The organism is Novosphingobium sp. 17-62-19 (assembly GCF_002256775.1).
Taxonomy (GTDB): Bacteria; Pseudomonadota; Alphaproteobacteria; order Sphingomonadales; family Sphingomonadaceae; genus Novosphingobium.
This window is the reverse complement of record NZ_NCII01000001.1, coordinates 1-55,744: the sequence shown is the minus strand read 5'-3', so window position 1 is coordinate 55,744 and position 55,744 is coordinate 1. Positions and strand designations below refer to the sequence as shown.

Genomic DNA, 55,744 nt, shown 5'->3' with positions numbered 1-55,744 from the left:
GGCGCGGGCGCGCGGCGTTGAAATCTGGCCTCAGATACTACCACGCCCGATCGGCATGATTTCGGGCTGGGCGCTGTCCACTCATCCGTTCTGCCTGTGCCCATCGTATCAGCCGCTGGCCAACCTGACGCTGGAAGAACAACTGCCGCAGTTGCGCGATCCGGTGATGCGTGCACAGCTGCTTTCGGAAATGCCGCAGCCGGGGCATCCGCTGGCGATGCTGACACGCAACTGGGACTGGATGTTCCCGTTCGGCGATCCTCCGCAGTATGAACCGGCGGCCGACCAGAGCATTGGCGCGCTGGCCCGCGCACAAGGCCGCAGCCCTGAGGACGTGGCGTACGACGCGCTGATGGAGCGTGACGGCAACGGCATGATCCTGAACACGCTGGGCAATTTCCACGAGGCGCGGCTTGATGCGCTGATCGGGCTGGTGCGCCGCGCCGATACGGTGATCGGGCTAGGCGATGGTGGCGCGCACTATGCCGCGATCTGCGATGCCAGCTATCCCACGTTCATGCTGACATATTGGGTGCGGGACCGTGCGGGTGAGCGCCTGTCCGTGGCCGAAGTGGTGCAGATGCTGGCGGCAAAGCCCGCGCGTGTTGTCGGGCTGGACGATCGCGGACTGCTGCGCGCCGGATACAAGGCCGATGTCAATGTGATCGACATGGACGCGCTACGGCTGCACGCGCCGGTGGTGCGCCATGACCTGCCAGGTGGCGGGCGCAGGCTGGATCAGACTGCTACGGGCTATGTTGCCACAGTGGTTAGCGGAGAAGTGATCCGCCGGGCCGACCAGCCTATGGATGTGCGGCCCGGACGGGTGGTGCGCGGAATGCAGCAGGCACCGGTTGCGCCAATGCCTGCGTAACCTCAGGCAGCAGGCGGTTCAGCCAGTGCCAGAACCGTTACACTGCCATCCTCGGCCACCTGTTCGGTCAGCATCGAGGTGACGCGGCTGACCGTCTCTACAATCCACCAGCGACCATCAACCTTGGCGTAGACGTCATCATATTCCACCGCGAGGCGCACGATCTGGCGTGGGCCGGTAAGGATCGTGCGGAAATTCAGCGACCATTTGCCGGTCGCCCGATCCCCGCCGGAAAGATCGATTTCCCAGTTGGTAGCGTGGTGGATGTCGTAAACTCCGGGCTGACAACCCATCTGGCGATATATTTCAACAAATGCATCCCTATCGGCGAACTCCGGGAAGTTCTGATAAGCGATGCGGATTTCGCCCGATGCGAAGCAATCGCGCACCACATCGGGCTGCTTGAGATCGCAGGCGCGAAGATAGCGCGCCTTGAGCGCACGGATAGCTTCCTTGTCCTCCAGTGCGGCAAGGCGAGAGGAAATATCTTCAAGCGAGATGGGCATAGCGCTCTCCCAAGCGAATCGATTTGTGTTGCACGACTGTTATACACACAGGCCAATCGCCGCAATATCATCACATATTATCAATCTTACGATTTGATTTGCCTGATTTGCAGAGTATATTGAAGAAAATAATGCGCATTCCTTGCGCTTCGGGAGAGACCTGATGACCAGCCCTCTTGGCGGCAGTGGCACAATCGCCGCACCCTTGCCTGCGGCGACCATGTCGGCAAGCGGACGACCGCTGACCAATCGGTGGCTGGCGCTGTCGCTGATCGTGCTGGTGGCCATTCTCAACTATGCCGACCGCTTCCTCATCCCCGGCCTTGCCCAACCGATCAAGGCGCATTTTGCCATTAGCGATACGATGATGGGGCTGCTGATGGGCCCGGCCTTCGCGCTGCTCTACACCCTGTTCACGCTGCCGATTGCACGGCTGGCAGACCGGCGCTCGCGCATTGCGATCATTGCCGGGGGGTGCGGGTTCTGGAGCTTTTTCACGCTGCTTTCAGGCATGGCAACAAGTCCGGCCATGCTGGCAATGGCGCGCGTAGGCGTGGGCATTGGCGAGGCGGCCTATCAGGCGCCTGCTGCCGCGCTGATCGCCGCCTACTTTCCTATCGCCGAACGTGGCCGTGCCTTTGCGTTGCTGGGCACCGCAATCTACATCGGCCAGATGGGCGGCCTTGCCGGTGGTCCGGCCATTGCTGCGGCGAGCGATTGGCAAACGGCGTTCCATGCCCTCGGCGTGGTTGGGCTGATCGTGGCGCTGGCCGCTTGGCTGATCGTGCGCGAACCCGCGCGTGATCCTGTGGCCCATGCCGCGCCGGTGCTGCCACTGGGGCCGACGATCAAGCTGCTGATTGGCACGCCTTCAGTGCGGCTGCTGGCAACGGTCATGGCTTTGGGATCGCTTTCGGGCGTGACCTTCGGTATGTGGGGGCCTGCCCTGTTTGAGCGTGCCTATGGCCTTTCCACGCAGGCCGCCGGCGCAACCTTTGCGCTGTCGTTCGGTATGCCGGGGCTTCTCGGCGTACTAGGCTTCGGGTTTCTGGCGGACAGGCTGGGCCGAAATGACGCCACGATGCAATTGCGCCTCACTGCCTTTGCGCTGGCCGGGGCGACGACGATGATCCTGCTGGTGACCTGGAGCGAAAGCCTGATGCTGTCACGGCTGTTTGCCCTGCCTGCGGGGCTGATGGGCGGGGGCTGGTCGGTTGGCGTGCTGGCGGGGTTGCAGTATCTGCTGCCCAATGCCCATCGCGCCACCGGCACCGCGCTGGTTTTGCTGATTTCCAGCATGTTTGCCACGGTGCTTGGCCCGGTGCTGGCTGGGCAGCTGAGCGACTGGGTTGCCGGGGCCGGGCCGCACGGGTTGCGGGTTGGGTTGAGCGTGGCGATCCCCACTGGCTACATCGGCGTATGGGCGGCATGGCGCGCGGTACGTTCGCTGGAGCGCGACAAGCAGAACCTTGCTGCTGCCTGATCAGGGTCTGGAAAATAACGAGAGACGCGCAAACACCGGATCATCGGCCCCGGCCCGGCCGGTGCCGACGCCTTCGCTGCCAAAATCGTCGCCGTTTGCGACCGGCAGATCCTCGGCGAAGTCCAGAATGAAAGACCGCTTGGCAAAGCGCCACACGCCATCGCGCCGTTCATAGTAATCGGCGTAGCGCCCCCATGCAACAAACTGGCGCGCGCCATCCGCTGTCAGGTGCCACGCCCGCGCGGTGATCTCGCCCTGCGCATGGTCACCGTCGATAGTGAACAGGCAGGACATGGCGGTGTGCATGGTGGCGCGCCAGTTGGCCATCATCGAGGGCAGCCACGCGATATAGCCATCAACCGGGCCACAGTAGTACGGCGTGTGATCATCAACCCCATCATCGTGATAAAGTGTGCGCAGCAGTGACCAATCGCGGCGGTCTATGGCATGGCCATAGGCAACAACGAGGTGGCGCAGGCTCTCGCGCGCCACCATTTCGTCCACACCGATGCTGTGCGGAGCGAGCACGCTCTGCTCAGACACCGAAGCCACCGCCGACCGAAATGGTCTGCCCGGTAACATAATTGCCCCGGCGCGATGCGAAATAGACTGCGGCCTGGCCAATGTCCTGCGGCGTGCCCCAGCGTTTCAGCGGCAGCATCGCCTTGACCGCCGCTTCCCATTCGGGCGTGAACGTGCCGGCTTCCTGCCCGATCTTGAACTGTCCCGCGTCGATCACGCCGACGAGGATCGAATTGGCACGGATTTCGTGGAAGCCTTCTTCCTTGGCAATGCCTTTGACCAGCGCTTCATTGCAGGCCTTGGGTGCGACCGAAAGCCCGTCAAGCTTGGGCCACCAGTCATGCCCGGCCGATCCCAGATGCACGAAACTGCCTCCGCCGCTGGCCCGCATGTGCGGCAGCGCGGTGTGGACGGCGTTGTTGAAGCCGAACGCCTCAATCTCCATGGAATCGCGGAACATCGCCTCGGTCCAGTCTGCGATCAGCACTTGCGGGACCACCGGCCCTGCGCCCCAAACCACGGTATGCACGCGGCCATGGGCGGTGACGGCTTCGGCAAAGGCCGCGGCGACTTGCGCGCGGTTGCGAACGTCGGTTTGATGGATTGAGGCTTTGCGCCCAAATTCACGGATTTCCGCTGCAACCGCTTCGGCAACGTCGCGCTTTGAGCGATAGACTATCGCTACGTCGCTGCCCTCACGCGCGAATTCGAGCGCCACGCCACGTCCGATGCCGCCGCTGCCGCCGAACACAATGGTGGCGCCTGCCGGAAAATTGGCTTCCATAATCTCTTCCTTTCACAGCGCCTACAGCCGCAAGCTTTACAGGGGCACTGTCAGAAAGGGTGAACATGAAGTCAATGATTCTACGAATTTTGCCATTTATTCTTAATATATTTCACTATTTGCGTATATCATTCGGCAAAATCACCCTGTGCTTGGTGCATTGGTGAAAGGTCGAGTTTGCGCATCACGCTGAGCAACCCCACCCATTCACGCGCGGCGACGGGCGCCTGTGCATCACGGTCTGCCAGCGCCTGCACCTGCGCGCGAAAATGCTCCATCAGGTCTGCCAGTTGGGCCTGGCCGGTGGGCGACAGTTTGACCACTTCGGAAATGTAGGTGGTTTCCGGCGCACTGTAATCGAGTTCGAAGAACACGTGCTTCATGTGCTGTTCGAACAGCGCGCGCAGCGGCTGCTTGCGAAAGACCATAGTGCGGTCGATCAACGGGCGGACTTTCCCGCTGCGCAAACGATCAATCAGGGCCAGCCGTTCGAGCCGCGCAAGTGCGGCCTCCATGGTGCGCAAGGGCACTGAAAAGTCGCTCGCGGTCTCGGTCGGCTGCACGCCATTCAGGATGGTCATGAACAGGAACGATAGGAAGATGTTGCTCGACAGCGCCTTTTCCTGCGCGAGCGTCAATTCGTGCGCAAGCTCGCCCGGGGAGTCCTCAGCCTCGCGCGCAAGATCGCCCAGAACCAGCCCGCACAGCCGCGCCATCGCTTCCAGTCGGTCGATGGTCAGGCCTTTGCCCGCAAGCCAGCGCTTCACAGTTGCTTCACCGACGCCGATTTCCCGCGAAAGGCGCAAAATCGTCCATCCATCTTTGCGCAAATGTCGCCGCAAAACGGATAGCATTGCAGATGCGCTTGAATCGTATCGCGTCATGATCCGCATAAGATAACGAAACGATCTGTTTGGCAAGCCATTGCTTCGGGAGACTCGCAAGCAGGCATATGCTGCACCCAACCCGTCCACCGGCCTGCTGCACAAATTGCAGCATAAGGGGCTGGATGGTTCGGAAGATCGGGAGAAAACCATGTCTGATATTCTCATCAAGAACGGCACCGTCGTGGACGGAACCGGCGCGCCTGCCTTTGCGGCGGATGTGCGCATCAAGGACGGCGTGATCGCCGAAGTTGGTGCAAATCTTGCGCCGGGTAGCGAGCGCGTATTCGATGCAAACGGATGCCATGTGACGCCCGGCTTTATCGAAAGCCACACCCATTATGATGGCACTATGTGGTGGCAATCCGACCTCGACCCGTTGCCCGGATATGGCGCAACGACGATGATCATGGGCAACTGCGGCTTTTCACCCGCTCCGCTGCACAAATACATGCCCGCTCAGCGCGAAATGATCGGCATTTTCAGCTTCTTCGAGGATATTCCCGAAGGTCCGTTCATGGACAACCTGCCGTGGGACTGGAACACCTGGAGCGAATATCGCGCATCGGTGGAGCGCAACGTCAAGGTGCCACTGAACTATGCCGCCTATGTCGGCCACATCGCCATCCGGCTTGCCGCGATGGGTGTGGAAGCTTGGGAGCGTGAAGCCACTCCTGCCGAAATTGCCAAGATGGCCGAACTGCTTGACGATGCGCTGGCCGCAGGTGCGCTGGGCATGTCTGACAACATGCACGACCACGATGGGCAAAACCGCCCGGTGCCCACGCTGCAAGCCTCTGACGAGGAATTTGAGGCGCTGTTTGCGGTGATGGAGCGTTATCCCGGCTGCTGCTATCAGGTGATCGTCGATACCTTCATGCGCATGACTGGCCCGGCCAATCTGGAACGTCTGGCAAAACTGCTGGCGGGTAGCAAGATCAAGGTCCAGATCGCCGGCGCCGTGCCCACGCTGGAATTCCAGAAAGGCATCCTGCCTGCAATGCAGGAATCGGTGCGCAAGATGCGCGAAGCGGGCGTAGATGTGTGGCCGGGCTACGCCCACGTTTCGCCCACTTCCACGCTCAGCCTCGTCAAATCGCTGATCTTTGCGCAGTCGAACGACTATGTCTGGCACGAGGTGGTGCTGGAAGACGATCACTACAAGAAGGCCGCGCTGCTGGGCGATCCTGCATGGCGCGCACGTGCCCGTGAAAGCTGGGACACGCAGGCTTGGGATCATTCCCCGCTGAAGAACCCGCAGGAACTGTTCCTGATCGACAGCGAGAACGGCACAGGCCCGGTTGGCATCACGCTCAAGGAATATGCCGACAGCCTTGGCCTGCACCGGTCAGATGCGATGGCCGATTGGATCATCGCGAACGGCACCCGGTCTACCGTCCACATGGCGCCCTTCCCCAAGGATGAGGAACTGACGCTCGAACTGATGAATGATCCCAAGACCGTGGGCAATATCTCTGATGCGGGCGCGCACTTGCAGATGCTGTGCGGTGGTGGCGAAAATGCGCTGCTGCTGACGCAATATGTGCGTGAAGAGAAGAAGCTGGCGCTGGAGCAGGCCATTCACGTGATGACCGGCAAGCTGGCGGGCCACTTCAACCTCAACGATCGCGGTGTGATCGCCGTGGGCAAGCGCGCTGATATTGCAGTGTTCAACATGGACGAAATCCAGCGCCGCGAAATGCAGAAGGCGCACGATGTGCCAGACGGGCGCGGTGGCACGACCTGGCGCTTTACCCGCGCCGCCATGCCCACCCGCCTGACGCTGGTGAACGGGGTGCCGACTTTCGAGGACGGCGCCTTTACCGGGGCGATGCCGGGTCAGTTCCTCTCGCCTGCCAACGATGTTGCTGCTCTGGCTGAAGCCGCCGAGTGATTTGAACCGAGACGGAATTGGGGAAGCCCTGACCAGCTTCCTCGAGGGGGCGTCCATCCCTCCGGACGCCCCCACCCCCAACGATAAATGAGAGGATGCCATGCCATGAGCGAAGCGAAGATCGGTGAAGCCGACCGCGCCTATTTCAACGGCGCAATCCAGAAGATCGAAACTGAAAGCTCGGTGCTTGTCAGTTCGTCAAAGTATCTCAACCACGCTGGGCTGCGCACGCTGATCGCGCAGGAGATGCTGCGCCGCAACGGGCCTGATCTGCCGAATACCGCTTACATCCCGGAAGTGGCTCAGGCGCTGCATGATCTGGAAGACATGCACCGGATTATCGAGCTGTTCGAAATGGAAAAGGCCCGTCTGCCGCTATTCAAGCGCTGGCTGGAACGCCGCAGCCTTTCAAACTTCACGCTGGCCGAAACGAAGGACTGTGCCCCCGGAACGCTGGGCGCTGCGATCTACAATTTCATGGCAAATTCGGGCTACCAGCTCGACCTGTTCTTCCAGGAAATTCAGGTGGTGAACGACTTCACCTACTACCTGCGACAAACTGCGCTTTCGCACGATATTGAACACATGGTAAGCGGCTTTGGCCCGAACCATGGCGGCGAAGTGGCGCTGCTTTCGGCAAACATGCACGCCAAGTCGCTCTATTTTCACCCGGAACTGAGCAACTTCTTCAGCCGCATCGCCTTTTACCTGAAGGCCAAGACGGTAATGAAGGATGGTCTGTTCTATCCAGATGCCATGGTCGTCAACCTTGAGGCTGAATTCCTTGGCGCGCAGCAGGGCCGCAACTGGAAATACCCACTGATGCTGGTCGACTGGCGCGAATATGTCGACGTGCAGATCGACGACATCCGCCGCGAACTGAACATCACCCCGGTGATCGACAACCGCTGGGATCTGACCAATCGCCTCTGTAACGAGGACGATCCCCATTATGGCGAGTCGTTGATGGAAGCGGCCGAGTGACGGCACGCGCCGCAATTCCACCAACCTGAAATTCCGGGCGGCGGGCGCATATGCGCTTTGCCGCCTCAGTGGTGTCACGGTGCAATCCGCCGTTCCGCCAATAAGAACAAAAACAACGACGGAGGGAGAATGATGATGAAAGCACGGTATATCCGCTCAAGGCTTTTGCGCGGTTCAATTCTGGCTGCCGGGGTGTTTGCCCTGACGAGCGCCGCACACGCCGAAGAACTGGCCCCCAATGCACAGGCGCCCGAACCGCAGGCCGATACCGGTGCCGCGCAGTCGTCGGTTCAGGAAATCATCGTTACCGCACAGCGCCGCGAAGAAAGCCTGCAACGCGTACCAGTGGCCGTTACCGCGATTGGGGCGGACCAGCTTGATGCCTTGCGCGTCACCAGCGTCCGAAATCTGGCCGGCCTGGCCCCCAGCTTGCAGTTCAACACGCAGGGACAGCAGTCCAACCCCACGATTATCATTCGCGGTGTGGCGTCCGGCACGTCTAGCAACTCGGTCGATCCCAAGGTCGGCATGTATGTCGATGGCGTCTATATCGGTCGCGCTGTCGGTTCGCTGCTGGACTTCAGCGACATCCAGCGCGTTGAAGTGCTGCGCGGGCCGCAGGGCACGTTGTTCGGGCGCAACGCGACTTCGGGCGCGATCAGCATCGTCACCGCCGCGCCAAAGGGCGAATGGGGCGTAAAGGCCACCGGTTCCTATGGCAATTACGATGCCTGGCGCGGCAAGGTCTCGCTCGATCTGCCGCAGATCGGCCCGTTCTCGATCCGGCTGTCCTATCTGCACGATCAGATTGCAGGCGACGTGACCAATACGATGGCAGGGCAACCCCTGAACATCGCGTTGCGCGCGCCAGAATTCGGCACCGTGCAGTTCGTGGACAAGCTGGGCTATCGCAATGTCGATGGCGGACAAGTGGCCGTGCGCGGAGAATTCGGCTCGCTGACGGTAGATTACCGCTTCGACTACACCGATTCACGCACATCGGGCCGTGCGATGCAAAGCCTTGGCGTGATCCCCGATGCTTCGGGCCAGTTGCTCGGCCCCATCGTGGCGCTGCAACCTTTCTTTGGCGGCACCACCAACGAAGGGCTGAACGGCCCGCTAAGCTCGGTCGCAGCAGCCACCAGCGAAGAGCATGTCGTCACCCAAGGCCACAGCCTCACGCTGACGCTTGAAGCCAGCGACAACTTTACGATCAAGGCCATCAGCGCCTATCGCAAGTTCCGGCAGGAGCCGGTAATCTTCGATCTCGGCTCGGCAGGCGGAATGCGCTTCACCCTGCAGCAGTTGGGCGTGCTGCTCACCCCCGGCCTCACCCCGCAGCAGGTGCAGGCAGGCCTGTTCAACCCGGCTAACTTGCCCGGCCCGAACGATTACTTCTTCCCGCTGCTGTCAGCCCGCGCCACCAACCAGAGCCAGTTTAGCCAGGAACTGCAGTTCCAGTTATCCAATGACAGCTACGATCTGACCGCAGGGCTGTTCTACTTCCACGAACGTTCACCGGGCACCGAAGTACTGGGCATCCTCTCGCCCACGCCGAACGGCACGATCGTGCCCAACCCGTTTGACGCAATCTTCGGCAGCGGCATTACCCGCACCGTTGGCGTGAACGATTCGATGGCAGGCTATGCGCAGTTGACCTGGCACCTTTCGGACAACTTCGACATCACCGGGGGCCTGCGCGGCACGATTGATGATCGCGAACTGGACATTACGGTCATTTCCGGCGCGCAAGGTGGCTCTCTGGGGGTGGGTAAGTACAAGCAGACCTACAAGAAACTGACTTATACCGGGATCGCCACCTGGCGGCCAACCGAACAGAGCATGATCTTTGCCAAAGTTGCCACCGGCTATGTTTCGGGTGGTATCCTCAGCGGCATTCCTTATCGCCCTGAAAATATGACCAGCTACGAAGTGGGCGCAAAGACGCAGTTCCTCGACAACAAGGTCCGCCTGAACCTCGCTGCTTATTACAACGATTACAACGATCTGCAGACCCAGAACTTCATCAATGGGCGGCAGTTTTTTGATAATGCGGGCAAGGCCAAGATCAAGGGCTTCGAGGCGGAACTCGATATCGTGCCGGTGCGCGGCCTGAACCTTTCGGGTAGCATTTCCTACACCGATTTCGACTACGACACGTTCGTGCTGAACGGGCAGGATGTTGCCGCGTTTGCCCGGCCAACCTACTTCTCCAACTGGACCGGGCGGGTAGCCGCAACCTTCACCTCTGGCGATTTCACCAGCAATGGCGGGCATGTGGCGGGCTTGCTCGAAGCGCGCTATCGCAGCCACTACTTCCTCACGTCCACCCCGCTGCGTAATCTGGCCGGTCAGGACGTGCTGGAAGACCGCAACCGCCAGCCGGCCTATTGGCTGGTCAATGGCCGGCTGGGACTTGCTGACTTGCCCGTTGGCGGATCGCGCATTGCGATTTCCGCCTTCGGGGACAACCTGCTGGACAAACGCTACATCAGCTTTGGTGCACCGGTGCTGCTGTTTACAGGCACGTATGAACGCGGGCGCACGTATGGTGTAGAGGTGGGCTTCTCGTTCTGACGATCCGCCCGTCGGGTGGCAGGTGAGCGGTGACGCTCGCCTGCGCTCATCAAAATCGCGCGTTCAGACTGACCCAATATGCGCGCGCCTTGTCCTTGTTGTTGTAGTCATCAACAAAGCTGGGCGTGAAGGTTCCGTCGCCATTGTCGATGAAGTTGGTCTGGTAGCTGGTGAAATCCTGGTTGAGCAGGTTGTTCACCCTCGCAGCCACCGTGATGCTGTCATTCAGCCGCATTTGGCCGCCGAAGTTCAGCACTGTGTAGCTGCGAAAATAGAGCTGGTCGCCGGTGGCCGTATCGACACCGCGATAGCGGCTAGACCGATGTTCGACATTGAGCTGCGTGCTCAGGCGTGATGTGATCGCCCAATCGACCCACGCATTTGCCATGTGGCGGGCGGTGTTGGTCAATGGCAATCCCGCATCGGCGCCGGTCTTCTGCTCGCTGTCGGTAAAGGTATAGTTTGCGCGAACCTTGATAGTGTCGGTGATGCCGACGCGGCCCGCCACTTCGATGCCCTGAATCACTGCCTTGTCGATATTTGTCGGCTGGCTGATCGAGCCACCGAGACCGAGGACTTCAAAGTAGTCACCCAGATTGGCGCAAGGCCGCACGAAGTTGGTCAAGGCGCAAGGCTGAACCGTGGCGGTTGCGATCTTGTCGTTGAAATCGTTCTTGAAGTAGGTGACGTTAATCCCCGTCGAAGGGGTGGGGTCCCAGTACACCGCGATTTCGGTGTTCACGCTGGTTTCGGGCACAAGATCAGGATTGCCGATCATCGGGCTGGTCCCCTGCCCGCCAAATCCACGAATCCCGTCATAAAGGTCGGTCGTCTTCGGCGTTTTGAAGCCGGTGCTGACACCGCCTTTGACCACCAGGGTTGGCAGCACGTTCCACACCGCATAAGCGCGCGGACTGAATTGGCCACCGAACAGGAAGTGCTCGTCATAGCGCGCGCCGAGCGTGATGGTCAGGGCTTCAATCGGTGACCAGTTATCTTCGGCAAAGACTGACCACTGCTTCTGCTTTTGCACAGCGTCCAGGCCTTCGGCGCTTCCTTCAAGGCCGAACACCGAATCCTTGAGACTGCCATTGATGTATTGCCCACCCACGACGACCTGATGGCTTCCGACAAAGCCGTCAAATGGCATGACCATTCGCGCATCGAGCGTGTACTGACTGCTTTCCAGATCACGGTCGGGGCGCGGCAGGAATGTGTCGGCCGCAATCTGGCGACGCTCAGCCTCGCTCAACCCGGCATAAATGCCACGCGCACTGAACATTTCCTGCAACAGCAAGCGTTCTGCCACCGAGAATGGGCGGGTGCGACCAAGGTTTGCAGTCGCGACATGCGCGAGCGATACAAAGCTCTTGCCAAATCCCCAGTCACCCTGATGCGTGACCGACCAGTTGGTGCGATTAAACTTCTGCTTTTCCTTGTAGCCAACGCGAGGCTGCACAATCCCGCGCGTTGCCCGCCAGATCGTATCGATGCCATCAAGCGTGCCTAACGGGAAGCTGACAATCCCGGTTGCGGCGTCGACCATCGGGCTGTTGTCATAGGTCTGGCGCGAAATATCGTAGTCAAAGTCGATTGTCTGGCCGTCCGCCACCTTCAACGTCAGGGTTCCGCCTACGCTGAAGTTGGTGTTGTCCACCGTGCGACCGCCCCCACCGAAGCCCAGTGCCCGCACTTGCGTGACGCCCGCGGGATCGACCACTGGTTCGAATTCCGGGTCCGATGCCAGACGTTCGTAGATCGACCCGCGCAGTGCCAGACCGAGCCAGTCCCCGGCAATCGGCCCGGCAAGCGAGGCGTCGAACGTGATGTCGTTGCCGAAACGATCGTCTTCCTGAAAGCTGCGCCCGACGGTTGCCGACCCTGACCAGCGCGGGCTGACCGGCTTGGTAATGATATTTATGACACCACCAAGCGCATCAGCACCATAAAGCGTCGATGCAGGCCCGCGAATCACTTCGATCCGCTCGACCGTATCAAGCGGGGGAATATGATTGAAAGCGTTGCCGCCAAAGCTGTTGGGATAGATGTCGCCATGGTTGTTCTGGCGCTTTCCGTTGATCAGAAGCAGGGTATATTCCGGCCCCATACCACGAATGCTGATGGTGCGCTGGCCCGTTTTGTCAGAGGTTTCGCCAACGTCCACCCCTTCCAGATCACGCACTGCATCGATCAGGGTCATATTAAGGCCGCTGGGCGAGTTGCTCTGCCGTAACAACGCTGATGCTGGCGGGCGCGTCGACGATCTTCTGCTCAAAACCAGCCGCACTGACCACGATCGTGCGCGTGTCTGTGTTCTCAGGGCCATCTTCGGCGTGGGCAGCAGTCACCGCGAATCCCAGAACCCCGATGGCGACGCTGCAAGCCAACAGTGGCCGTGACCCAGACTTCATAACTACCCCTCTAAGAACGCGAGTCATTCGCAATAGCAGGTACGGGCAGTGGTCGGCATCTTGAAAATGTGCAAGCGGCAAGCAATTGTAGAAATAATTTGATACACTTCTCTCGCAGCCACTTTCGTGATCCCTCCGCTGATTACGAGTGATTTTAAAAGTTTATAGCGGCTTGAGGATGTGGCGATTGTGCATCGGGTTTGCCACATCGCGTCACACCAGCCCGAGACGACGCCCGCCATTATCGCGACTAATTTGCAATATCGCATTTATCTCCGCAGAGTTGGGAAGGCCGCCGCCGCCATTGCCGCGCCGGTTTGCTCCAAATCAATGCATTGCTAATATTGTGCGCCATGGTTGATCCACTTTTGAAGGAGGATGCCATGTTCAAACTCAATGTCGGCGGAATTGATCGCGTGTTGCGCATCGCGCTGGGTCTGGTGCTGATTGCGCTGGTGTTTGTCGGCCCGCAAACCCCGTGGGGCTGGATCGGCGTGGTGCCGCTGCTGACCGGGCTAATGCGGACGTGCCCGCTCTATTCGCTGATCGGCCTCAACACCTGCCCACGACGCTAAGCCACACTTGCCACCATCGGATCAAGGCGGCATAGCCGCGCCCATGCATGATATCCGCCTGATCCGCGAAAACGCCCAAGCCTTTGATGCTGCTCTCGCCCGCCGTGGCGTGGACGCCGTTGCGGCCTCGATCCTCGAAATGGACGCCCGCCGCCGCGACATTGCCACGCGGATGCAGGAGGTGCAGGCGCGCCGCAACGAAGCGTCGAAGGCCATCGGCGCAGCTATGGGCAAGGGCGACACGGACACAGCAGAGGCGCTGAAAGCTGAGGTCGCCGCACTGAAGACCGAACTGCCCGCGCTGGAGGAAGACGAGCGCACGCAGACTGCACTGCAGAACGCCGCGCTCTCGGCCATCCCTAACCTGCCCGCCGATGGCGTGCCTGAGGGTGAGGATGAGGCAGGGAATGTCGAAGTCAGCCGCTGGGGCACTCCGCGCGACTTTGCTTTCGCACCAAAGGAACACGCAGACATCGGTCCTGTGCTCGGCCTCGATTTCGAAACCGGCGCGCTGATCGCTGGCGCGCGCTTTACGTTTCTCAAAGGCGGCATGGCCCGCCTGCACCGTGCGTTGGCGCAGTTCATGCTGGATCGGCAGACCGGCGAGAATGGCTATCTGGAATGCATCCCGCCACTATTGGTCAAGGACGAGGCGGTGTTCGGCACGGGCCAGTTGCCCAAGTTTTCTGAAGACCTGTTCCGCACAACAGATCGCCGCTGGCTGATCCCCACGGCCGAAGTCAGCCTGACCAACGCGGTGCAGGGCCAGATCCTGAACGATGCGCAACTGCCCCTGCGAATGACCGCGCTGACTCCGTGCTTCCGCTCTGAAGCAGGTGCCGCCGGGCGCGATACGCGCGGGTTTATCCGCCAGCACCAGTTCGAGAAAGTCGAACTCGTCTCGATCACTCGGCCTGAGGATTCCGATGCCGAACATGAGCGCATGACCGGGTGTGCGGAAGGCGTGCTGCAGGCGCTGGGCCTGCCCTATCGCAAGATGCTGCTTTGCACCGGCGACATGGGTTTTACTGCGCGCAAGACTTATGACCTCGAAGTCTGGCTGCCGGGGCAGAACGCCTATCGCGAGATTTCGTCCTGCTCCAACTGTGGCGATTTTCAGGCGCGGCGGATGAATGCGCGCTATCGTCCCGATGGCGCGAAAGGCACCGAATTCGTCCACACCCTCAACGGTTCGGGCCTTGCGGTGGGCCGCACTCTGGTGGCAGTCTTGGAAAACTACCAGCAAGAGGACGGATCGGTGGACGTGCCCGAAGTGCTGCTTCCCTACATGGGCGGCTTGACCCGTCTGGTGCCGCTCGCCGGATGAGGCGACTGCTCGCTGCGATGGCGTTGCTGGCTGCAACGCCCCTCGTGGCGCAAGGCACTGCGCGCGCGCCGATCGTTGCGTGGACGTACACCGTGCAGTCAGGCGATACCTTCGCCCAGATTGCGCAGCGCTGGGGCGTAGACATGGCCGCGCTGGGCGAGGCGAACGGCATTCCCAGCCCCTATGTGATCCGCATCGGCCAGGTGCTCAAGCGCCCTGGCCCCAACGGCGTGCCCAGACCCACACCAATGCCGACGCCTTCTGGCGCGCCGGTCGTGACACCCAAGGCCGTGCCCCGCCCTGCACCCAGTCCGCGCCCGGCCCCGCCGCTGCGACCACCGCTTACCCCGCGTGAATCCGATGCACCAAAACTGCGTTGGCCCACCGAAGGTGCAGTCGTCACCCGGTTTGGAGAGCGCGTATCGGGCATCCCGTCCAACGGCATTGATCTGGCCGCGCTCTATGGCACCAAAGTCCGCGCAGCCGCCGCCGGAACCGTGCTCTATGCCGGCAAGGAACCGGAACGCTTTGGCCAGCTCATCCTGATCGATCACGGTGGCGACTTCGTCACCGCCTATGCCTATCTCGGCACGATGACTGTAAAGGAGGGTGACAAGGTGACCGCGTTCGAACGCATCGCGCTTGTCGGCAAGAGCGGCGAAGCAAAACGCCCAACGGTGCATTTCGAACTGCGGCGCAACAACGTGCCGCGTGACCCGGAACTCTATCTTCCATCACGGCTGTAGTTGTCGATGGACCTCAACCGGATGCGACAGAGCGTACGAAAGCCGGGCAGCCTGCTGCGACGCGCCATAAAAGTGCCTGTTTGGGCAGACCTTGGACTCCGGCTCGGCGCGGCGTTCGGGCTTATCGGCATCGTGGTGCTGGTCCACTGGATTGACCGTGCGGGTCTGAAAGACACACATGATGGCGTGATAAGCTTCCTTGATGTCGTCTATTTCACGATGATCTCTATCACCACCACCGGCTTTGGCGATATTGCGCCGGTGAGCGACCGGTCCCGCCTGATCGAAGCGGTGATCGTCACACCGATCCGCATCGCGGTGATCTTCATCTTCGTGGGCACGGCCTACAATTTTATCATAAAGCGCAGCTGGGAAAGGTTTCGCATGGCGCAGATCCAGAAGAACCTCACCGACCATATCGTGGTCCTGGGCTTTGGCGTATCGGGTTCGGAAGCCGTGGCAGAGCTGATCGCACGCGGCACATCGCCCGATTGCATCGTGGTGATCGACCCCAGCGAAGCGCGCCTCGAAGCTGCATCGAAGCTGGGCTGCAACATCATGGCGGGCGATGCCACGCGTGATGCCACACTGATGGATGTGCATATCGACAAAGCATCCGCCATTCTTGTCTCAGCTGGACGCGATGACACATCAATCCTCATCACGCTCACCGCCAGCCACCTTGCCCCGGACGTACCGATCAGCACGGTGGTGCGGGCGGCTGACAACGAAGTGCTGGCACGGCAAGCTGGCGCGGACACAGTGATCAACCCGGTGCGCTTCACCGGCCTGCTCATGGCAGGGTCAGCCCATGGCGCACACGTGGCCGATTACCTCACCGATCTCGCCTCGATCGAAGGCCGGGTTCAGTTGGTGGAACGTCAGGTTTCCGCCGAGGAAGTGGGAAAACCCCTGTCTGCGCTGACGAGCGGGCGGGGTCTGCGGATTTTCCGCGAAGGTCGGACCATCGGCTTCTGGGAATCCGAGGCGACAAACCTGCACACCGGCGACATCATCGTAGAGATCGCGCCGACGTCTAAGCCAACATGAAGGCCAGCCCCATCGAGAGATAGGCGAACAGCCAGAATCCTCCGTCAATCAAGGCCAACCGCGTGCTGATACGTTGCTGAGAATAGCTGATCCACAGCGAGGGAATGACAAAGGCAATCGCCAGCCCGCCCGACATCATGAAGTACAGCCACCACTTCACGGCCAGCGTTTCCAGCCCCACGCGGGCAAACATATGTCCCATCATCGCAGCGGAAATGAACAGCAACGCCGCCGATATTGCGGTCGTGCGTGCGGGTGAGCGGCGAATGCCCAGCTTGCCCGGCCCCACCTCTTCCAGACGCGCACGTCCAAATACCGGTCCATACCACAGGGCCGAGACCGCGAGCGCGGTGAGCGTGGCAAATATGACGGCTAACCAGTTGACTGGGCCCATTATTTCCTTCTTTTTCAAGCCCCCCGCTTGGGCATTATGCTACGCGCGCAGCGTCGGCATTGCAACGCTATGCCGCTCTACAATGGACCATAGGTGACGTGCCGTGCATTTTAGCTTATGGGCCGCGCCATAATGGCAAGCCAGATTCCCCCCATCGTCCTTCCCGAAGCCCCCAAAGTCGGCATGGTCAGCCTTGGCTGCCCCAAAGCGCTGGTCGATTCCGAACGGATTCTTACGCGCCTGCGCGCCGATGGCTATGCGATGAGCGCCGACTATGCCGGCGCCGATGTCGTGCTGGTCAACACCTGCGGCTTCCTTGATTCCGCCAAGGAGGAAAGCCTTGCCGCGATTGGTGAGGCGATTGCCGAAAACGGCCGGGTGATCGTGACCGGGTGCATGGGCAACGAGGCCGAAGCGATCCGTGCCAAGTTCCCGCAGGTTCTGGCCGTTACCGGCGCACACCAGTACGAAGCCGTGGTGGAGGCCGTGCACGAAGCTGCCCCGCCCAGCATGGGCCCATATATCGACCTGATCCCGCAGGCCGAACCCGGTGATGTAAAGCTCACCCCGCGTCACTACGGTTACCTCAAGATTTCCGAAGGTTGCAATCACGCCTGCGCCTTCTGCATCATCCCCAGCTTGCGCGGCAAACTTGCCAGCCGCCGTGTCGATGCCGTTCTGCGTGAGGCGGAAAAGCTGGTTGCAGCAGGCACGAAGGAACTACTGGTCATCAGTCAGGATACATCGGCCTATGGCGTTGATGTGCGGCACGAAGAGCGCATGTGGAAAGGCCGCCCTGTGCGCACCCACATGACCGACCTTGCCCGCGAACTCGGCCAGTTGCGCACGCCAGAAGGCGATACCCCATGGGTGCGCCTGCATTATGTCTACCCCTACCCCCATGTTGATGCGGTGATCCCGCTGATGGCTGAGGGGCTGGTTACGCCCTACCTCGACATTCCATTTCAGCACGCCAGCCCCAGCGTGCTGCGCGCCATGAAGCGCCCGGCGAACGAGGCCAAAGTGCTCGACCGGATCAAGTCGTGGCGCGAAATCTGCCCGGACCTGACCATCCGCTCCAGCTTCGTCGTCGGTTTCCCCGGAGAGACTGAGGCGGATTTCGAATACCTGCTGGAATGGCTGGAGGAAGCGCAGCTTGATCGCGTTGGTGGCTTCCGCTTTGAACCCGTGGCAGGCGCGGCGGCAAACGATCTGTCGAACCCGGTGCCCGAAGACGTGAAGGAAGAGCGCTACGCCCGCCTGATGGAAAAGACCGAAGCCATCAGCGCGGCCAAGCTTGCCGCCAAGGTCGGCCGTACGATCAGAGTGATTGTGGACGAAGTGGGCGAGCCGGATGAAGATGGCGACGTGGGAGCGACTGCGCGCTCACAGGCCGACGCCCCCGAAATTGACGGGGCGGTTTACTTGCGCAACGTGCCTGCTGACTTGCAACCAGGCGATTTTGCGACCGTTCTGGTGGAGGACGCGGATGCGCACGACCTCTATGGTGTGATTGCGGGTGACCCTCAATGACCCCCGCCAGCCTTCTGGCACCCACCTATGTTCAGATGCTCGGCGCACTTTCGCAGTGGCTTGGCAAGGCGGAATCGCAACTGTCGCCGGGCGAAGCGGACGCATTGCTATCGGCACGCCTTGCGTCCGATATGTTCCCGCTGTCCACGCAAATTCGCTTTGCTTGCGTGCAGGCTCACGAAGGCATGTTCCGGCTGGCTGGCGAAGATTTTCCGCCGTCGGTCGAAGCTCTGCTGACAGCAGGGCGTAGTGCCGACGAACATCCCGGCACGATTGCCGACGCGAAGGCCTGCATCGACGAAACCGTCGCGCTTGTGCAATCAATGTCCGAATGCACCGGCACCGATAATCCCGAACGGCCAATCGCGCACACGCTGCCTATGGGTATCGTCTTCGATTTTACCGCTGAACAATATGCGCGGGACTGGGCCATCGGGCAGTTCTATTTCCACGTGATGACGGCCTATGCCATCCTACGAAGCCAAGGTATCGATCTTGGTAAGGCCGACTACGTCGCGCACCTGTTTCCGTACGCGAGGCCGGGAACGCTGCCGCAGGGCTGACTTGCGGCCCTACCCCGCCGCTTTGCACGCCGCTGCCAGAAGCGTTTCGCGCAGTTTGGGCAATTCCGGCAAGTCGAGCCCGGCCAGATTGGCCACGCCTTCGATAGCATCCTCGCCATAGCAGTGGGCCAACGCGATAGTATCGCCCTTGAGGCGCTTTCCCAACGGCAGCGACCAGAATGTACGGACGGTGGGCAACGCTGTGTCCGCCGGGTCTTCGTCCACCACCATCGCCAACCGATCAGACCGGAGCCGCACGAAGGAGCCGATGGGATAGACGCCGACCGTTTCAACGAAGCGTTCTAGGATCGCCGCATCGAACTTTTCAGGCTGTTCGCGCAAGCGCCGGATGGCATCGGCCGGATCAAGCCGGGATTCCGGTTCTCCGCACGAAACCAGCGTGTCGTAGGCATCGCAAATTGCGGCCATGCGGCTCAGCGGTTCAATGGCAAGGCCGCTTAGGCCCTGCGGATAGCCGCTACCGTCCAGCCGTTCGTGATGGTGCAGCACCGCGCGCAGGGCGGGTTCCGGGATGTCGCCGGCGGCCTTGAGGAACGTGTAGCCCAACACCACGTGCTGTTCGCGCAAGTCAGGGCGAAGCAGGGTGTAATCGCCGCCGACGCTGGCAAGGTCCACCGGCAATTGCCCCACGCCCACGTCCATCAACAACCCGGCCATTCCGGCATCCCGCACGTCGACGGGAGAGAAATGCATGTGCTTGGCCAGCGCGATCATCAATGCGCTGACGGCAAGAGAATGGCGGTAGAGCAGCTCGTTCTCGTTCTGACAACGCAGCAGGCCATTGAAGGCATAGAGATTGCGCTGAACAGAGGCGTAAACCGCATCAAGCACCGGTTCGATATCGTGCGCGCGGATCGTCTTGCCCAGCCGCATTTCGATGAACGTGCGGCTGACGATCCGCATGGCATCACCCGCAGCCCGCTTCGCTCGCCCGAATTCACGCGCAATCGGCATGGCAGCGGGTGGGCGCGCAAAGCCGGGACGCTGCGGCACCGGTGCGAAAGTGGAAACGTGTGGGGCAGGTGCAGCCTTGGCCACTGCTCTGCCGGGCGCTGGTGCCGCGACATCATCCGAGCCACAGTCAACCCCACGATCGGTGTCGATCACAAGTCCGCTCACCGCGCTTTCGCGCAAGGTTTCAAGCATATCCGGGTCCGTCAGCAGGAAGCGGCGCTTCCAGAAAGGATGGCTGAACCAGCTTCCTTCCAGCTTGTGGATGAACATTCCCAAGGCAAGGTCTTCGATGGATATACGCTTCAGCATGGCCTGTCCGGTAGAGGGAACGGGCAGAACCTAGGTGAAGGCAGGTGTGACTTCTGCAGACTGCTTCATCAGGAAAACTACTTATGTCACGCCACTACCCAGTTGCAGGCTTCAGCCGCCAATGACTGACGCCCCACTCACGCCCGCCACTGTTGCCAAACAGGCCCGCGGTGGCGAGGTAGAACAAGCGCCAGCGCCGCATCCACAGTGCGGTATCGCGGCCATAGACCGCGCGCAGCACCGGCTCGATCTCGTCCGCGCGCGCATCGAACAGGGCAAGCCAATCCAGCGCAGTCTTTTCATAATGGGTGCCATCCCAGCGCCACTGGTCTTCCAGTTCAAAGAGATCGGAAAACTGGCGGATCAAATGGTGGCTCGGCATGATCCCACCGGTAAAGAAATACCGCGCGATCCAGCTTGATTTGTCCGAAAGATCAAAGCTGTAGGGATAGCGTTCGTGGCTGAAGACGTGGAGAAACAGCCTCCCCTCAGGTCGCAGCCAGCCGCGCACCCGGCCCAGCAATTCGCGCCAATTGGCCATGTGTTCGAACATCTCGACCGAGACGACGCGGTCAAACTGCTGCTCGGGGCGGAAGTGGTTCATGTCGGCAGTCTGCACCGTCAGGTTGCCAAGGCCCCGCTCTGCTGCCCGTGCGCGGATATGTGCGCCCTGCGCCCGCGAATTGGACACCGCAGTTATCCGCGCCTGCGGGTATCGTGCTGCCATATACAGGCTCAGCGATCCCCACCCGCAGCCCAGTTCGAGAATGTCTTGCCCATCGGCCAGTCCGGCGTGGTCCACTGTGGCCGCCAGGGCCGCCAGTTCGGCCTGCTCCAGCGTTTCATTGCCGGTAGGATAGAAGCAGCAGGAATACTTGGCGTTAGGGCCAAGACTGAGTGCGAAGAAGCGAGGCGGCAGTTCATAGTGCTGTTTATTCGCCGCATCGGTGTGTTCGGCCACTGGACGCTGCGCCATCCAAGCGGAAAACGTGGCATCATCAGGGCGCTCCGCGTGAATTGCGTGGCGGCGCTGATTGCACATGAACGTCACGCCCGCGCGCGTCAGCGGATCGGGCAGAGGAAGGCGCTCAACCAGCGCGGCGGCAGAAGAAAGGAGCGTCACGGAGGGCAACTAGCCATCGGTGTGTGACTTGTGTCAACCTGTCACCACGGGAGCGCTCTAGAACAATCAAAGGACGGGTAAGGACGTTACGGAATCCGTGGCGGGCCGTTGGGGGGACTGTGATTTGCTGGGCGACGAGCGTGCACTGGATATTGCTGTGGTTGGAAGCGGAATTTCAGGACTTTCCGCTGCGTGGCTGCTGTCAAAAAGGCACCGTGTCACCGTGTTCGAAGCGGATGACCGGTTGGGCGGGCACAGCAATACGGTGCTGGCCGATGGTGTTCCGGTCGATACCGGATTCATTGTCTACAATGAACACACGTATCCCAACCTCACGGCGCTCCTAAACCATCTGGACGTGCCCACGCGCGAGACGGTGATGAGCTTTGCCGTTTCGCTCGACCGGGGAAAACTGGAGTACTCGGGGGACTTGCGCGGGTTGTTCGCACAGCGGCGCAATCTGGTGTCTCCTCGCTTCTGGTCAATGCTGCGCGATGTGGCGCGGTTCTACAAATCGGCACCACGTGATCTGCCGGAGCTGGGACAGTTGGGTCTTGGCGACTATCTCGATGGCCTCGGCTGCGGCGCGGCGTTTCGCGATGACCATCTCTATCCAATGGCAGCGGCGATCTGGTCCACACCGGTCAAGGACATTCCCCACCATCCTGCCGCGGCCTTCATTCGGTTTTTCGAGAACCATGGACTGCTGCAATTCCGCGAACGCCCGCGCTGGCGGACGGTTCAGGGGGGCAGCCGCGAATATGTGCAGCGGATCAGCGCACCCTTTTCCGACAGGGTTCGGCTATCCTCCCCGATCAACCAGGTGCGCCGCCTGCCGCAGGGCATTGAAATTCATGCAGGAAATGGCTGGGAACGGTTCGATCACGCGGTGATCGCCACCCACGCCGATCAGGCGCTGGGGATGCTGGCCGATCCCGATCCGATGGAAACAAAGCTGCTCGGTGCATTCCCCTATCGCCGGAACGAGGCCGTGCTGCATAGCGATCCCGCGCTCATGCCACGGCGGCGCAAGGTTTGGTCGGCGTGGAACTATGCGGCCGAAAGGGACGCGGAAGAACACCAATTGTCGGTCACCTACTGGATGAACCGGCTCCAACACCTGCCCCCTTCGCGCGATCTGTTCGTGACGCTGAACCCGCTGGTCGAACCCGATCCTGTGCGCGTCTACAGGCGCGAAACATACTATCATCCGGTGTTCGATGCACACGCAGGTGCATCTCAGTGTCGGTTGTGGGCACTTCAGGGCAGGCGCAATACATGGTTCTGCGGCGCGTGGTTTGGCGCAGGTTTTCATGAAGATGGCCTCCAATCCGGCCTTGCCGTTGCCGAACAACTTGGCGGTGTGCGCAGGCCATGGACGGTCGAGGACGAATCCGGCCGTATCCATGTGACGCATCAGGCGCGGGCGCTGGAACCGGCGTGATGGAGCCGCAAGCCCTCTATCGCGGCCACGTCCTCCACCGCCGCCTTCGCCCGCGTGGGCACGTGCTGCGATACCGCGTGTTTCATCTGCTGATCGACATTGACCGCATCGATGAACTGCCCGCACGGCTGCGCCTGTTTTCACGCAACCGCTTCAATCTGTTCGCTTTTCACGATGCCGACCACGGCGACGGCAACAACTTGCGCAATCATGCCGAAAGCCTGCTGCGGTCTGCCGGGATTGAGCCGGACGGCGGGCCAATCCGCCTGTTAACAATGCCGCGCCTGTTGGGTTATGCCTTCAACCCGCTCAGCACATGGTTCTGCCACAGCGCAGACGGTGCGGTGCGTGCGGTTATCTATGAAGTGTCCAACACGTTCGGCGAGCGGCACAACTATGTAATCGAAGCAAAGCCGGATGCGCAGACGCTGCACCAGTTCGCGCCCAAGCGTTTCCATGTCTCACCGTTCCTGCCGATGGCGATGAGCTATGCCTTCCGCGTTGTGCCGCCGGGAGAGAAGCTGGCTATCGGCATTACCGTTTCGGACAACGACGGGCCGATCCTTGCGGCGATCCACACCGGGCGGCGGGCCGAATTGACGGATCGTGCCTTGCTGCACACCGCCGTCACTTACCCGCTGGCAACGCTCAAGGTTACGCTGGCTATCCATTGGGAAGCGCTGAAGCTGTGGATGAAGGGGGTGCCGCTGTTCCGCAAGCCGCCTCCGCCGGAGAACATTCTGACGGTAGGCGAATAGCTCAGAACAGGCGCGTTAGCAGGTAGAACGCCGCGCCTACGCCTGCGCTGGCGGGAATGGTGATGAACCACGCCATAACCACACGCTGCGCCACGCCCCAACGCACCGCGCTTGCCTTGCGCGCGGCGCCGGTGCCGATCACGCTGCCGGTTATGGCATGGGTGGTCGATACCGGAATGCCCATAGCGCTGGCGCCGAACACCACGATGGAGCCTGCGGACGATGCGCAGAAACCGGTGTGGTGGTTCAGCGGGGTGATCTTGGTCCCCATCGTCTTGATGATCTTCCATCCGCCCGACATCGTGCCCAGCGAAATGGCGAGATAACATGACAGCACGACCCATTGGGGAATGTGGAATTCCCCCTTCAGGTAGCCGGTGGAATAGAGCAGCACGGTAATGATGCCCATCGTCTTTTGCGCATCGTTGCCGCCGTGGCTGATGGAATAGGCGGCGGACGAAAGCAGGTGCATCCCCTTGAACACGCCTTCGGCCTTGCGCGGCAGGAAGCCCCGGAAAATCCAGCTGGTGAGCAGCACGAACAGCATCGCCAGCGCAAAGCCGATCATCGGCGACATGAAGATGGCAACGAAGGTTTCGATCGTCTTCTTCGATTCAATCGCGTCAAACCCGCCGTGCATCACGCCTGCGCCCAGCAGCCCGCCGATCAGCGCATGGCTGGAGGATGAGGGAATGCCTTTGAGCCAGGTTACAATGTTCCAGAACATCGCCCCGATCAGCGCGCCAAACACCACCGCCGGGGTCACCACATCCTTGTCGATGATGCCCTTGCCGATGGTATTGGCAACATGCAGGCCCACCAGCCAATATGCGGCAAAATTGCCTGCCGCCGCAAAGATCACGGCCGCCATCGGTGAAAGCAGGCGCGTGGAAACCACCGTTGCGATGGAATTGGCGGCATCGTGCAACCCGTTGAGGAAGTCGAACGCCAGTGCCAGCGCGATCAGGCCGACCAGCAGCGGAAAGGCAAGCTCGTGCATCGGATCAGCTCCTGTGCCGGCCTGTCAGCCGTGGTCGATGACGAGCGCGTCGATTTCGTTCGCCACGTCCTCGAAGGCGTCAGCAATCTTTTCGAGGTGCTTGAAAATCTCACGCGAGACGATGAAGGCGATGTGATCACCATCGATGCGGTGGCGCTGAAAATTGGCCTTGAGTCCCGCCTGGTGGATCAAGTCAACTTCGCCTTCGAGTTGGACAATCCGTTCGGTCAGTGTGTGCAGCTTCGATCCGCTGCGTTCGATGTCGCGCAGCAGGGGCAAGGCCTGGGCGATCAGGCCCACGGCCTCAACGATCTTGTCAGCCATCGCTTGCATTTCAGGTTCGAAGCCGACGATTTCGTAAAGCTCAATGGCCGAGGCGGCGGCCTGCATCTCGTCGATCGTATCGTCCATCGCGCCAATCAGGGCGGTGATGGAGCCACGATCGAACGGCGTCAGGAACGTGCGGCGCACCGTGTAGAGCACCTCGCGGATGATCTCGTCCGCGTCGTGTTCGCGGTCACGAATCCTTGCAATCCATACGGCCGAATCGCCCTGCACGCGTGTCAGCTTGGCCAAAGCATCGGCAGCTTCGACGCAAGCCGCCGCGTGCCGTTCGAACATACCGAAGAAATCGCCCGACTTGGGCAGGAGACGCTGGAACCAGCCGAACATCGCTATGCTTCCCGAATTGCCGTGGCGCGAAAGACAAGCGAATCGCCCCCGCAGACTTCGCGCCCTAGGCCAGCGAAGACACTGTCACAATCGCAAAGCCGCAGATTTCCACACGCGCCGAACGTATCCTAAAGCCAGCCAATGCTGCGGAAGCGCAGCCATAAGCCACCGCAGATCGTGATGATGAGGCCCCAAACCGCGAAGTAGCCATAATGCCACGTAAGTTCGGGCAGGTATTCAAAGTTCATGCCATATATCCCGGCAATCGCGGTGGGCACTGCGAGGATAGCTGCCCATGCAGCGAGTTGGCGAGTCATCTCTCCCTGCCGATGCTGTTCAAGCAGGCTGGCGGTTTCGACGATGGCCGCCAGCGTTTCCTTCAGGCTGCGCATTCGTGCCATTGCGCGGCGGACGTGGTCGAGCACATCGCGGAACCAGATGCGCGCTTCGGGATCAATGCATGGCAGGTCTGCCACGACCAGCCGTTCGCACATTTCCTCCATCGGCCCGATGATACGTTCGAACCGGCGAAGCTGGCGGCGCAGGCGGAAAATGCGGCGAATTACTGCCTGTTCGGGGAACACATCGATGGCAGATTCCTCCATCTGCTGTGCCACTTCGTCCAGTTGATCGAGCAGGGGCAAGTAGCCATCGACGATGAAATCGAGCACGGCGTGAAGGATATAGTCCTGCCCTTCGGCAAGACGGTCCTTCTGCGCCTCAATCTGGGCACGAAGATCAGTGTGGGCGCGAGTGCTGCCGAAACGGACGCTGACGAGGTAACCGGGACCGACGAAGAACGCCGTTTGCCCATAGGCAATTTCTTCCTCGCCCAGCAGTTCAGCCGTGCGGGCAACGATGAACAGCGTTTGCCCATAGACTTCGACTTTGGGCAACTGGCGGGGATTGAGCGCGTCTTCCACCGCCAGCGGATGCAACGCATATTGGCGCTGAACCAGGTCCATCTCTGCCGCGTCCGGTTCGCAAAGGCCAACCCAGTCGAACGACCCACGGGGCAAGGCAATTGGCGGCAACCCGTCCAGCGCAAGGTCCTGTACGGCGATGTCGCCATTGCAATAGCGGCGGGCTGCGATCACGGTCATGCGCGCAGGAGTGGCAAATACGCAAGAGACTGGCAATCGCCGATAGACGTGTTAACATCCCTGTAAATAGACAATGGGAGAGAGTCCGTGGGTGCACAGCAGTCCACCATCGAGGCCACAACGCCGGACGTGGATGTCCTGATCGTTGGCGCCGGCATATCCGGTATCGGCATGGCAGCGCATATGGAAATGCTCTGCCCGGATCGCAGCTATGCCATTGTCGAGCGGCGTGGCCAGATCGGCGGAACGTGGGACCTGTTCCGTTATCCGGGGGTGCGTTCGGATTCGGACATGCACACGCTGGGCTTCGCGTTCGAACCTTGGCGGCATGAGAAATCCATTGCCGATGGGCCTTCAATCCTCGACTATCTGAACCGCATTGCCGATGAACGCGGCATCCGTCGCCACATCCGGTTTGACAGCAAGGTTGTCAGCGCGGATTTCGATGGTGAAGCAGCGTGTTGGGAAGTGACGCTGGAAGGTGAAGACGGTCAGCGCACCCGCACAACCGCGCGTTGGCTCTATTTGGGTTCCGGCTACTACGACTACGACCAGCCATTCGAAGCGAAATTCGAGGGGCGCGAGGACTTCAAAGGGGACATCATCCACCCGCAGTTCTGGCCGGAAAATCTGGACTATTCCGGCAAGCACGTGGTGGTGATCGGATCGGGAGCGACGGCGGTGACCATCGTGCCTTCCATGGCTGACAAGGCCGCGCACGTGACCATGCTTCAGCGCACGCCGACATGGTACGGCATTCGCCCCGCCCGTGACGGCATAGCCAACTTTCTGCGCAAGCTGTTGCCCGAAGAACTGGCCTATCGCATCACACGGTTCAAGAACGTGCGTTTGCAGAACCTGGTGTTCAAGCGCGCGCGAACCCAGCCGGAAAAGGTCAAGGATTTCCTGACCAAGCGTATCAAGGCCGCACTGGGCGACAAGTACGACGCCAAGGCGTTTACCCCGCCCTACAATCCATGGGACCAGCGGCTGTGCCTCGTGCCCGATGCTGACCTTTTCGAAGCGATCAAGGCGGGCAAGGCCAGCGTGGTGACCGACCATATCGAGCGTTTCGATGCGACCGGTATCCAGCTGAAATCAGGCAAGCACATCGATGCAGACGTAATTGTCACGGCCACAGGCCTCAAGATGGTAATGGCCGGCAAGATCGCGCTGAGCGTGGATAGCGTGCCGGTGGATTTCGCCGATTGCTATTACTACAAGGGCGCAATGTTCTCGAACGTGCCGAACCTTGCGGCGGTGTTCGGCTATCTCAACGCATCATGGACGCTGCGTGCGGACATCAACGCGCGCTACATCTGCGATGTGCTGAACGCGATGAAGGCGCGCGGCGTGGAAGTGGCAGTGCCAACGCTCGCGCCCAATCACCAGTTGGATGAGGACAACATCTACGATTTCTCCTCAGGCTATATCGAGCGGGCACGACACCTGCTGCCCAAGTCGGCCAGCGACATGCGCTGGCGGCTGAATCAGGACTACGTGCGCGACAAGGCGTGGATGCGCGACGATCCAATAGAGGATGGCGTGCTGCAATTCGGCCATGCACGCCCGACAACACAGCAAAACGCGCATATGGAAGCGGCGGAATAGCGCTTTTGCGGGAGCGACGGTTGCGGTATCGCTGCCGGATATGGACACCGAATCCCGCATCTGGACCGCCGCGCTCATCGTTGTCGGCGATGAAATCCTGTCAGGCCGCACGCAGGACAAGAACGTTGCGCAAATCGCCACCTGGCTCGGTGTGCAAGGCATTCGCCTCCGCGAGGTGCGCGTGGTGCCCGATGACATGGACGCGATCATTGAAGCGGTGAACACACTGCGGGCGCGCAACGACTATCTGTTCACCACCGGCGGCATAGGCCCGACGCATGATGACATCACCGTCGATGCGGTGGCCGCAGCGCTGGGCGTGGACGTGGTGATCCACCCCAAGGCGCGGGCGATCCTTGAAAGCTATTACGCTACGCGCGGAGGGCTGAACGATGCCCGTCTGCGCATGGCGCGCGTGCCCGATGGCGCTGACCTGATCGAAAACAAGGTATCTGGGGCACCGGGAATTCGCGCGGGGAACGTCTATCTGATGGCGGGCGTGCCGGGAATCACAGCGCAGATGCTTGATGGGTTGACCGGGCAGCTTGAAGGCGGGTTGCCGCTGCTCTCCACTACGGTTGGCTGCTGGGTGGCTGAAAGTGAGATTGCGGACCTGCTGCGCGAGACCGAGAAGGCCTTTGATGGCGTCCAGATCGGCAGCTACCCGTTTTTCCGCGAGGGGAAGACGGGGGCGAACTTCGTGATCCGTTCGGTCAGTGAAGATCAGCTTGATGCTTGCGCCGCTGTGCTGACCAAAGGGCTCGACGCAATCGGTCGCGCTCCTGTGGCGGGAGGCATCTGACGATATGCTGACACGTCGTCTTGCTCTGCTGGCCCCGTTGGCTGTCTTGCTTGTGGCCGCCGCGCCCGTGAAGAAGCGAGTCGCGCCGCCGCGTCCCGCCGTTCCCACCTACCCTGCCCCTTCAAAAACCCCGCTGCCCGAAAAGGTGCGCGTCGCGCTGGAAACAGAAGCTGGGTGGATCGTGGTGGAACTGGACGTGAAGCGCGCGCCTGCCAGCGCCACCAACTTCGTCCGCTATGCCGAAACGAAGCGGTTTGATGGCACGGTGTTCTATCGCGCGATGCACCTGAAGTGGGGTGAACAGCCCAATGGCCTGATTCAGGCGGGCACACGCGGCGATCCGCGCCGCAACCTGCCGCCGATTGCCCATGAGCCAACTGACCAGACTGGCGTGCTGCACAAGGCCGGTACGCTGTCGATGGCACGCTATGCCCCCGGCACGGCCACGGGGGATTTTTCGATCATGGTGTCGGACCAGCCGGGGCTGGATGCACAGCCTGAGTCCGCCGATCCCGAAGCGAAGGCAGGCTATGCCGCGTTCGGGCAAGTGATCGAGGGTATGGACGTGGTCCGTGCGATCTTTGACGCGCCGATTTCCGAGACGGAGGGCGAAGGGATCATGCGTGGGCAGATCCTTGCCAAGCCGGTCAAGATCCTGACGGCCCGCCGCCTGCCGGAGCCGGAGCCTGCTCCTGCGCCTTGAACTGCTTGCACTGGCAGCACTGCTTCACGGGTGCGCGCCGGGCCTTTCGCGGTTTGAGAACGTGCTGGCTGCGAATGACAGCGCCACTGTCGCACTCGGGCAGTGGTGCAAGAGGCAGGGCATAGCTGATCCGCCCACGATCCGCGCGCTGGCTGACCGGGCGGCGCAAGTTCCAGCTTCTCCTGAAATCCGAACCGCACTTAGCGTGGGCGCTGACGAAGCAGTGGGGTACCGGCACGTGCGGCTCGCCTGCGGCGATAGGGTGCTGTCTGTGGCGCACAACTGGTACGTCCCGGCAAGGCTTTCGCCCGAAATGAACCGGATGCTGGAGACGAGCGAAACGCCGTTTGGCAAAGTCGTCAGCCCGCTTGGCTTCCGGCGCGAACGGCTGAGCGAACAACGCGGGGCGATGGCGGAATGCCCGCAAGGCACCGTGCTGTCCCATCGTGCGGTTCTCAAACTGTCAGACGGGCGAGCGATCAGCCTGGTGGTGGAATGCTACACCCGCGCCAACATCAGTCGCGCGAAGGAGTGACCGTCCAGTCTCCTACTGCGCCGTCCATTGCGGCATCAGCATAGGCTTCCAGTTCACGCCAGTGCCGATCCCAGCCGGGGCCGCGCTTTTCGGGCGGGATCAGCGCCTCCACCTGCAGGCGGGCGGCTGTCACAGGATTGCGGGGTGCTTCGTCGTCGGGCATTTCCCGCTCCTAGCCGGGTGGCGCGGACATAAAAAGAGCCGGAGAGGTTTCCCTCCCCGGCCTTCTTTTGCGTTCGGTCCGTCGGACTTAGCCGCCGTGGACTTCAGCCACGTCGATCTTAAGGCCGGGGCCCATCGACGAGGACAGACCGACCTTGCGCAGGTATTTGCCCTTGGCACCAGCAGGCTTTGCCTTGACAATCGCATCGACGAAAGCGTCGAAGTTGGCGCGCAGTGCTTCGTCCGAGAACGAGAGCTTGCCGATGCCGCCGTGGATGATGCCAGCCTTTTCGACGCGGAATTCGATCTGGCCGCTCTTGGCTGCCTTCACTGCATCAGCGACGTTCGGAGTCACCGTGCCCAGCTTCGGGTTCGGCATCAGGCCCTTGGGACCCAGCACCTTGCCGAGACGGCCGACGATGCCCATCATGTCAGGCGTAGCGATCACGCGTCCATAGTCGAGGTTGCCGGCCTGCATGTCTTCCAGCAGGTCTTCGGCACCGACCTTGTCAGCGCCAGCGGCAAGCGCGGCTTCAGCCTTGTCACCACGTGCGAACACAGCAACCTTGACGTCCTTGCCGGTGCCCGAAGGCAGCGAAACCATGCCGCGGACCATCTGGTCGGCGTGGCGCGGATCGACGCCGAGGTTCAACGAAACTTCAAGGCTCTCGTCGAACTTGGCGCTCTTGAGGTCCTTCAGCAGCTTGATTGCGTCATTGACGGAATAGAGCTTCTGGTTGTCACCGAGCTTTTCGGTCAGCGACTTCTGCTTCTTGGTCAGGTTGGCCACAGTTTCAGCCCTCCACCACGGTGAGGCCCATCGCGCGAGCGGAGCCTTCGATGATCTTCGTTGCGGCGTCGATGTCGTTCGCGTTCAGGTCCTTCATCTTGGCCTGTGCGATGTCAGCGAGCTGCGCGCGGGTGATCGTGCCGGCCGAAGCCTTGCCCGGGGTCTTCGAACCCGACTTGATGCCAACGGCCTTCTTGATGAAGAACGTGGCGGGCGGGGTCTTGGTCACGAACGTGAACGAACGGTCAGCATAGACGGTGATCACGGTGGGGAGCGGCGTGCCCTTTTCCACTTCCTGCGTGGCAGCGTTGAACTGCTTGCAGAATTCCATGATGTTGACGCCGCGCTGACCCAGCGCAGGACCGATCGGCGGAGCAGGCTTTGCTTCACCGGCTGCAACCTGCAGCTTGATATAGCCTTCAATCTTCTTGGCCACGATGGGCCTCCTTTCTTCCTGTTGGCCGACCTTGTTCAGGCCGGACCTCAGAGTGAGCGGTCAAACGCCCCGGAAAACCGGAACTCCCGCACGGAATCACAGACATAACGCCTGAGAAGCGCGGGCCGATATAGCATCGGCCCGAAATTGCAAGCCTTACGAAGGATCAGCGAACCAGTTCGACTTCCTCGAAGCCCAGTTCCACCGGGGTGGCGCGGCCGAAGATCGAGACCGAGACCTTCACGCGGCTCTTGTCGAAATCCAGTTCCTCGACAATGCCGTTGAACGAGGCGAACGGGCCTGCGTTGACCTTGACCGAATCGCCGATCTCGTAATCGACCACCACACTTTTGCGCGGCTCGGCAGCGGCCTGCTCGCGCGCGCCGAAATAGCGAGCGGCTTCCTTGTCGGAGATTGGCTGCGGCTTGTTGTTGGTACCGAGGAAACCCGTGACCTTGGGGGTGTTCTTGACGAGGTGGTAGATGTCGTCGTTCATCGCCAGCTTGGCCAGCACGTAGCCGGGCATGAACTTGCGCTCGACCTGCACCTTCTTGCCGCGCTTCACTTCGGTCACGGTCTCGGTCGGCACTTCAACCGCCTCGACAAGCTGCGACAGGCCGATGCGCTCAGCTTCGGAAATGATCGCTTCGCGAACCTTGTTCTCGAAACCGGAATAGGCGTGAATGATGTACCAGCGGGCCATATTTCTCTCTTTGGTCCTGGAAGGTTGGGTCTGAGGCGCTGTTAAGGTGGATCAGGCCAGCGACAGCAGGAACTTGACGGCCATTCCGAAAAGCGAATCAATGCCAAGGAAGAACACCGACAGCAGCAGCATCATGATGCCAACGAAGATTGCCGTGGTGGTGGTTTCCTGACGGGTTGGCCACACGACCTTGCGTGCTTCTGCCTTCACCTGGTTGAAGAACTCGCCGGGGCTGGTCTTGGCCATTGATCGGACGCCTTGCTTGCTGCGACGTAAATCGCGTTGAAATCATTTCTTCCGCCTAGGGGAAATCGCCGCCCCGGACAGGTCCGGGAGGGGCTTGGCGATTTTCCGATGTCGGAAGTTCCATTCATTTAGTCGCACAGCCGCAAAATGGCAAGGGCGAGACAAACGACGGGACGCACGGCGGACCAGACAGGACGAATGCGCTCACTGGAACCGACTGTCATCCCTGCCAGTTTCAAGCCTGTACAGATATTCAGGCCCAACAAGTCTTTGAGAGGAAACGTAAAATGAAGAACATCATGCTCCCACTTGCCGCCTTGGCTTTTGCCGGCGCGGCTCAAGCCCAGTCTGGGCAGACTTCTGCTGGCACGTCTGTGGATGCAGGCACGCAAGCCACGGTCGGAGGCAACTCGGCAAGCACGAGTGCTGACGTTGGCAGCAGCACAGGCGCGTCTGCCCAGACTCCGCCTGACCAGACCACGGATAGCGTAGTGACCGGGACCGCCAGCACTAACAGCCAGACGAGCGTTACTCCACCGTCCACGGAACGCACCGAACGCAAGGCAGAGGATGCAACCGAAAAGGCAAAGCGCAAAGCCGACAAGGCGGCTGACAGAGCAAAAGACCGCGCTGATCGGACTGCCGATGGTGTGACTCGCAGCACTGGCGACCGGTTGAACGACGTCGCCAACTCTGGCGCGGTCGATTCGACAATTTCAGGCCGTGGCCAGGTTGGCGGTCAGATTGGCGCGACGGGCACGGGTGCCGCAGGATCGCTTGGCGGTGGCCTTACTGGCAGGACCTCAGGCACTGCTGGCGGCATCTTGGGCAACTGACAATTTGTGCACAAATGCTCTGATGCTTGATGGCATTCTGTCGCACAAATGCATAAGCTGACGACGTTCTCAAGCGAACCAGACGCATGAGACGGACTCGGGGCGGACGCATTGCGTACCGCCCCGTTTTTTGCTCCGCTCGGAGCAAGAGTTCAGTTCAGCAATGCCGCCTCAAGCTTCAGACGGATAGCGTGTGCGCTCGACTTCGCACCGAGTTTGGCCATCATTTTCATACGATGGATTTCCACGGTCCGCGGGCTGATATCCAGTTCCCTTGCAATTTCCTTGTTTGAAAGACCCTCGGTCAGATAGCCCAGCACTTCACCCTCGCGTTGTGACAGGGCACCAATTGAGGCCCGCGCGACGACATGCCGTGCGCGCGCATTGCGGAACGCGGCGCCATCTGTTTCGCACCGGGCAATCTTGGCCAGCAGCAAGTCGTCTAAAACCGGGCCGACCATGTAGTCCATGACCCCTGCCTTTATCCCGCCGACAATACGATCGGCATCGATTTGCTCAGCATAGACAAGAATGGGCAGCCAAACGCCCTGTTTTGCCAAAGCCGTCGTGACGGCAATGCCGGAGCAGTCGTTGTCTTCCAGCACAAGCACCACCCCATCATGCGGGGTATGCTCTGTCAGTTCGGCAACGTCGCTGTAAACTTCGGCATGATGCCCCCGTGCAAAGATGAGCCTGGCAAACTTCGCTCGCAGGGTGGGGGAGGCTGCAATCACATGCACAACATGGCGCGACGTGATGTGCACTTGCGGTTCTTGCTCTGCCAATGATCCGGCAAAGGTCGCTCCAATCATCTCGGAAATTGCGTCTATTGAAACCGGATCAGCAGGCATCTTTGCCAGATTTTCGAAGCGAACCATTTGAACCCCCTTGGAGATCCCGCTTTCGGGGATCGACTTAGGGAATGTGTCACGAAGGCGTTAACCATAACCGCAGCCAAGGAATACGCGGCGCTGCTAAGGATTTACGCGTATTCTTGCCGCACGGCACACGCTGTTGCCCGCAGCGAATAACACAAAAGCCCAGCCGAACGGGCCTACATGTCTGGGGGAAGCACAATGTCCACCTGCAAAGAGATGGCAGGAGTGGGGGGACTCGAACCCACGGCCCTCGGTTTTGGAGACCGATGCTCTACCAACTGAGCTACACTCCTGTGCCGATGCCGCCCTTAGAGGCTTGACGCGGGGGATGCAACCAGCCGAAACACATTTTGAACATTATGGCCCGAAACGATCCCCACGCTATTCCGCCCGAGCTTTTGCTCAAGGCTTACCGCGCCGGGATTTTCCCGATGGCAGACAGTCGCGACGATCCCGAAGTTTTCTGGGTGGAGCCGCGAATGCGGGCGATTCTGCCGCTTGATGGGTTCCATTTGTCGCATTCGCTGGCCCGCACTCTGCGGCGCGGACGCTTCACGGTCACCTGCAACGCCGCGTTCGAAGCAGTGATCGATGCCTGTGCCGCCCCACGCGAGGGCGCAGACGAGAGTTGGATCAGCGCACGCATCCGCGACAGTTATATCGGCCTGCACGAACACGGCCACGCCCATTCGATAGAGTGCTGGCGCGAAGGGCGGTTGGTCGGCGGGCTTTATGGCGTGGGATTTGCGCGCGCATTCTGCGGCGAATCAATGTTCAGCCGCGCGGCTGATGCATCGAAAGTGGCGCTCGCATGGCTAGTCGCCTCACTGCGGAAAATCGGCGCAGAATTGCTCGATTGCCAGTTTACCACCGCGCACCTTGCATCGTTGGGCGCCGTCGAAATCCCGCAAAGCCAGTACCTGCAACTGCTATCGGCAGCGCAGAGATCCTACTCGTCGGCAGAAATAGCAGGTGCGCGGGCGCTGGCCGAAACGGTGGGTGATGGGCTGGCGGTAGGCGCTGGTGAAGCTGCCGTACTGGGCCTGCCTGCGGGCTTTGCCGCGTTGCGTTCCGAATCGACCGGCTCTTCCTCGCCCGGGAAGCTCATCGTGCAATCCTTGACCCAGACGTCATAGACCGGATGCTCAACCACATTGAGTGACGGCGCGTTACGGAAAAGCCAGCCTGAGAAAACCTTGTGCCATGCCAGCGGCTGATCCGTGGTCGCGCGTTCTTCGACGAACAACTGCACAAACGCGCCAGTTTCGGCCGGATCTTCCCACGGCGCGGTCTTTTCGCAGGTAGAGAGTTTCACGATGGCATTGCCGATTCGTCGCGATTCGCCACTTTTCAGCACCACGTCCTGCGTGATGTTGTTCCGCTTGTTGAGGAAACCAAGCGTGGCCACGCGATCTTTGATCGGCGTGCCAAAATCGCTTTCTACTGCAGCGCCCGATGCACTGACCGCCGCTGCTCCCGTCTCGGTCGCTTCTGGTGGCGGGGGCGCGGCCTTTTCACCGCATCCGGCAAGCAGCACCACGCTCGCAGCCGCGAACGTCTGCCATGCCGACGATGCAGTAAAAGACATCAGGCTTCCGGCGACCAGGCTTCGTAATCGCCAGTGGCGGCGGCGCGATGCCCCCCGCGTTCGAGCGCCCCTTGCGGGCGATAGGCCGTGGCCGTGCCGGTGGCGTTGGGGGTGTATTCCACTTCCCAGATGCGTGGCGGCGGCAGGTTGCTTTCGGGAACACCGTCAAAGCTGCCGTGCAGCCAGCCGTGCCATTCCGCAGGCACACGGCTGGCATCGTTGGAACCGTTGTAAATCACCCAACGGCGTTCCCGCCCCGCAAAGGGATGGCCCTTGGGATAGGGCTTCTTTGCGCGGTAGTACTTGTTGCCCTGCGCGTCATTGCCGACCTGTTCGCCCTTGAGCGCGCTGTCGAGCATGGTGGTCACGGTTGCGCCATTCCACCAGGTGAAGATCTTGCCGAGGATGCTCATGATGCTTGCGCTTAGCCGTTGAATGGGGGAGTCGGCAAGTCCGATTACCAGTCTACTTTATCGCCCGGCTGGATGCCCAGCTTGGCCGCGAGTCCGCCGTTGATCTCGAACACGGCAAGCGTTGGCCCGCCAGAAATCAGGGGCGTTTCATCGTAAGGGACAGCGTTGGCGGCGATATTGATGATCCGCCGATCCAGCCCGACATAAATTATGTCGAGCGAGATCACCGTGTTGCGCATCCAGAATGAAGCGCGATCAGGCGGATTGCGCAGGAAGATCATGGCTTCGTCGTCTGCCAGATTTGTGCGGAACATCAGTCCTTTGGCCTGCTCGGCCGATGTGCGCGCAAACTCAGTTTTGAAAACGAGGCGCTTGTCGCCGCGCGTCACCGTCACCGGCGCAACCTGCAGGCCCGAAATCGGATGGACGGATGCCGTTGCAGTTGCGGTCGGCGCCTTTGCCCCTGCGTCTGCTGCACCGGGCGAGCAGCTTGCGACGAGAGCCAGCGTGGCCAGTGCCAGAGTTCTAATCACTTGCTTCATCGATCCATTCATCCAACGCTTCGGTTGACACCGCATTCACCACCTCGCGCGCATGTGCAAGAGGGTGTCCGGCGCGGAGCATTGCCGCGAGTTGCTTTTCGCGCAAGGCGGGATCGAGCCGACCGCCCGTCCCCTGCACCGCAAACGGGCCAAACCGTCGCTTTCGCGCCATGACCAGCGCGGCACGACGGCGCTCTGCCTCGCTGCCGCGCGACTCTTCGCGCAGAGATTCTGCAATCCCTGCCGCGCCCAAAGCCTGATCGATCCGCCTTGCGCCATAGCCGCGCCGCAGCAGCCCTTGCGCCTTGCCGCGCGCGAAGCTGGCATCATCTACATAGCCAAGGTCGACAAAGCGGTGGACGACCCCTGCAATGTCCGGCTCGCCCTCCCCTTCCCAGCCGCGTTCGCGCAGTTTGCGACGCAGATAGTCTGACAGCTTCCCAGCGCTGGTGGCAAAGCGCGCGACATAGGCGAGCGCCATTTCTTCCATGCGTGGTCGGTCGAGCGGTTTGGGCGGACGTCTTTCCCGCCTGCTATCGCGCCTGCGTCCTGCCGCACCCTCGCGCGTATCTGGGGAATTGTGATCCATGCGCCACATTCGTGCCACAGTCGCGGTTAAATGAGAACGTCCGAACCGTGGTGGCGTTGTTTTCGCGTCACGGACCAGTAATGGGCCGTTCACGAGTGGGCGCGCAGATGCCCACAGGACAATAGAATAGAACATCGGGGTATCGCATGACTGTTTCGAACGCTGTCGCTGAAAAGCTGACGCTCGTTCCCACACCGAACGTCGACGTGCAGCCACGTCGCTATGCGGATTTCGATACATTCTGCGATGCGCTGGACTATGCCGCCAAGGGCGTTCTCGGATTTAACTTCCACGATCCGCGTGGGAATCTGGCACAAGCCTATCCCTATTCCGAACTGCGCGAAGATGCGTTGATTGCTGCACGGAAGCTGATGGCATTAGGCATTGTGCCCGGTGACCGCGTTGCGCTGGTAGCCGAAACCGGGCCGGATTTTGCCGCAATCTTCTGCGGGGCGATGTATGCCGGCGCATGGCCCGTGCCGCTGCCGCTGCCGACCAGCTTTGGCGGCAAGGAAAGCTATATCGACCAATTGGCCGTGCAGCTTTCCAGTTCTGATCCCAGGATGCTGGTTTATCCCGGTGAGATTGCCGAGATGGCTGGCGCTGCGGCTGCCCGGCAGGGCTGTGCCGGACTTTCGTGGGAAGATTTCCACGCAGGCACCGAAAGTGGCGAGGCCCTGCCCACGCCCGATCCCGATGCAATCAGCTACCTTCAATATTCCAGCGGCTCCACCCGGTTTCCGCATGGCGTGGCTGTCACCCACCGCGCACTGCTCGCCAATCTGGCAGGCCATTCGCACGGTATGAAAATCGACAACCCGGACCGCGCCGTATCGTGGCTGCCGTGGTATCACGATATGGGTCTGGTCGGCTGCTTCCTTTCGCCCATCGCCAACAGTGTTTCGGTCGATTTCCTCAAGACCGAGGATTTTGCCCGTCGTCCGCTGGCATGGCTGGACCTGATCAGCCGTAACACAGGCACCACCCTCTCCTATTCGCCCACCTTCGGCTATGACATCTGCGCCCGTCGCATTTCGAGCCAGACCAGCGTTTCAGACCGCTTTGATCTGTCACGCTGGCGCGTAGCGGGCAATGGCGCTGACATGATCCGGCCAGACGTGATGCAGAACTTCGTCAACGCCTTTGCCGATGCAGGGTTCAAGGCCGATGCGTTCCTGCCAAGCTACGGCCTTGCCGAGGCAACGCTCGCCGTGACGGTCATGCCCCCGGGTGAAGGCATCCGCGTCGAACTGGTCGAGGAAGAGCGGCTCTCGGGCACGCCTCGAGACCTGTCGCGCCCCGCTCGCTATCGCGCCATGGTCAACTGTGGCGTGCCAGTGCGCGGCATGGAAGTGGCGATCCGGGGCGAGAGCGGCAATGTGCTGACCCATCATCACATCGGCAAGGTGTGGTGCCGTGGATCGTCGGTGATGCATTCCTACTTCCGCGATCCTGAAGCGACTGACGCCTGCATGGTCGATGGATGGCTGGACACTGGCGACATGGGCTATGTCGATGAAAAGGGCTACTTGTTCATCGTTGGTCGCGCCAAGGACATGATCATCATCAACGGCAAGAACCACTGGCCGCAGGACATCGAATGGGCGGTGGAACAGCTTCCGGGCTTCCATCAGGGCGATATCGCAGCCTTCTCGGTAGAAACCGAAAACGGCGAAGAAGCCCCCGCCGTGCTGGTCCACTGCCGCGTGTCAGATCCGGTCGAACGCGTGAAACTGCGTGACCAGATCCGCGACAAGGTGCGTTCGATCACCGGCATGAACTGCGTGGTCGAACTCGTGCCGCCGCGCACCCTGCCCCGCACCAGTTCAGGCAAGTTGAGCCGCGCGAAAGCCAAGAAGCTTTACCTGAACGGCGAAATCGCGCCCTATCAGCTGGCTGCATGAACGAACGCCTGATCGGGCAGATTGCCCAATAAAACATCCGAATTGGCTTGACGTCACTCCATTCTTGCGATTCCTAGTCGTGGGATTTGGGAGAGAACGAAAATGGCCACCGCGAACGCGCCACAAAAGGGCGTGCCGCAGGAATTGTCGGGCGTCGTGATCGGGTGGAAGCACCAGGATATTTCGCGCAACATTCAGCTGACGGTGCAATCCACTGTAACGGCGCGGCCAACCCCGGATGCGGTCGATACGCACCACCTGTTGATGACGCGCAATCAGGCGATGCTGTTGGCGCAGTACCTGATGCGGCTGACAGGCCAAGATGCGCCCGTGCCTCGCAAGCGTGGATGGCTGCAGCGCATGTTTGGATGACCGCCGTTTTCCTGCTTCCCTAATTGATTGGTTAAGGCCATTCTTCCACTGGAGCTCCACGCAGAACGGGAGCCGGGAGAGGCCATGTTTTCAAAAATCCGCAAGCGTCGTCTGCTGGGCAGCGCCATCTTGCTGCTGACGGCACTGCCCGCGGTCGCCGAAACCCCTACCGAAGCCACGCGAAATGCCAACACTGCTGCGCTTTCCGAACTGCCGATGGCAGACAGGCGCGATTTTGCGTTGGCCGAACGCGGATTCGTGGCGACACTGAAAGACCCGGTGATCCGCGATGCTGCCGGCAAGCCGGTGTGGGACACCGCCGCTTTCGCCTTTGCAAAGGGCGATGCTCCGCCCAGCGTTCACCCCAGCCTGTGGCGGCACGCGCAAGTGCTGGGTAAGGCAGGTCTGTTCAAGGTGACTGACCATATCTGGCAGGTCCGCGGCTTCGATGTGGCGAACATTACTTTCGTCCGCGGCGACAAGGGCTGGATCGTGATTGATCCGCTGACCGCGACCGAGACTGCGGCAGCGGCCTATGCGCTGATTTCCGAAAAAGTGGCAAAGCTGCCCGTCACTGCGATGATCTACACCCACAGCCACGTCGATCATTTTGGCGGGGCTGGGGCAATTAGCGCGGTCATGGTCAAGGATGCCCCCATCCTCGCGCCCCAAGGCTTCACCCGCGCGGCGGTGAGCGAAAATGTGATTGCCGGGCCTGCCATGGGCCGCCGCGCCGGATACCAGTTCGGCCTTGGTCTGCCCAAGGGACCAGACGGATCGATGGGATCAGGCATTGGGATGGGCGTGGCAGCCGGAACGCGCAGTCTTGTCCCGCCGACGCGCGAAATCAGCGAAACGGGGACCGAACTGACCATCGACGGCGTGCGCATCCGCTTTCAGGTCACACCCGGCACCGAAGCGCCGGCCGAGATGAATTTCGGCTTCCCTGACTGGAAGGTCGCGGATCTGGCCGAAAACGCCAATGCAACCCAGCACAACATCCTCACCCCACGCGGTGCGGTGATCCGCGATGCCAAGGCTTGGGCGCAAGGGCTGACCGAGGCGATAGACTTCTTTGCCGGAGCCGAAGTGTTGATCACGAGCCACGGCTGGCCCCGTTTCGGTGCGAACGAAATCACCGACTATCTCGGCAAGCACCGCGATGCCTATGCCTATCTGCACGATCAGACGGTGCGGTTGATGAACAAGGGACTGACCGGGCCGGAAATCGCCGCGACGCTCACATTGCCGCCCGCGCTGGCAAAACAGTGGTACGACCGGCCCTATTACGGATCGTACAGTTTCAATTCGCGTGCGGTCTATCAGTTCTACATGGGCTGGTACGATGGCAACCCGGTTCACCTTGCTCCACTGCCACCCGAGACCGGAGGCAAGCGCTATGTCGAGGCGATGGGCGGCGCCGTGCGGGTGAAGGGACTGGCGCAGGAAGCGTTTGCGAAGGGCGACTATACGTGGGCCGCAGAATTACTGAACAAAGTGATCTTTGCCGATGGCGAAGATAGGGCGGCAAAGGCGCTGATCGCGCGCACATATCGCCAGCTGGCCTATCAGAGCGAGAACGCACTGTGGCGCAACATGTATCTGACGGGTGCGGATGAACTGGACGATGGCGTGGCGGCCACGGACCCCACGGGCGGCGCTGCGCTGGTTAGCCAGTTACCACCGTCTGACTTGTTCGATGTGTTGGCCGTCAGGCTCGATCCTACAAAGGCGGCGGATGGCGCTTTGGCGCTGGGCTTTGTGTTCCCGGACAACCAGGCACAGCATACTATTACGGTAGCAAACGGCGTTCTGGTGCACCGCCCCGGACTGCGCGATGTCAGGCAGGCAACGCTGACCGTGCGCTATGCCGATCTGCTTGCGGCGCTATTCTCAGGCCAGCCGCTGGCAAACAAAATCGCCTCAGGCGAGGCGAAGATCGAAGGGGACCCGGCAGCGTTCGCCCGCCTGATCGGCTGGCTCGACAAACCGGACCCTGCCTTCAATATCGTGACGCCTTAGGGAACCGGCTTCTTCAGGTAAGCAATGACGTTCGCGCGATCTGCCGGATTTGGCAGGCCGGCAAATGCCATCGAATTGCCCGGCACGACTGCTGAAGGCTTGGCCAACCACTTGTCGAGCGTGGCATCATCCCACTTGAGATTGGCCTTCTTCAGGGCGGCAGAATACTTGAAATTCTGAACTGCCGCTGCCTTACGACCGGCGATGCCAGAGAGGTTCGGTCCCATCTTCGGACCGGCAGAAGGCTGTACGGCATGACAAGCGACGCAGCGCATGAACACCTTTTTGCCCGCAACCGGATCACCCTTGGCCTGTGCAAAAGCCGTTCCGCCCGCCAGCGCCGAAACCGTGAGACCTGCAATCAGCACTGCACCCGTCAACTTGCTCATCTGCATACCTGCCCTGTTCTAAACCGGTCCTCGCGACATCACGAAGCCACGGACTCCTCATCACGCCTGCGCGCTTTATCCTGCCTGAACGGTTTTGCGCCATAGCCAAAAGGGCGCATACATTCAAAAAGGCGGAAATGGCCGCTAGGTGGAAGTATGGAAACGAATTTTGCCCCTTGCCCGCGCCCAATCCCTCCGGGATTTATGGACGCGTTGGAACAGCGTTTCGGAGCAATCTTCCAGACGGGCGAGGCAATTCGGGCACAGCATGGGGCGAGCGAATCGCATTATCCGACCGTCCTGCCCGATGCGGTGGTCTATGCAACATCGACGCAAGATGTGGTCGATTGCGTAAATCTGTGCCGTGAGGCAGGTGTTGCCATCGTGCCTTATGGTGCCGGAACATCGCTTGAAGGGCACATACTCCCCCTCGAAGGTGGTGTTAGCCTCGACCTGTCACGCATGGATGCGGTGCTCAGCGTGAATCATGCGGACTTCGATTGCACCGTGCAGCCGGGCATCCGGCACGAGGCGTTGAATGCGGAACTGCGCGATACCGGACTGTTCTTCCCGATCGATCCCGGCGCGAACGCCACCATCGGCGGCATGGCATCGACTCGGGCATCGGGCACCAATGCCGTGCGCTATGGCACGATGCGCGAGGTGGTGCTGGGGCTGGAAGTGGTGACCGCGCAAGGCAAGGTGATCCGCACCGGCAGGCGTGCGAAGAAGTCCGCTGCCGGATATGACCTGACGCGCCTCTACATCGGGTCCGAAGGCACCTTGGGCGTTATCACCGGCATCACATTACGCCTTAGCCCGGTTCCAGAGGCCATTCTTGCCGCCACATGTTCGTTCGAGACTCTGGCGGGTGCGGTCGAGACGGTGGTGCAGGCGTTCCACTGCAGCGTACCGATGGCGCGGATCGAACTGCTCGACGCGATGCAGGTCCGCGCTGTGAATTTGCGCTCAAGGCTGGGCTTGCCCGAAGCGCCGACGCTGTTCTTCGAATTCCACGGGAGCGCGGCGGGTGTGGCCGAGCAAGTGGAGACGGTCAAGGCCCTCGCTGCTGCCAACGGCGGTGGGGAATTCCAGTGGGCGACGCTGGCCGAGGACCGCAACCGCCTGTGGCGCGCGCGGCATGAGGCCTATTACGCGGCAGTCGCCCTGCGTCCCGGAGCCATCGGCCTGACGACCGATGTCTGCGTGCCGATGAGCCGCCTTGCCGAATGCATCCTCGCTACCCGCGCTGACCTTGATGTGTGCAGCGTTCCTGCGACGATCGTCGGCCATGTGGGCGATGGCAACTTCCACCTGATCTTCTCGATCGACCCGGACGCCCCGCACGAGATGGCCGAAGTGGAGGCGTTGAACAAACGCATGGTCGCCCATGCGCTGGCGATGGATGGCACTTGCACGGGCGAGCACGGCATCGGCATCGGCAAGCAGCAGTGCCTGATCGATGAACTTGGCGAGGACGCGGTGGACGTGATGCGCACGATCAAACGCGCGCTGGACCCGGACAACCTGTTCAATCCGGGGAAGATCTTCCAGGCATAAGAAAGCCCCCTCCTCTGAAGAGGAGGGGGTTGGGGGTGGTGGAGGCAAGGCGCTACCGCGCCAAGCCTCACTCCATCTCAAGAATGATCGCATCCACCGCGAGACTATCGCCCGCCTTGGCGTTGACCGACTTCACCCTGCCCGATTTCTCGGCGCGCAGGATGTTCTCCATCTTCATCGCCTCGACCACGGCAAGCGGTTGCCCCGCTTCCACTGCATCGCCCTCGCCCACGTTGAGCGTGACCAGCAGGCCCGGCATCGGGCAAATCAGGAACTTCGAAAGATCGGGCGGGATCTTTTCGATCATGTGCTGCGTGTAGGGCGCGATGTGCGCCGGAAGCACCTGCACCTGATGGATCGCGCCGCGCGTGGTCAGCTTGAAGCCTGCGCGGGTGGGTTCAACCTTCACGGAGAGCGGCTTGTCGTCGATCTCGCAATGCACCACGCGGTCGCCCGGCGTGTATTCCAGCGCGAGGTCAATGGCCGTGCCATCTACCGTCACTTCGTCTTCGTCTAGCATGACCGCAAAGGTCGCATCGCCAATCTTCACTGCCCATTCGTAAGGCGGATCAAGCTCGTCACCCAGTTGCTGGTCCACGCGGCGAGCGCGGTCTGACCGAGCCGTGGCGAGGAAGCCTGCCAGTGCGGCCAGCGTCTGCTTCAGTTCGTCAGAGGTGGCCGCACCGTGGAAGCCATCGGGATATTCCTCGGCGATGAAGCCTGTGGTCAGTTCGCCCGAGCGGAAGCGCGGGTGCTGCATGATGGCCGAGACGAAATCGATGTTGTGGCCAAGGCCCTCGATTTCGAACGCATCAAGCGCCGCGATCTGCTTGTCCGCCGCCTCGTCGCGCGTTTCCCCCCACGTGATCAGCTTGGCGATCATCGGGTCATAGAACATCGAGACTTCACCGCCTTCATAGACGCCATCGTCCACGCGCACGCCATCAAGCCCGCGACGGCCATTTTCCGCGCCATCATCTTCCCAACCGGCGACTGGCGGCTGATAGCGGATCAGGCGACCGGTCGATGGCAGGAACCCGCGATAAGGGTCTTCGGCATAGACGCGGTTTTCGATGGCCCAGCCGTCGATCTTGATGTCGTCCTGCGTCATCGCCAGCTTTTCGCCATAGGCGACGCGGATCATCTGTTCGACCAGATCGATGCCGGTGATCGCCTCGGTAACGGGATGCTCCACCTGCAAGCGGGTGTTCATTTCGAGGAAGTAGAAGCTTTCGCCCGTGGGATCAGCGCCCGAAACGATCAGTTCCACCGTGCCCGCCGAATAGTACCCAACCGCACGGGCCAAAGCGACGCACTGTTCGCCCATCGCCTTGCGCATCTTGAGCGTGACGAACGGCGATGGCGCTTCTTCCACCACCTTCTGGTGGCGGCGCTGGATCGAGCATTCGCGCTCGTTGAGGTAGAGGATATTGCCGTGCTTATCGCCCAGGATCTGGATCTCGATGTGGCGCGGGTTGAGGATGAACTTTTCGATGAACACGCGGTCATCGCCGAACGAGTTCAGCCCCTCGCGCTTGGTGGCCTCAAAGCCCTCGCGCACGTCCTGCTCGGAATAGGCAAGGCGCATGCCCTTGCCGCCGCCGCCCGCAGACGCCTTCATCATCACCGGATAGCCGATCTCTTCCGAGATACGCACGGCATGTTCGGTATCCTCGATCTCGCCCACAAAGCCGGGCACGACGTTCACGCCCGCCTTCATCGCCAGCTTCTTGGATTCGATCTTGTCGCCCATCGCCGCAATGGCATTCACCGGAGGCCCGACAAACGCGATGCCTTCAGCCGCCAGAGCCTCGGCAAACGAGGTGCGTTCGGACAGGAAGCCGTAGCCGGGGTGGACGGCATCGGCGCCCGTCTGCTTGCACGCTGCGATGATCTTGTCAGCGATCAGATACGACTGCGCGGCAGGCGCAGGCCCGATATGCACGGCTTCATCGGCCATCTGCACAAACGGCGCGCGGGCATCGGCATCGGAATAGACCGCGACGGTGGCAATACCCATGCGACGCGCCGTCTTGATCACACGGCAGGCAATTTCACCACGGTTGGCGATGAGGATTTTCTTGAACATTTCAGGCACCTTGAATTTCGCTTAGTTTGGTGAGGAATGCCGCTTCGAGCTGTTGCTTGTTCCGACCGAAATGTGCTTGGCGGTGATGATTAGGGCAAAGTGCAATGACGTTTGCCATCGTATCTGGCCCCTGCTCTGCGAGGCTTATGATGTGATGAGCTTCAATGAAATGTGAGCCATCCAGCCGCTCAAAGCCGAGTTCACCGCAGTATTCACAAAAGCCCTTTGAGCGAGCGACAACTGCTTGGCGAACTCTAGAATCTCTAGGAAAGAAAGTTGCCGTACCTGTGAGCTTCTGAGGTGATGCGTTGCCTATCGGCATATCATCCAAATCATTGATAGCATCACCGCCCGATTGGCTCTTCTCGCCAGCCACTCGCACCAGATTGTGCTCTACCGAATCAATGTATAGGGCAACGTCAGCCTTGAATCCGTCCAGCCCTTCCGCATACCAAAGGCTCGACTGCCCATATCCGTACCCAGCTGCCTGTCCAGCTAACGAGCGCACATGCGGTATTCGAAAGTCTCGCATACCTTCGGCAACCAGAATGGCATCGTCGGCTCTGCATTCAATACGGTACTCAATATCATCAATATATCGCAGTTCTCTGTAAACCGTGGCATTGCGATACCAACCAACAATATAGGCTTCTGCCTGCCGATCAGGGTTGTTGGCGAACCAAATGACCGTAACGCCCGATACCGACGTTGACGCCTTATCAGCGCCCAGTTTTTCTAAATTGATGTTACCAGGTATCTTGCTCCGCAATTTCTCGCGGACGGGTACATATCCGTAGACACGCCCACGAATAGCTTTGAAATTTGCCCGCTCATGCGCATCGCCCTTACCAACAACCCAGCCGTGAGTTGAAAACAAGGGTTCACCGGGATCGCCTGAATACTCTGGCATCCAACTAATGTGCGCAAAAAGCACTCTCAATTTTCTTCCCCTACGGGCGGCATATTGTGCCCCAGCAGGCGCAGCATGTCCGCAGCGCATTCCACCACATTCGAGCCCGGACCGTAGATGCCCTGCACCCCAACCTCGCGCAGGAAGTCGTAGTCCTGCGGTGGAATAACGCCGCCTGCGACGACCTTGATGTCGCTCCGGCCTGCCGCGCGCAGGTGCCCGATCAGTTCGGGGATCAGTGTCTTGTGTCCGGCGGCGAGTGACGATGCGCCGATGGCGTCCACGTCCTTTTCCAGCGCCAGTTTCGCGGCTTCCTCAGGCGTCTGGAACAGTGGGCCGCTGGTTACGTCAAAGCCCATGTCGCCAAAGGCCGAGGCGATCACGTTTGCGCCGCGATCATGGCCGTCCTGGCCCATCTTGGCGACCAGCATACGCGGGGTGCGGCCAAGGCGGCGGGTCACGGCTTCGACGCCATCGACCACCTGCTGGTAGCGGCTGTCTCCGGCGTAGGCCGAACCGTAGACGCCCTTCACCGGCGTCGGGAACGTGCCGTGGCGGCCGAATACGACTTCCATCGCGTCCGAAATCTCGCCCAGCGTCGCCCGGTGGCGCGCGGCTTCCACGGCGAGTTCGAGCAAGTTGCCGCCGGTCTTTGCGCCTTCGGTGAGGGCGTTCAGCGCAGCGCGGCACTTCGTTTCATCGCGGGTTTCGCGCACCCACTTGAGGCGGGCGATCTGGCCCTGACGGACCTTGTCGTTATCGATGTCGAGCGTTTCGAGCAGATCTTCGGTGGCAAGGCGATACTTGTTCACGCCGACGATCACGTCCTCGGCCCGGTCAACACGCGCCTGCCGCCCGGCAGCAGCTTCCTCGATCATCGCCTTGGGCCAGCCAGCGGCAACGGCCTTGGCCATGCCGCCTTCGCTCTCGACGCGCTCGATGATCTCCCAAGCCTTGTCGACCAGTTCCTGCGTCAGGCTTTCGATGTAGTACGACCCACCCAGCGGATCGACCACGTTGCACATGCCGGTCTCTTCCTGGATCACGATCTGCGTGTTGCGCGCGATGCGTGCGGAGAAGTCGGTGGGCAGCGCGATGGCTTCGTCGAGCGCGTTGGTGTGGAGCGACTGGGTGCCGCCCAGCATCGCGGCCATCGCCTCGATCGTGGTGCGGATGACGTTGTTGTAGGGGTCTTGCTCCTGCAACGACACGCCCGAAGTCTGGCAGTGGGTGCGCAGCATCTTGGAGCGTTCGTCCTGCGCGCCCAGCTTGGTCATCACGCGGTGCCACAGCACGCGCGCGGCGCGCAGCTTGGCCACTTCCATGAAGAAGTTCATGCCGATGGCGAAGAAGAACGACAGGCGGCCGGCGAACTTGTCGATATCGAGGCCCGATGCCACGCCGTACTTCACGTATTCCATGCCGTCCGCGATAGTGAACGCAAGTTCCTGCACCTGCGTCGCGCCCGCTTCCTGCATGTGATAGCCGGAAATCGAGATCGAGTTGAACTTGGGCATTTCGCGGCTGGTGTAGCCGAAGATGTCCGAGATGATCCGCATCGAAGGTTCGGGCGGGTAGATATAGGTGTTGCGGACCATGAACTCCTTGAGGATGTCGTTCTGGATGGTCCCATCGAGCAGCTTGCGGTCAACGCCCTGCTCTTCGCCTGCCACAATGAAGAACGCGAGGATGGGGATCACCGCGCCGTTCATGGTCATCGAGACCGACATCTGATCGAGCGGAATTCCGTCGAACAGGATCTTCATGTCCTCGACGGAGTCGATGGCAACGCCTGCCTTGCCGACATCGCCAGTGACGCGGGGATGGTCGGAGTCATAGCCGCGGTGGGTGGCAAGATCGAAGGCGACCGAGAGGCCCTTTTGGCCCGCAGCAAGGTTGCGCCGGTAGAAGGCGTTCGACTCTTCGGCGGTGGAGAAGCCCGCGTACTGACGGATGGTCCAGGGACGCCCGGCATACATCGAGGCGCGCACGCCGCGCGTGAACGGCGCGAAACCGGGTAGGCCGGGATCGACGGTCACATCCTCTGCCGTGTAGAGCGGCTTGACGGCGATGCCTTCGGGCGTTTGCCACGTCAGGTCCTTGCCTTTGACTTCCTTGGCGGCAGCGGCCTGCCAGTCTGCCAGTGTCTTCTCGCTCATCGCGTAATCCCACAAGATCGTCATGCTGAACTTGTTTCAGCATCCATTTCGCCACTCGAACCGCCGTGCCGGTTGCACGATGGACCCTGAAACAAGTTCAGGGTGACGGCTCAACTTTACTCAATGTGCCTCGTTCGGCACTTCCATAATCTCGGTCAGTTGCCCGCCCATGTCCTTGGGGTGGACGAAGAAGATCAGCGTCCCGTGCGCGCCGATGCGCGGCTCGCCCAGCACACGCTTACCCTGACTTTCAAACCAGGCCTTGGCCTCGTGAATGTCAGGCACTTCGTAGCAAAGGTGGTGCTGGCCGCCCAAAGGATTGGCCGCGAGCCACTTGCCCACTGCGCTGTCCGGGCTGGTCGGCTCGATCAGCTCGATCTGCGTGCCTGCCGTGCCGTTCTCACCCGGCGTATTCACAAAGCACACCCGCACCTGCTGGCTTTCCAGTACGAACGGCTCGGTGATGTCAGACGCGCCCATCACATCGCGGTAGAACGCAATGGAAGCATCGATATCAGGCGTTGCAACGCCGACATGGTTCAGGCGACCCAGCTTCATCGTCAAACCCTCTCGACTACCATCGCGATGCCCTGACCGCCGCCGATGCACATGGTGATCAGGCCAAAACGTCCGCCGGTGCGGTGCAACTCGTACATCGCCTTGATGGTCAGGATCGCGCCCGTTGCGCCGATGGGATGGCCCAGAGAGATGCCCGAACCGTTGGGGTTGGTCTTTGCAGGATCAAAACCCAGTTCCTTAGCCACGCCGCAAGCCTGAGCAGCAAAAGCTTCATTAGCCTCGATCACGTCGATCTGCTCAAGCGTCAGACCTGCGCGCTGCAATGCCACCGGCACTGCCTTGACCGGGCCGAGGCCCATGACGCCGGGTTCAACGCCAGCGTGGCCCCACGCGAGAATCTTCGCCATCGGCTTCAGGCCGTGTTCTGCCACCGCCTGGCCGCTGGCCAAAACGACCGCCGCCGCGCCGTCATTGATGCCGCTGGCATTGCCTGCGGTAACCGTGCCGTCCTTCTTGAACACCGGCTTCAGGCCAGCAAGGCTTTCGGCGGTCGTGTCGCCGCGCACATGCTCGTCAGTGTCGAAAACAACCGTACCCTTGCGGGTCTTGATCTCGACCGGGACGATCTGCTCTTTGAAGTAACCCGCCGCAATGGCAGCAGCAGCGCGCCTCTGGCTTTCAGCGGCAACCGCGTCCTGCTCTTCGCGGCTGATCCCGCAGCGTTCCGCCACGTTCTCTGCCGTCACACCCATGTGGAAGCCTTCGAACGGATCGTGCAGCGCGCCCAACATGGCGTCCATCAGCACCTGATCGCCCATCTTCTGCCCGTTGCGCGCGGTCAGCACCATATGCGGCGCGTTCGACATGCTCTCAGCGCCGCCGCCGATGGCAATGTCCTGCTCGCCCAGCGCAATGCCCTGCGCCGCCGAAACGATGGCCTGCAGGCCCGAACCGCACAGCCGGTTCACGTTCATTGCGGGCGCTTCGATCGGAACACCCGCGTTCACGGCCGCCACGCGGCTGACATAGGCATCCTTGGGTTGCGTCGGCACGACGGTGCCGATCACTACGTTCTCCACTTTGTCAGCGCTGATCCCGGCGCGGGCGATGGCTTCCTTGATCACAATTGCGCCGGTCTCAGCCGGGCGCATGGAGGCAAGGCCGCCGCCGAACGAACCGATGGCGGTGCGCGCGCCCGAGACGATGTAGATGTCGGTCATATCAAACTTCCCAAACTTGCCAGCGCCTTAGAGCGGAATGTTGTCGTGCTTCTTCCACGGGTTCTCAAGACTCTTGGTCTTGAGCTTGCGCAGTCCAAGAGCAACGCGACGGCGGGTCGAATGCGGATGGATCACCTCGTCGATGAAGCCCTTGCTTGCTGCTACGAAGGGGTTGGCGAAGCGGTCTTCGTATTCCTTGGTCTTTTCCGCGATGGCTTCTGCCGAAAGGCCACGGAAGATGATCTCAACAGCACCCTTGGCGCCCATCACCGCGATTTCGGCGGTGGGCCATGCGTAGTTCAAATCGCCGCGCAAGTGCTTTGAGGCCATCACGTCATAGGCACCGCCATAGGCTTTGCGAGTGATGACCGTGATCTTTGGCACGGTTGCCTCGGCATAGGCGAACAGCAGCTTTGCGCCGTGCTTGATGATGCCGTTGTGTTCCTGCGCGGTACCGGGGAGGAAGCCGGGAACATCAACAAACGTCACGATCGGGATGCTGAAGGCATCGCAGAACCGCACAAATCGTGCCGCCTTCTTGGACGAATTAATGTCCAGCACGCCCGCCAGCACCATCGGCTGGTTCGCCACGATGCCCACAGTGCGACCTTCAACGCGCCCAAAACCGCAGATGATGTTGCCCGCGTGCTTGGGCTGGACTTCGAAGAACTCGCCCTCGTCCACCGTCTTGCGGATCACTTCATGCATGTCGTAGGGCTGGTTGGCCGATGCAGGCACGATGCTGTCAAGGCTGTGTTCCAGCCGGTCATAGGGGTCTGACGTTGGCCGCTCCGGCACATCGTGACGGTTCGACAGCGGCAGGTAATCGAAGAAATCACGCGCAGCCAGCAGCGCTTCGATGTCGTTTTCCAGCGCAAGATCGGCCACAGACGTCTTGGTCGTATGCGTGACCGCGCCGCCCAACTCCTCCTGCGTGACGACTTCGTTGGTGACGGTCTTGACCACTTCAGGACCAGTTACGAACATGTAGCTGCTGTCCTTCACCATGAAGATGAAGTCAGTCATCGCTGGCGAATAGACCGCACCGCCCGCGCACGGCCCCATGATCAGCGACAATTGCGGCACCACGCCCGATGCCAGCACGTTGCGCTGAAACACCTCGGCATAGCCGCCAAGTGAAGCCACACCTTCCTGAATGCGCGCACCGCCAGAGTCATTGAGGCCGATCACCGGCGCACCGACCTTTAGCGCCGTGTCCATGATCTTGCAGATTTTCTGTGCGTGGCGTTCAGAAAGTGAACCGCCGAACACGGTGAAGTCCTGGCTGAACACATAGACGAGACGGCCATTGATCGTGCCCGATCCCGTGACCACCCCATCGCCCGGAATGACCGTATCCGGCATACCGAAATCGACGCAGTTGTGTTCAACATACATGTCAACTTCTTCAAAGCTGCCTTCGTCGAGCAGCACTTTCAGGCGTTCGCGCGCAGTTAGCTTACCTTTGGAATGCTGCGCATCGATGCGCTTCTGCCCGCCACCCATGCGCGCCGCCTGACGGCGCTTTTCCATTTCGGCGATATTGGCGGACATGCTTGCACCCTTTGCTGATTGGCCATCGCAAAACGACCGAGAACCTACGCGCGACCCCGGCCCGCACCCCCTCCCCGGGGTATGGGCCGGAGCCGCAACCGCAGTCCAGCTAGGACCAGACCACGGATCGGCCTTCCAAGTGCGTCACTGCGCTTGCCAAGTCCAATGTTATTCTGCAAACTTGCGAAGGATCACTTTGCAAAATCGGACGACAGGAAATGGCCAGACGCCGCCTTTTCGCAGGCGAACAGCTCAAAGCTCTGCGCACCACACGCAAGCTGCGGCAAGGCGAGATGGCCGCATTGCTGGGCATCAGCGCGTCCTATCTTTCGCAAATCGAAAATGACGAACGCCCGTTGACGCCATCTCTTACCGACCGTTTGCAGCAGAGCTTCCCGGTGGAATGGCAGGACTTTGCCGCAGACCGCGTTGAACCGGTGCTTGCAGCACTGCGCGATGCCACGGCTGACCCGATGATTGGCGCAGTGCTTCCCGGTGATCAGGTAGAGCGCGTGGCCGAACAGTACCCGGCCTTTGCTCAGGCGTTCGCCACGCTGTGGGGACAACATCGCCGCTCAGTGCAGCGACTGGAGGCCATCGACGAGGCTTTAGGGTCCGACAACGTCACCGGCGGCCGCCTGCCCTGGGAAGAAGTGCGCGACTGGTTCCATCACGCCAACAACTACGTCGACAGCATAGACCGCGCGGCAGAGCGTCTTGCGGTGCACTTGTCCGGCACCGGTATGTCCCCCACGATGGGGCAAATGGCGATCTGGTTGGAAAGCCGAGGTATCGCGGTGGAACAGGTCAGCGGCGGAGCCATGCGGCGTTTCGATCCGCAGGCACGCCGCCTGACACTGGACCCCAACCAGCCAATTGAAAGCGGGCGATTCCAGATGGCCTATCAACTGGCCGCCGAAGGGCTGCACGACGAGATTGCACAGATCGTGGGTGAGGCCACCTTGCAGTCCGCCGCCGCCCGCCAACTTCTTACCGTCGGTCTCGGGAACTATGCCGCAGGCGCACTGATCATGCCTTACGAGTGGTTCCGCACGCGCGCACGCGCACTCCGCCACGATATAGACCAATTGCGCCTGATCTTCGGCGCTAGTTTCGAACAGGTCTGCCACCGCTTGTCGACGCTGCAACGCCCGCAGGCGCGCGGTATTCCGATGTTCTTCTGCCGGGTGGACATGGCTGGCAACATCACCAAGCGCCATTCCGCCACGCGCCTGCAATTCGCCCGGTTCGGTGGCGCCTGCCCGCTATGGGTGGTGCATGAAGCTGTGGCGATCCCAGACCGCATCCATGTGCAGGCGGCCGAAATGCCAGACGGTGTGCGCTATGTCTCGATCGCCAAAGGCCTCGTCAAACCCTCAGGCAGCTACTACCGCCCACCGCGCCGCTATGCTGTGGCTCTGGGTTGCGAAGCCGCACTGGCAGACGAGTTCATCTATGCCGACGGGATCAATCTTGCGCGGCCCGAAGCGGTCACCCGCATCGGCATCTCCTGCCGAATCTGCCCGCGCGACACATGCGACCAGCGCGCCTTTCCACCCAGCGACCGCGCGATTTTGGTTGATCCCCACGCGCGTGACCTGGTGCCTTACGCTATTACTGACTTGTAACACCGCCCCGGTCTCGAACCGGGGCAGTGTTACATTGGCTCACGCGCCTGGATTGGGGGCAAAAGCACAAATTTTGTTGCCATCAGGATCGCGCAGATAGGCGCCATACTGCTGGCCGGGCGAATTCACGCGAACACCCGGTTCACCTTCGCACGTCCCGCCATTGGCGAGGCCCGCAGCGTGAAATGCATCAACCACGGACGAATCGGTCGCCTTGAAGCCAAGTGTGTGGCCGTTAGAAACAGTGTGCTGTTCCCCATTCGCAGGCTTGGCCACGACCAGCGCGCCATTAGCGGACGGAAAGGCCGTACCATGCGGCAGTGGCACAGCCGTGGCGTGACCCAGCGCGCCCATAACGGCAGTGTAGAACGTGCGCGACTGATCGATATCGTTGGTGCCAAGGAAGGTGTGGGTGAACATGATTCTCTCCGTCCAGATAGTTATTAGACCGAACAATCCTAGCCGAGTGTCCGCGATGCCGTCGAGCGACTTTTGCAATCAGAATGCCGTCTCGTTTTCTAGCGGCGCATCGGCGCGATGAGCGTTTGCAAAAGCCTCTGCCGCCTTCATCACCCGCAACATATTGCGGCTCGCCAGCTTTTCGAGATCGGTCTGCGACCAGCCTCGCCGCGCCAGTTCAACGAACAGCCGGGGATAGCTGCTCGCATCCTCCAACCCCGCAACCGTGCTGTCCACGCCATCAAGATCACCGCCCAGACCGACATGATCTGAACCGATCAGCTTGGCGATGTGATCGATGTGATCGGCAACGTCCTTCACGCTGCCACGCGGCATCGGGTTGGCCCTTTCCCACGCCGTCAGCGCCGCCGTCTCTGCCAACGGATCGCCTCGGTAGAGCGCCTTGAACCGCGCCGCTTCCGCTTCGCGCATCGCCGTCCATTGCCGTGCGGCTTCAACCACATAGGGCGGATAGAAGTTGACCATCACGATCCCGCCTGCCTTGCCGATCAGCGTGAGACTGGCATCAGAGATGTTGCGCGCATGATCGTTGATCGCCCGCGCGTTGGAATGGCTGACAATCGGCGGTGGTCCACCCAGCGCCAGCGCATCGCGCATCGTCGCCTCACTCACATGCGCCAGATCCACCAGCATCCCAAGCCTGTGCATCTCGAGCACCACCTTCTCGCCAAACGGCGTCAGGCCATCATGAGCCGGAGCGTCAGTGGCGCTGTCGGCCCAGGCAGTGTTCTTGAAATGCGTCAGGGTCATGTACCGCGCACCAAGGCCATGCATCTGGCGCAGCACAGCCAGCGATCCGCCGATCGAATGGCCGCCCTCCATGCCGATCAGCGAGCCGATGCGCCTGGCCTTGCCTGAGGCTTCGACGCATTTGCTATCGGTGCAAAACTGCATGTCTGCCGGATAGCGTGCGATCAGCCGCTGCGTGACGTCGATCTGTTCCAGCGTTGCCTGCACCGCCTGCGGTTCGGGCAGATTGGCCGAGACATAGACCGACCAGAATTGCGCGCCGACTTTGCCTGCGTGCATTCGTGTGGTGTCGGTCATCATCGGCGGCAGGCCCTTGGACGCATCGCCTGTGTTGCGGGTGTCCCGGAAGTCGAAGCCTTCGATCATGTCCTTGCGACGTTCGCGCAATTGTTCGGGCACATCATTGTGCCCATCAAACACGGGTGCGGCGCGCAAGGCGGCTTCGGCGACCGCTTCGGGGCCTCTGGGAGGGGCCGCAGAGATCAGGGCAAAGGCCAGCGGAGCAAGGATGATAGCGTGTTTCATGCCAGCATCCTTGCCCGAACCGGCCTTGCGCTCAACCGTGCGGCGCAAAAAGGGTGGCATTGCGCAGAAAGGCCAAACCAGTGCGGGTCTTCATGGGGTAACAGCTTGTTGATGAACTGATCTTACTCGGCAAGCTATTCAGACATCACGTCGTCGCCATCGCGCTCAGGCAGCATCAGAAACAGCGCGAGGCTGATAACCGAGCCCATCGCCATAATGATAGACACCGTCAACAGCTTGTCGTCTCCCAACCAGCCAAACAGGGTGCCCGCCAGCAACGGACTGCCCGCAGCGCCCAGCCGCCCCACGCCCAGCGCGAAACCTGTGCCGGTGGCCCG

At 60.9% G+C, this 55,744-nt stretch carries 54 protein-coding genes, 1 tRNA gene and 2 pseudogenes (1 of these 57 cut by a window edge); 24 read left to right on the top strand and 33 right to left on the bottom strand.

Going from position 1 to position 55,744, the window contains the following annotated elements; all coding sequences use genetic code 11:
* Positions 1-874 carry the end of a D-aminoacylase gene (locus B7X90_RS00285; protein WP_292620667.1) on the top strand. 878 nt of this gene lie to the left of the window's left edge, so the window shows 874 of its 1,752 coding nt (coding positions 879-1,752); its start codon lies off the left edge, out of view; its stop codon occupies positions 872-874.
* Positions 875-876: 2 nt separating this feature from the next.
* Here the strand turns inward: B7X90_RS00285 and B7X90_RS00280 are convergent, their stop codons facing one another.
* Positions 877-1,380, bottom strand: coding sequence for a nuclear transport factor 2 family protein (locus tag B7X90_RS00280; RefSeq protein ID WP_292620665.1), 504 nt, complete (start codon positions 1,378-1,380; stop codon positions 877-879).
* A 163-nt stretch (positions 1,381-1,543) separates the two neighbouring features.
* Here B7X90_RS00280 and B7X90_RS00275 point away from each other — a divergent pair, with 163 nt between their 5' ends.
* The gene (locus B7X90_RS00275; protein WP_292620662.1) at positions 1,544-2,863 is read left to right on the top strand and encodes an MFS transporter; all 1,320 of its coding nucleotides are present in this window, start codon (positions 1,544-1,546) and stop codon (positions 2,861-2,863) included.
* Here the strand turns inward: B7X90_RS00275 and B7X90_RS00270 are convergent, their stop codons facing one another.
* From B7X90_RS00270 to B7X90_RS00260, 3 genes are all read right to left on the bottom strand, one after another.
* Positions 2,864-3,406: a nuclear transport factor 2 family protein gene (locus tag B7X90_RS00270; protein ID WP_292620660.1), complete on the bottom strand. Its 543-nt coding sequence runs from the start codon at positions 3,404-3,406 to the stop codon at positions 2,864-2,866.
* Positions 3,399-4,169, bottom strand: a complete 771-nt coding sequence (locus B7X90_RS00265) for an SDR family oxidoreductase (RefSeq protein WP_292620658.1) — start codon at positions 4,167-4,169, stop codon at positions 3,399-3,401. The genes B7X90_RS00270 and B7X90_RS00265 overlap by 8 nt, the downstream gene beginning before the upstream one ends.
* A gap of 128 nt (positions 4,170-4,297) precedes the next feature.
* Positions 4,298-5,023, bottom strand: a complete 726-nt coding sequence (locus tag B7X90_RS00260; RefSeq protein ID WP_292620656.1) for a helix-turn-helix transcriptional regulator — start codon at positions 5,021-5,023, stop codon at positions 4,298-4,300.
* Positions 5,024-5,204: 181 nt separating this feature from the next.
* Between B7X90_RS00260 and B7X90_RS00255 the strand changes: the two genes are divergently transcribed.
* From B7X90_RS00255 to B7X90_RS00245, 3 genes are all read left to right on the top strand, one after another.
* Positions 5,205-6,947 (top strand): D-aminoacylase, encoded by a 1,743-nt coding sequence (locus B7X90_RS00255; protein ID WP_292620654.1) that lies wholly within the window; start codon positions 5,205-5,207, stop codon positions 6,945-6,947.
* A gap of 105 nt (positions 6,948-7,052) precedes the next feature.
* Positions 7,053-7,931 (top strand): Coq4 family protein, encoded by an 879-nt coding sequence (locus B7X90_RS00250; protein ID WP_292620652.1) that lies wholly within the window; start codon positions 7,053-7,055, stop codon positions 7,929-7,931.
* A gap of 135 nt (positions 7,932-8,066) precedes the next feature.
* Positions 8,067-10,508 carry a TonB-dependent receptor gene (locus B7X90_RS00245; RefSeq protein ID WP_292620650.1) on the top strand — a complete coding sequence of 814 codons (2,442 nt, stop codon included), beginning with the start codon at positions 8,067-8,069 and terminating at the stop codon, positions 10,506-10,508.
* Positions 10,509-10,557: 49 nt separating this feature from the next.
* Here B7X90_RS00245 and B7X90_RS00240 read toward each other — a convergent pair whose 3' ends face one another.
* Together B7X90_RS00240 and B7X90_RS00235 are read right to left on the bottom strand one after the other, a co-directional pair.
* Positions 10,558-12,708: a TonB-dependent receptor gene (locus B7X90_RS00240; RefSeq protein ID WP_292620649.1), complete on the bottom strand. Its 2,151-nt coding sequence runs from the start codon at positions 12,706-12,708 to the stop codon at positions 10,558-10,560.
* Between the two features lies 1 nt (position 12,709).
* On the bottom strand, positions 12,710-12,856 hold the full coding sequence (locus B7X90_RS00235; protein WP_292620647.1) for a hypothetical protein: 147 nt from the start codon (positions 12,854-12,856) through the stop codon (positions 12,710-12,712).
* Between the two features lie 446 nt (positions 12,857-13,302).
* Here B7X90_RS00235 and B7X90_RS00230 point away from each other — a divergent pair, with 446 nt between their 5' ends.
* The 4 genes from B7X90_RS00230 to B7X90_RS00215 are packed head-to-tail and all read left to right on the top strand — an operon-like array spanning position 13,303 to position 16,617.
* On the top strand, positions 13,303-13,494 hold the full coding sequence (locus B7X90_RS00230; RefSeq protein WP_292620645.1) for a DUF2892 domain-containing protein: 192 nt from the start codon (positions 13,303-13,305) through the stop codon (positions 13,492-13,494).
* Between the two features lie 43 nt (positions 13,495-13,537).
* Positions 13,538-14,821 (top strand): serine--tRNA ligase, encoded by a 1,284-nt coding sequence (gene serS, locus B7X90_RS00225; protein WP_292620643.1) that lies wholly within the window; start codon positions 13,538-13,540, stop codon positions 14,819-14,821.
* The gene (locus tag B7X90_RS00220; protein WP_292620641.1) at positions 14,818-15,567 is read left to right on the top strand and encodes a M23 family metallopeptidase; all 750 of its coding nucleotides are present in this window, start codon (positions 14,818-14,820) and stop codon (positions 15,565-15,567) included. Before serS ends, B7X90_RS00220 begins: the two co-directional genes overlap by 4 nt.
* Positions 15,568-15,588: 21 nt before the next feature.
* Entirely contained in the window at positions 15,589-16,617 is a 1,029-nt protein-coding gene (locus B7X90_RS00215; protein WP_292620639.1) for a potassium channel family protein, read from the top strand.
* On the opposite strand, the gene B7X90_RS00210 is transcribed toward B7X90_RS00215, so the two are convergent.
* Entirely contained in the window at positions 16,604-17,011 is a 408-nt protein-coding gene (locus B7X90_RS00210; RefSeq protein ID WP_292620637.1) for a DUF1761 domain-containing protein, read from the bottom strand. The two genes, B7X90_RS00215 and B7X90_RS00210, sit on opposite strands and share 14 nt — an antisense overlap.
* A gap of 117 nt (positions 17,012-17,128) precedes the next feature.
* Between B7X90_RS00210 and rimO the strand changes: the two genes are divergently transcribed.
* Complete coding sequence (gene rimO / locus B7X90_RS00205) at positions 17,129-18,544, top strand: 30S ribosomal protein S12 methylthiotransferase RimO (RefSeq protein ID WP_292620635.1); 1,416 nt, start codon at positions 17,129-17,131, stop codon at positions 18,542-18,544.
* On the top strand, positions 18,541-19,107 hold the full coding sequence (locus tag B7X90_RS00200; protein ID WP_292620633.1) for a DUF1993 family protein: 567 nt from the start codon (positions 18,541-18,543) through the stop codon (positions 19,105-19,107). Before rimO ends, B7X90_RS00200 begins: the two co-directional genes overlap by 4 nt.
* A 9-nt stretch (positions 19,108-19,116) precedes the next feature.
* On the opposite strand, the gene B7X90_RS00195 is transcribed toward B7X90_RS00200, so the two are convergent.
* Positions 19,117-20,391, bottom strand: a complete 1,275-nt coding sequence (locus B7X90_RS00195) for a DUF3391 domain-containing protein (protein ID WP_292620631.1) — start codon at positions 20,389-20,391, stop codon at positions 19,117-19,119.
* A 94-nt stretch (positions 20,392-20,485) separates the two neighbouring features.
* Complete coding sequence (locus B7X90_RS00190) at positions 20,486-21,514, bottom strand: cyclopropane-fatty-acyl-phospholipid synthase family protein (RefSeq protein WP_292620629.1); 1,029 nt, start codon at positions 21,512-21,514, stop codon at positions 20,486-20,488.
* A 97-nt stretch (positions 21,515-21,611) separates the two neighbouring features.
* Between B7X90_RS00190 and B7X90_RS00185 the strand changes: the two genes are divergently transcribed.
* Positions 21,612-22,958, top strand: a complete 1,347-nt coding sequence (locus tag B7X90_RS00185) for an NAD(P)/FAD-dependent oxidoreductase (protein WP_292620627.1) — start codon at positions 21,612-21,614, stop codon at positions 22,956-22,958.
* Positions 22,958-23,716: a DUF1365 family protein gene (locus B7X90_RS00180; RefSeq protein WP_292620625.1), complete on the top strand. Its 759-nt coding sequence runs from the start codon at positions 22,958-22,960 to the stop codon at positions 23,714-23,716. Before B7X90_RS00185 ends, B7X90_RS00180 begins: the two co-directional genes overlap by 1 nt.
* Before the next feature lies 1 nt (position 23,717).
* On the opposite strand, the gene B7X90_RS00175 is transcribed toward B7X90_RS00180, so the two are convergent.
* The 3 genes from B7X90_RS00175 to B7X90_RS00165 form a co-directional block, all read right to left on the bottom strand.
* Positions 23,718-24,716 carry an inorganic phosphate transporter gene (locus tag B7X90_RS00175; protein WP_292620623.1) on the bottom strand — a complete coding sequence of 333 codons (999 nt, stop codon included), beginning with the start codon at positions 24,714-24,716 and terminating at the stop codon, positions 23,718-23,720.
* Positions 24,717-24,740: 24 nt separating this feature from the next.
* Positions 24,741-25,388, bottom strand: coding sequence for a DUF47 family protein (locus B7X90_RS00170; protein WP_292620621.1), 648 nt, complete (start codon positions 25,386-25,388; stop codon positions 24,741-24,743).
* 128 nt (positions 25,389-25,516) lie between these two features.
* Positions 25,517-26,491, bottom strand: a complete 975-nt coding sequence (locus tag B7X90_RS00165; RefSeq protein ID WP_292620618.1) for a magnesium and cobalt transport protein CorA — start codon at positions 26,489-26,491, stop codon at positions 25,517-25,519.
* Positions 26,492-26,578: 87 nt separating this feature from the next.
* Here B7X90_RS00165 and B7X90_RS00160 point away from each other — a divergent pair, with 87 nt between their 5' ends.
* From B7X90_RS00160 to B7X90_RS00145, 4 genes are all read left to right on the top strand, one after another.
* A complete protein-coding gene (locus B7X90_RS00160) occupies positions 26,579-28,102 on the top strand; it encodes an NAD(P)/FAD-dependent oxidoreductase (RefSeq protein WP_292620616.1) in 1,524 nt (507 codons plus the stop codon).
* A gap of 40 nt (positions 28,103-28,142) precedes the next feature.
* The gene (locus B7X90_RS00155) at positions 28,143-28,904 is read left to right on the top strand and encodes a molybdopterin-binding protein (RefSeq protein WP_292620614.1); all 762 of its coding nucleotides are present in this window, start codon (positions 28,143-28,145) and stop codon (positions 28,902-28,904) included.
* Between the two features lie 4 nt (positions 28,905-28,908).
* On the top strand, positions 28,909-29,607 hold the full coding sequence (locus tag B7X90_RS00150) for a peptidylprolyl isomerase (protein WP_292620612.1): 699 nt from the start codon (positions 28,909-28,911) through the stop codon (positions 29,605-29,607).
* A 61-nt stretch (positions 29,608-29,668) separates the two neighbouring features.
* Positions 29,669-30,142 (top strand): hypothetical protein, encoded by a 474-nt coding sequence (locus B7X90_RS00145; protein ID WP_292620610.1) that lies wholly within the window; start codon positions 29,669-29,671, stop codon positions 30,140-30,142.
* Here the strand turns inward: B7X90_RS00145 and B7X90_RS00140 are convergent.
* From B7X90_RS00140 to secE, 5 genes are all read right to left on the bottom strand, one after another.
* Positions 30,123-30,305 carry a hypothetical protein gene (locus B7X90_RS00140; protein ID WP_292620608.1) on the bottom strand — a complete coding sequence of 61 codons (183 nt, stop codon included), beginning with the start codon at positions 30,303-30,305 and terminating at the stop codon, positions 30,123-30,125. The two genes, B7X90_RS00145 and B7X90_RS00140, sit on opposite strands and share 20 nt — an antisense overlap.
* 87 nt (positions 30,306-30,392) lie before the next feature.
* Positions 30,393-31,094, bottom strand: coding sequence for a 50S ribosomal protein L1 (gene rplA / locus B7X90_RS00135; RefSeq protein ID WP_292620607.1), 702 nt, complete (start codon positions 31,092-31,094; stop codon positions 30,393-30,395).
* A gap of 4 nt (positions 31,095-31,098) precedes the next feature.
* Positions 31,099-31,530 (bottom strand): 50S ribosomal protein L11, encoded by a 432-nt coding sequence (rplK, locus tag B7X90_RS00130; protein ID WP_168854080.1) that lies wholly within the window; start codon positions 31,528-31,530, stop codon positions 31,099-31,101.
* Between the two features lie 166 nt (positions 31,531-31,696).
* Complete coding sequence (gene nusG / locus B7X90_RS00125; RefSeq protein WP_292620604.1) at positions 31,697-32,233, bottom strand: transcription termination/antitermination protein NusG; 537 nt, start codon at positions 32,231-32,233, stop codon at positions 31,697-31,699.
* Between the two features lie 51 nt (positions 32,234-32,284).
* Entirely contained in the window at positions 32,285-32,479 is a 195-nt protein-coding gene (secE, locus tag B7X90_RS00120; RefSeq protein WP_292620602.1) for a preprotein translocase subunit SecE, read from the bottom strand.
* Between the two features lie 287 nt (positions 32,480-32,766).
* Here secE and B7X90_RS00115 point away from each other — a divergent pair, with 287 nt between their 5' ends.
* A complete protein-coding gene (locus tag B7X90_RS00115; RefSeq protein ID WP_292620601.1) occupies positions 32,767-33,315 on the top strand; it encodes a hypothetical protein in 549 nt (182 codons plus the stop codon).
* Positions 33,316-33,467: 152 nt separating this feature from the next.
* On the opposite strand, the gene B7X90_RS00110 is transcribed toward B7X90_RS00115, so the two are convergent.
* Both B7X90_RS00110 and B7X90_RS00105 read right to left on the bottom strand, forming a co-directional pair.
* Complete coding sequence (locus B7X90_RS00110; RefSeq protein ID WP_292620599.1) at positions 33,468-34,193, bottom strand: LuxR C-terminal-related transcriptional regulator; 726 nt, start codon at positions 34,191-34,193, stop codon at positions 33,468-33,470.
* 217 nt (positions 34,194-34,410) lie between these two features.
* A tRNA-Trp gene (locus B7X90_RS00105) sits at positions 34,411-34,486 on the bottom strand.
* 66 nt (positions 34,487-34,552) lie between these two features.
* Between B7X90_RS00105 and aat the strand changes: the two genes are divergently transcribed.
* Positions 34,553-35,329 (top strand): leucyl/phenylalanyl-tRNA--protein transferase, encoded by a 777-nt coding sequence (aat, locus tag B7X90_RS00100; protein WP_292620597.1) that lies wholly within the window; start codon positions 34,553-34,555, stop codon positions 35,327-35,329.
* A 35-nt stretch (positions 35,330-35,364) separates the two neighbouring features.
* On the opposite strand, the pseudogene B7X90_RS00095 reads toward aat, so the two are convergent.
* The 4 genes and pseudogenes from B7X90_RS00095 to B7X90_RS00080 all read right to left on the bottom strand — a co-directional run.
* Positions 35,365-35,781, bottom strand: a pseudogene (locus B7X90_RS00095) (DUF2155 domain-containing protein); the annotation flags it as partial.
* Positions 35,781-36,194 carry an NADH:ubiquinone oxidoreductase subunit NDUFA12 gene (locus tag B7X90_RS00090; RefSeq protein ID WP_292620596.1) on the bottom strand — a complete coding sequence of 138 codons (414 nt, stop codon included), beginning with the start codon at positions 36,192-36,194 and terminating at the stop codon, positions 35,781-35,783. The gene B7X90_RS00090 and the pseudogene B7X90_RS00095, both read right to left, overlap by 1 nt.
* 44 nt (positions 36,195-36,238) lie before the next feature.
* Complete coding sequence (locus tag B7X90_RS00085; protein WP_292620594.1) at positions 36,239-36,736, bottom strand: DUF192 domain-containing protein; 498 nt, start codon at positions 36,734-36,736, stop codon at positions 36,239-36,241.
* Complete coding sequence (locus B7X90_RS00080) at positions 36,720-37,325, bottom strand: RecX family transcriptional regulator (protein ID WP_292620592.1); 606 nt, start codon at positions 37,323-37,325, stop codon at positions 36,720-36,722. The genes B7X90_RS00085 and B7X90_RS00080 overlap by 17 nt, the downstream gene beginning before the upstream one ends.
* A gap of 146 nt (positions 37,326-37,471) precedes the next feature.
* Here B7X90_RS00080 and B7X90_RS00075 point away from each other — a divergent pair, with 146 nt between their 5' ends.
* The 3 genes from B7X90_RS00075 (at position 37,472) to B7X90_RS00065 (ending at position 41,623) form a co-directional block, all read left to right on the top strand.
* On the top strand, positions 37,472-39,229 hold the full coding sequence (locus B7X90_RS00075; protein WP_292620591.1) for a fatty acyl-AMP ligase: 1,758 nt from the start codon (positions 37,472-37,474) through the stop codon (positions 39,227-39,229).
* Positions 39,230-39,331: 102 nt separating this feature from the next.
* Positions 39,332-39,601, top strand: coding sequence for a hypothetical protein (locus B7X90_RS00070; protein WP_292620590.1), 270 nt, complete (start codon positions 39,332-39,334; stop codon positions 39,599-39,601).
* A gap of 84 nt (positions 39,602-39,685) precedes the next feature.
* Entirely contained in the window at positions 39,686-41,623 is a 1,938-nt protein-coding gene (locus tag B7X90_RS00065) for an alkyl sulfatase dimerization domain-containing protein (protein WP_292620588.1), read from the top strand.
* Here B7X90_RS00065 and B7X90_RS00060 read toward each other — a convergent pair.
* Positions 41,620-42,018, bottom strand: coding sequence for a cytochrome c family protein (locus B7X90_RS00060; protein WP_292620586.1), 399 nt, complete (start codon positions 42,016-42,018; stop codon positions 41,620-41,622). The genes B7X90_RS00065 and B7X90_RS00060 overlap by 4 nt on opposite strands.
* Positions 42,019-42,216: 198 nt before the next feature.
* Between B7X90_RS00060 and B7X90_RS00055 the strand changes: the two genes are divergently transcribed.
* The gene (locus tag B7X90_RS00055; protein WP_292620584.1) at positions 42,217-43,572 is read left to right on the top strand and encodes an FAD-linked oxidase C-terminal domain-containing protein; all 1,356 of its coding nucleotides are present in this window, start codon (positions 42,217-42,219) and stop codon (positions 43,570-43,572) included.
* Between the two features lie 67 nt (positions 43,573-43,639).
* Here B7X90_RS00055 and B7X90_RS00050 read toward each other — a convergent pair whose 3' ends face one another.
* From B7X90_RS00050 to B7X90_RS00025, 6 genes are all read right to left on the bottom strand, one after another.
* On the bottom strand, positions 43,640-45,661 hold the full coding sequence (locus B7X90_RS00050; protein WP_292620582.1) for an acetyl/propionyl/methylcrotonyl-CoA carboxylase subunit alpha: 2,022 nt from the start codon (positions 45,659-45,661) through the stop codon (positions 43,640-43,642).
* Between the two features lies 1 nt (position 45,662).
* On the bottom strand, positions 45,663-46,595 hold the full coding sequence (locus B7X90_RS00045) for an HNH endonuclease (RefSeq protein ID WP_292620580.1): 933 nt from the start codon (positions 46,593-46,595) through the stop codon (positions 45,663-45,665).
* A gap of 2 nt (positions 46,596-46,597) precedes the next feature.
* Complete coding sequence (scpA, locus tag B7X90_RS00040) at positions 46,598-48,730, bottom strand: methylmalonyl-CoA mutase (protein WP_292620766.1); 2,133 nt, start codon at positions 48,728-48,730, stop codon at positions 46,598-46,600.
* A gap of 120 nt (positions 48,731-48,850) precedes the next feature.
* Positions 48,851-49,288: a methylmalonyl-CoA epimerase gene (mce, locus tag B7X90_RS00035; protein WP_292620578.1), complete on the bottom strand. Its 438-nt coding sequence runs from the start codon at positions 49,286-49,288 to the stop codon at positions 48,851-48,853.
* Between the two features lie 2 nt (positions 49,289-49,290).
* A complete protein-coding gene (locus B7X90_RS00030) occupies positions 49,291-50,469 on the bottom strand; it encodes an acetyl-CoA C-acyltransferase family protein (RefSeq protein WP_292620576.1) in 1,179 nt (392 codons plus the stop codon).
* 27 nt (positions 50,470-50,496) lie between these two features.
* Positions 50,497-52,023: an acyl-CoA carboxylase subunit beta gene (locus B7X90_RS00025; RefSeq protein WP_292620575.1), complete on the bottom strand. Its 1,527-nt coding sequence runs from the start codon at positions 52,021-52,023 to the stop codon at positions 50,497-50,499.
* A gap of 218 nt (positions 52,024-52,241) precedes the next feature.
* Here B7X90_RS00025 and B7X90_RS00020 point away from each other — a divergent pair, with 218 nt between their 5' ends.
* Complete coding sequence (locus B7X90_RS00020) at positions 52,242-53,651, top strand: helix-turn-helix transcriptional regulator (protein ID WP_292620574.1); 1,410 nt, start codon at positions 52,242-52,244, stop codon at positions 53,649-53,651.
* A 39-nt stretch (positions 53,652-53,690) separates the two neighbouring features.
* Here B7X90_RS00020 and B7X90_RS00015 read toward each other — a convergent pair whose 3' ends face one another.
* The 3 genes and pseudogenes from B7X90_RS00015 to B7X90_RS00005 all read right to left on the bottom strand — a co-directional run.
* Complete coding sequence (locus B7X90_RS00015) at positions 53,691-54,071, bottom strand: VOC family protein (protein WP_292620573.1); 381 nt, start codon at positions 54,069-54,071, stop codon at positions 53,691-53,693.
* A 78-nt stretch (positions 54,072-54,149) separates the two neighbouring features.
* Positions 54,150-55,406: a dipeptidase gene (locus B7X90_RS00010; RefSeq protein WP_292620571.1), complete on the bottom strand. Its 1,257-nt coding sequence runs from the start codon at positions 55,404-55,406 to the stop codon at positions 54,150-54,152.
* Between the two features lie 134 nt (positions 55,407-55,540).
* Positions 55,541-55,744, bottom strand: a pseudogene (locus B7X90_RS00005) (MFS transporter); the annotation flags it as partial.

What these genes read in the sequence shown, in the direction of transcription:
- B7X90_RS00280 (WP_292620665.1), bottom strand. Translation starts at nt 1,380, where the DNA reads ATGCCCATCTCGCTTGAAGATATTTCCTCTCGCCTTGCCGCACTGGAG.
- B7X90_RS00275 (WP_292620662.1), top strand. Translation starts at nt 1,544, where the DNA reads ATGACCAGCCCTCTTGGCGGCAGTGGCACAATCGCCGCACCCTTGCCT.
- B7X90_RS00265 (WP_292620658.1), bottom strand. Translation starts at nt 4,169, where the DNA reads ATGGAAGCCAATTTTCCGGCAGGCGCCACCATTGTGTTCGGCGGCAGC.
- B7X90_RS00260 (WP_292620656.1), bottom strand. Translation starts at nt 5,023, where the DNA reads ATGCTATCCGTTTTGCGGCGACATTTGCGCAAAGATGGATGGACGATT.
- B7X90_RS00255 (WP_292620654.1), top strand. Translation starts at nt 5,205, where the DNA reads ATGTCTGATATTCTCATCAAGAACGGCACCGTCGTGGACGGAACCGGC.
- B7X90_RS00250 (WP_292620652.1), top strand. Translation starts at nt 7,053, where the DNA reads ATGAGCGAAGCGAAGATCGGTGAAGCCGACCGCGCCTATTTCAACGGC.
- B7X90_RS00245 (WP_292620650.1), top strand. Translation starts at nt 8,067, where the DNA reads ATGAAAGCACGGTATATCCGCTCAAGGCTTTTGCGCGGTTCAATTCTG.
- B7X90_RS00240 (WP_292620649.1), bottom strand. Translation starts at nt 12,708, where the DNA reads ATGACCCTGATCGATGCAGTGCGTGATCTGGAAGGGGTGGACGTTGGC.
- B7X90_RS00230 (WP_292620645.1), top strand. Translation starts at nt 13,303, where the DNA reads ATGTTCAAACTCAATGTCGGCGGAATTGATCGCGTGTTGCGCATCGCG.
- serS (WP_292620643.1), top strand. Translation starts at nt 13,538, where the DNA reads ATGCATGATATCCGCCTGATCCGCGAAAACGCCCAAGCCTTTGATGCT.
- B7X90_RS00220 (WP_292620641.1), top strand. Translation starts at nt 14,818, where the DNA reads ATGAGGCGACTGCTCGCTGCGATGGCGTTGCTGGCTGCAACGCCCCTC.
- B7X90_RS00215 (WP_292620639.1), top strand. Translation starts at nt 15,589, where the DNA reads ATGCGACAGAGCGTACGAAAGCCGGGCAGCCTGCTGCGACGCGCCATA.
- B7X90_RS00210 (WP_292620637.1), bottom strand. Translation starts at nt 17,011, where the DNA reads ATGGGCCCAGTCAACTGGTTAGCCGTCATATTTGCCACGCTCACCGCG.
- rimO (WP_292620635.1), top strand. Translation starts at nt 17,129, where the DNA reads ATGGGCCGCGCCATAATGGCAAGCCAGATTCCCCCCATCGTCCTTCCC.
- B7X90_RS00200 (WP_292620633.1), top strand. Translation starts at nt 18,541, where the DNA reads ATGACCCCCGCCAGCCTTCTGGCACCCACCTATGTTCAGATGCTCGGC.
- B7X90_RS00195 (WP_292620631.1), bottom strand. Translation starts at nt 20,391, where the DNA reads ATGCTGAAGCGTATATCCATCGAAGACCTTGCCTTGGGAATGTTCATC.
- B7X90_RS00180 (WP_292620625.1), top strand. Translation starts at nt 22,958, where the DNA reads ATGGAGCCGCAAGCCCTCTATCGCGGCCACGTCCTCCACCGCCGCCTT.
- B7X90_RS00175 (WP_292620623.1), bottom strand. Translation starts at nt 24,716, where the DNA reads ATGCACGAGCTTGCCTTTCCGCTGCTGGTCGGCCTGATCGCGCTGGCA.
- B7X90_RS00170 (WP_292620621.1), bottom strand. Translation starts at nt 25,388, where the DNA reads ATGTTCGGCTGGTTCCAGCGTCTCCTGCCCAAGTCGGGCGATTTCTTC.
- B7X90_RS00165 (WP_292620618.1), bottom strand. Translation starts at nt 26,491, where the DNA reads ATGACCGTGATCGCAGCCCGCCGCTATTGCAATGGCGACATCGCCGTA.
- B7X90_RS00155 (WP_292620614.1), top strand. Translation starts at nt 28,143, where the DNA reads ATGGACACCGAATCCCGCATCTGGACCGCCGCGCTCATCGTTGTCGGC.
- B7X90_RS00150 (WP_292620612.1), top strand. Translation starts at nt 28,909, where the DNA reads ATGCTGACACGTCGTCTTGCTCTGCTGGCCCCGTTGGCTGTCTTGCTT.
- B7X90_RS00140 (WP_292620608.1), bottom strand. Translation starts at nt 30,305, where the DNA reads ATGCCCGACGACGAAGCACCCCGCAATCCTGTGACAGCCGCCCGCCTG.
- nusG (WP_292620604.1), bottom strand. Translation starts at nt 32,233, where the DNA reads ATGGCCCGCTGGTACATCATTCACGCCTATTCCGGTTTCGAGAACAAG.
- secE (WP_292620602.1), bottom strand. Translation starts at nt 32,479, where the DNA reads ATGGCCAAGACCAGCCCCGGCGAGTTCTTCAACCAGGTGAAGGCAGAA.
- B7X90_RS00115 (WP_292620601.1), top strand. Translation starts at nt 32,767, where the DNA reads ATGAAGAACATCATGCTCCCACTTGCCGCCTTGGCTTTTGCCGGCGCG.
- B7X90_RS00110 (WP_292620599.1), bottom strand. Translation starts at nt 34,193, where the DNA reads ATGGTTCGCTTCGAAAATCTGGCAAAGATGCCTGCTGATCCGGTTTCA.
- aat (WP_292620597.1), top strand. Translation starts at nt 34,553, where the DNA reads ATGGCCCGAAACGATCCCCACGCTATTCCGCCCGAGCTTTTGCTCAAG.
- B7X90_RS00090 (WP_292620596.1), bottom strand. Translation starts at nt 36,194, where the DNA reads ATGAGCATCCTCGGCAAGATCTTCACCTGGTGGAATGGCGCAACCGTG.
- B7X90_RS00085 (WP_292620594.1), bottom strand. Translation starts at nt 36,736, where the DNA reads ATGAAGCAAGTGATTAGAACTCTGGCACTGGCCACGCTGGCTCTCGTC.
- B7X90_RS00080 (WP_292620592.1), bottom strand. Translation starts at nt 37,325, where the DNA reads ATGGATCACAATTCCCCAGATACGCGCGAGGGTGCGGCAGGACGCAGG.
- B7X90_RS00075 (WP_292620591.1), top strand. Translation starts at nt 37,472, where the DNA reads ATGACTGTTTCGAACGCTGTCGCTGAAAAGCTGACGCTCGTTCCCACA.
- B7X90_RS00070 (WP_292620590.1), top strand. Translation starts at nt 39,332, where the DNA reads ATGGCCACCGCGAACGCGCCACAAAAGGGCGTGCCGCAGGAATTGTCG.
- B7X90_RS00065 (WP_292620588.1), top strand. Translation starts at nt 39,686, where the DNA reads ATGTTTTCAAAAATCCGCAAGCGTCGTCTGCTGGGCAGCGCCATCTTG.
- B7X90_RS00060 (WP_292620586.1), bottom strand. Translation starts at nt 42,018, where the DNA reads ATGCAGATGAGCAAGTTGACGGGTGCAGTGCTGATTGCAGGTCTCACG.
- B7X90_RS00055 (WP_292620584.1), top strand. Translation starts at nt 42,217, where the DNA reads ATGGACGCGTTGGAACAGCGTTTCGGAGCAATCTTCCAGACGGGCGAG.
- B7X90_RS00050 (WP_292620582.1), bottom strand. Translation starts at nt 45,661, where the DNA reads ATGTTCAAGAAAATCCTCATCGCCAACCGTGGTGAAATTGCCTGCCGT.
- scpA (WP_292620766.1), bottom strand. Translation starts at nt 48,730, where the DNA reads ATGAGCGAGAAGACACTGGCAGACTGGCAGGCCGCTGCCGCCAAGGAA.
- mce (WP_292620578.1), bottom strand. Translation starts at nt 49,288, where the DNA reads ATGAAGCTGGGTCGCCTGAACCATGTCGGCGTTGCAACGCCTGATATC.
- B7X90_RS00030 (WP_292620576.1), bottom strand. Translation starts at nt 50,469, where the DNA reads ATGACCGACATCTACATCGTCTCGGGCGCGCGCACCGCCATCGGTTCG.
- B7X90_RS00025 (WP_292620575.1), bottom strand. Translation starts at nt 52,023, where the DNA reads ATGTCCGCCAATATCGCCGAAATGGAAAAGCGCCGTCAGGCGGCGCGC.
- B7X90_RS00020 (WP_292620574.1), top strand. Translation starts at nt 52,242, where the DNA reads ATGGCCAGACGCCGCCTTTTCGCAGGCGAACAGCTCAAAGCTCTGCGC.
- B7X90_RS00015 (WP_292620573.1), bottom strand. Translation starts at nt 54,071, where the DNA reads ATGTTCACCCACACCTTCCTTGGCACCAACGATATCGATCAGTCGCGC.
- B7X90_RS00010 (WP_292620571.1), bottom strand. Translation starts at nt 55,406, where the DNA reads ATGAAACACGCTATCATCCTTGCTCCGCTGGCCTTTGCCCTGATCTCT.